This window comes from Aminipila sp. (assembly GCF_032051575.1).
In the GTDB taxonomy this organism is placed as follows: domain Bacteria; phylum Bacillota; class Clostridia; order Peptostreptococcales; family Anaerovoracaceae; genus Aminipila.
Genome location: NZ_DAMBYD010000012.1, coordinates 1 through 57,671 on the forward strand (window position 1 = coordinate 1; position 57,671 = coordinate 57,671).

At 34.6% G+C, this 57,671-nt stretch carries 51 protein-coding genes and 1 pseudogene (1 of these 52 running past the window's edge); 5 read left to right on the forward strand and 47 right to left on the reverse strand.

Features of this window, described 5'->3' with window-relative positions; all coding sequences use genetic code 11:
- From RTW14_RS15595 to RTW14_RS15670, 16 genes are all read right to left on the reverse strand, one after another.
- Nucleotides 1-430: collagen-like triple helix repeat-containing protein (locus tag RTW14_RS15595; RefSeq protein ID WP_312653107.1), on the reverse strand; the 430-nt coding region annotated here is incomplete at its 3' end.
- 430 nt (nucleotides 431-860) lie between these two features.
- Nucleotides 861-1,955: a BMP family lipoprotein gene (locus RTW14_RS15600; protein ID WP_312653109.1), complete on the reverse strand. Its 1,095-nt coding sequence runs from the start codon at nucleotides 1,953-1,955 to the stop codon at nucleotides 861-863.
- 115 nt (nucleotides 1,956-2,070) lie between these two features.
- Complete coding sequence (locus RTW14_RS15605; protein WP_312653111.1) at nucleotides 2,071-3,051, reverse strand: CAP domain-containing protein; 981 nt, start codon at nucleotides 3,049-3,051, stop codon at nucleotides 2,071-2,073.
- 140 nt (nucleotides 3,052-3,191) lie between these two features.
- Entirely contained in the window at nucleotides 3,192-3,833 is a 642-nt protein-coding gene (locus RTW14_RS15610) for an NUDIX hydrolase (protein ID WP_312653113.1), read from the reverse strand.
- Nucleotides 3,820-4,713, reverse strand: a complete 894-nt coding sequence (locus RTW14_RS15615; protein ID WP_312653115.1) for a DMT family transporter — start codon at nucleotides 4,711-4,713, stop codon at nucleotides 3,820-3,822. The genes RTW14_RS15610 and RTW14_RS15615 overlap by 14 nt, the downstream gene beginning before the upstream one ends.
- Before the next feature lie 119 nt (nucleotides 4,714-4,832).
- Nucleotides 4,833-5,255: a hypothetical protein gene (locus RTW14_RS15620; RefSeq protein ID WP_312653117.1), complete on the reverse strand. Its 423-nt coding sequence runs from the start codon at nucleotides 5,253-5,255 to the stop codon at nucleotides 4,833-4,835.
- Between the two features lie 123 nt (nucleotides 5,256-5,378).
- The gene (rlmN, locus tag RTW14_RS15625) at nucleotides 5,379-6,419 is read right to left on the reverse strand and encodes a 23S rRNA (adenine(2503)-C(2))-methyltransferase RlmN (RefSeq protein WP_312653119.1); all 1,041 of its coding nucleotides are present in this window, start codon (nucleotides 6,417-6,419) and stop codon (nucleotides 5,379-5,381) included.
- Nucleotides 6,420-6,635: 216 nt separating this feature from the next.
- Nucleotides 6,636-9,755 (reverse strand): isoleucine--tRNA ligase, encoded by a 3,120-nt coding sequence (gene ileS, locus RTW14_RS15630; protein WP_312653121.1) that lies wholly within the window; start codon nucleotides 9,753-9,755, stop codon nucleotides 6,636-6,638.
- Between the two features lie 417 nt (nucleotides 9,756-10,172).
- The gene (locus tag RTW14_RS15635; protein WP_312653123.1) at nucleotides 10,173-10,919 is read right to left on the reverse strand and encodes an HAD hydrolase family protein; all 747 of its coding nucleotides are present in this window, start codon (nucleotides 10,917-10,919) and stop codon (nucleotides 10,173-10,175) included.
- 33 nt (nucleotides 10,920-10,952) lie between these two features.
- Nucleotides 10,953-13,616, reverse strand: a complete 2,664-nt coding sequence (locus RTW14_RS15640) for a calcium-translocating P-type ATPase, PMCA-type (protein ID WP_312653125.1) — start codon at nucleotides 13,614-13,616, stop codon at nucleotides 10,953-10,955.
- An 84-nt stretch (nucleotides 13,617-13,700) separates the two neighbouring features.
- Nucleotides 13,701-14,291: a TerD family protein gene (locus tag RTW14_RS15645; protein ID WP_312653127.1), complete on the reverse strand. Its 591-nt coding sequence runs from the start codon at nucleotides 14,289-14,291 to the stop codon at nucleotides 13,701-13,703.
- Between the two features lie 14 nt (nucleotides 14,292-14,305).
- Nucleotides 14,306-14,887 (reverse strand): TerD family protein, encoded by a 582-nt coding sequence (locus tag RTW14_RS15650; RefSeq protein ID WP_312653129.1) that lies wholly within the window; start codon nucleotides 14,885-14,887, stop codon nucleotides 14,306-14,308.
- A gap of 16 nt (nucleotides 14,888-14,903) precedes the next feature.
- On the reverse strand, nucleotides 14,904-15,485 hold the full coding sequence (locus RTW14_RS15655; RefSeq protein ID WP_312653131.1) for a TerD family protein: 582 nt from the start codon (nucleotides 15,483-15,485) through the stop codon (nucleotides 14,904-14,906).
- An 18-nt stretch (nucleotides 15,486-15,503) separates the two neighbouring features.
- Nucleotides 15,504-16,658: a toxic anion resistance protein gene (locus RTW14_RS15660; RefSeq protein ID WP_312653133.1), complete on the reverse strand. Its 1,155-nt coding sequence runs from the start codon at nucleotides 16,656-16,658 to the stop codon at nucleotides 15,504-15,506.
- Nucleotides 16,659-16,662: 4 nt separating this feature from the next.
- Nucleotides 16,663-18,984 carry a YceG family protein gene (locus RTW14_RS15665; RefSeq protein ID WP_312653135.1) on the reverse strand — a complete coding sequence of 774 codons (2,322 nt, stop codon included), beginning with the start codon at nucleotides 18,982-18,984 and terminating at the stop codon, nucleotides 16,663-16,665.
- Nucleotides 18,985-19,125: 141 nt separating this feature from the next.
- Nucleotides 19,126-20,505 carry a S1C family serine protease gene (locus tag RTW14_RS15670; protein ID WP_312653138.1) on the reverse strand — a complete coding sequence of 460 codons (1,380 nt, stop codon included), beginning with the start codon at nucleotides 20,503-20,505 and terminating at the stop codon, nucleotides 19,126-19,128.
- A gap of 160 nt (nucleotides 20,506-20,665) precedes the next feature.
- Here RTW14_RS15670 and RTW14_RS15675 point away from each other — a divergent pair, with 160 nt between their 5' ends.
- The 3 genes from RTW14_RS15675 to RTW14_RS15685 are packed head-to-tail and all read left to right on the forward strand — an operon-like array spanning nucleotide 20,666 to nucleotide 23,919.
- Nucleotides 20,666-21,670, forward strand: a complete 1,005-nt coding sequence (locus tag RTW14_RS15675; protein WP_312653140.1) for an HpcH/HpaI aldolase/citrate lyase family protein — start codon at nucleotides 20,666-20,668, stop codon at nucleotides 21,668-21,670.
- Between the two features lie 4 nt (nucleotides 21,671-21,674).
- Nucleotides 21,675-22,820, forward strand: coding sequence for a phosphoribosyltransferase domain-containing protein (locus RTW14_RS15680; RefSeq protein ID WP_312653142.1), 1,146 nt, complete (start codon nucleotides 21,675-21,677; stop codon nucleotides 22,818-22,820).
- A 1-nt stretch (nucleotide 22,821) separates the two neighbouring features.
- Nucleotides 22,822-23,919, forward strand: a complete 1,098-nt coding sequence (locus tag RTW14_RS15685; protein WP_312653144.1) for a cysteine protease StiP family protein — start codon at nucleotides 22,822-22,824, stop codon at nucleotides 23,917-23,919.
- Nucleotides 23,920-24,075: 156 nt separating this feature from the next.
- Here the strand turns inward: RTW14_RS15685 and RTW14_RS15690 are convergent, their stop codons facing one another.
- The 12 genes from RTW14_RS15690 to RTW14_RS15745 form a co-directional block, all read right to left on the reverse strand.
- Nucleotides 24,076-26,046 (reverse strand): methyl-accepting chemotaxis protein, encoded by a 1,971-nt coding sequence (locus tag RTW14_RS15690; RefSeq protein WP_312653146.1) that lies wholly within the window; start codon nucleotides 26,044-26,046, stop codon nucleotides 24,076-24,078.
- A 175-nt stretch (nucleotides 26,047-26,221) separates the two neighbouring features.
- Nucleotides 26,222-26,779: a regulatory protein RecX gene (locus RTW14_RS15695; protein WP_312653148.1), complete on the reverse strand. Its 558-nt coding sequence runs from the start codon at nucleotides 26,777-26,779 to the stop codon at nucleotides 26,222-26,224.
- Complete coding sequence (locus RTW14_RS15700) at nucleotides 26,769-27,629, reverse strand: MBL fold metallo-hydrolase (RefSeq protein WP_312653150.1); 861 nt, start codon at nucleotides 27,627-27,629, stop codon at nucleotides 26,769-26,771. Before RTW14_RS15700 ends, RTW14_RS15695 begins: the two co-directional genes overlap by 11 nt.
- Nucleotides 27,630-27,643: 14 nt before the next feature.
- The gene (locus RTW14_RS15705; protein WP_312653152.1) at nucleotides 27,644-28,216 is read right to left on the reverse strand and encodes a 4'-phosphopantetheinyl transferase family protein; all 573 of its coding nucleotides are present in this window, start codon (nucleotides 28,214-28,216) and stop codon (nucleotides 27,644-27,646) included.
- 89 nt (nucleotides 28,217-28,305) lie between these two features.
- Nucleotides 28,306-28,605 (reverse strand): YerC/YecD family TrpR-related protein, encoded by a 300-nt coding sequence (locus RTW14_RS15710; protein WP_312653154.1) that lies wholly within the window; start codon nucleotides 28,603-28,605, stop codon nucleotides 28,306-28,308.
- Between the two features lie 203 nt (nucleotides 28,606-28,808).
- On the reverse strand, nucleotides 28,809-29,987 hold the full coding sequence (locus RTW14_RS15715) for a S41 family peptidase (protein WP_312653156.1): 1,179 nt from the start codon (nucleotides 29,985-29,987) through the stop codon (nucleotides 28,809-28,811).
- Nucleotides 29,988-30,033: 46 nt separating this feature from the next.
- Nucleotides 30,034-31,674: a single-stranded-DNA-specific exonuclease RecJ gene (recJ, locus tag RTW14_RS15720; RefSeq protein WP_312653158.1), complete on the reverse strand. Its 1,641-nt coding sequence runs from the start codon at nucleotides 31,672-31,674 to the stop codon at nucleotides 30,034-30,036.
- 18 nt (nucleotides 31,675-31,692) lie between these two features.
- A complete protein-coding gene (locus RTW14_RS15725; RefSeq protein ID WP_312653160.1) occupies nucleotides 31,693-32,820 on the reverse strand; it encodes a murein hydrolase activator EnvC family protein in 1,128 nt (375 codons plus the stop codon).
- Nucleotides 32,821-32,840: 20 nt separating this feature from the next.
- Entirely contained in the window at nucleotides 32,841-33,734 is an 894-nt protein-coding gene (gene ftsX / locus RTW14_RS15730) for a permease-like cell division protein FtsX (RefSeq protein WP_312653162.1), read from the reverse strand.
- Nucleotides 33,727-34,467, reverse strand: a complete 741-nt coding sequence (ftsE, locus tag RTW14_RS15735; protein WP_312653164.1) for a cell division ATP-binding protein FtsE — start codon at nucleotides 34,465-34,467, stop codon at nucleotides 33,727-33,729. Before ftsE ends, ftsX begins: the two co-directional genes overlap by 8 nt.
- Before the next feature lie 138 nt (nucleotides 34,468-34,605).
- Nucleotides 34,606-35,391 (reverse strand): hypothetical protein, encoded by a 786-nt coding sequence (locus tag RTW14_RS15740; RefSeq protein ID WP_312653166.1) that lies wholly within the window; start codon nucleotides 35,389-35,391, stop codon nucleotides 34,606-34,608.
- A 95-nt stretch (nucleotides 35,392-35,486) separates the two neighbouring features.
- Complete coding sequence (locus RTW14_RS15745) at nucleotides 35,487-37,919, reverse strand: diguanylate cyclase (RefSeq protein WP_312653168.1); 2,433 nt, start codon at nucleotides 37,917-37,919, stop codon at nucleotides 35,487-35,489.
- Between the two features lie 337 nt (nucleotides 37,920-38,256).
- Between RTW14_RS15745 and RTW14_RS15750 the strand changes: the two genes are divergently transcribed.
- Nucleotides 38,257-38,658 carry a hypothetical protein gene (locus RTW14_RS15750; RefSeq protein WP_312653170.1) on the forward strand — a complete coding sequence of 134 codons (402 nt, stop codon included), beginning with the start codon at nucleotides 38,257-38,259 and terminating at the stop codon, nucleotides 38,656-38,658.
- A gap of 158 nt (nucleotides 38,659-38,816) precedes the next feature.
- Nucleotides 38,817-39,413, forward strand: coding sequence for a hypothetical protein (locus tag RTW14_RS15755; protein ID WP_312653172.1), 597 nt, complete (start codon nucleotides 38,817-38,819; stop codon nucleotides 39,411-39,413).
- A 117-nt stretch (nucleotides 39,414-39,530) separates the two neighbouring features.
- Here RTW14_RS15755 and trpA read toward each other — a convergent pair whose 3' ends face one another.
- The 19 genes and pseudogenes from trpA to RTW14_RS15850 all read right to left on the reverse strand — a co-directional run.
- Complete coding sequence (trpA, locus tag RTW14_RS15760) at nucleotides 39,531-40,328, reverse strand: tryptophan synthase subunit alpha (protein WP_312653174.1); 798 nt, start codon at nucleotides 40,326-40,328, stop codon at nucleotides 39,531-39,533.
- Complete coding sequence (gene trpB, locus RTW14_RS15765; protein ID WP_312653176.1) at nucleotides 40,321-41,505, reverse strand: tryptophan synthase subunit beta; 1,185 nt, start codon at nucleotides 41,503-41,505, stop codon at nucleotides 40,321-40,323. Before trpB ends, trpA begins: the two co-directional genes overlap by 8 nt.
- Nucleotides 41,498-42,097: a phosphoribosylanthranilate isomerase gene (locus RTW14_RS15770; protein ID WP_312653178.1), complete on the reverse strand. Its 600-nt coding sequence runs from the start codon at nucleotides 42,095-42,097 to the stop codon at nucleotides 41,498-41,500. The genes trpB and RTW14_RS15770 overlap by 8 nt, the downstream gene beginning before the upstream one ends.
- Entirely contained in the window at nucleotides 42,094-42,873 is a 780-nt protein-coding gene (trpC, locus tag RTW14_RS15775) for an indole-3-glycerol phosphate synthase TrpC (RefSeq protein WP_312653180.1), read from the reverse strand. Before trpC ends, RTW14_RS15770 begins: the two co-directional genes overlap by 4 nt.
- 11 nt (nucleotides 42,874-42,884) lie before the next feature.
- Nucleotides 42,885-43,892 carry an anthranilate phosphoribosyltransferase gene (trpD, locus tag RTW14_RS15780; RefSeq protein WP_312653182.1) on the reverse strand — a complete coding sequence of 336 codons (1,008 nt, stop codon included), beginning with the start codon at nucleotides 43,890-43,892 and terminating at the stop codon, nucleotides 42,885-42,887.
- On the reverse strand, nucleotides 43,885-44,466 hold the full coding sequence (locus RTW14_RS15785) for an anthranilate synthase component II (RefSeq protein WP_312653184.1): 582 nt from the start codon (nucleotides 44,464-44,466) through the stop codon (nucleotides 43,885-43,887). The genes trpD and RTW14_RS15785 overlap by 8 nt, the downstream gene beginning before the upstream one ends.
- Nucleotides 44,466-45,938 carry an anthranilate synthase component I gene (gene trpE / locus RTW14_RS15790; RefSeq protein WP_312653186.1) on the reverse strand — a complete coding sequence of 491 codons (1,473 nt, stop codon included), beginning with the start codon at nucleotides 45,936-45,938 and terminating at the stop codon, nucleotides 44,466-44,468. The genes RTW14_RS15785 and trpE overlap by 1 nt, the downstream gene beginning before the upstream one ends.
- A gap of 491 nt (nucleotides 45,939-46,429) precedes the next feature.
- Nucleotides 46,430-46,903: a protease complex subunit PrcB family protein gene (locus tag RTW14_RS15795; RefSeq protein ID WP_312653189.1), complete on the reverse strand. Its 474-nt coding sequence runs from the start codon at nucleotides 46,901-46,903 to the stop codon at nucleotides 46,430-46,432.
- Nucleotides 46,904-47,009: 106 nt separating this feature from the next.
- Nucleotides 47,010-47,936, reverse strand: a complete 927-nt coding sequence (locus RTW14_RS15800) for a transketolase family protein (protein ID WP_312653191.1) — start codon at nucleotides 47,934-47,936, stop codon at nucleotides 47,010-47,012.
- Nucleotides 47,936-48,760 (reverse strand): annotated as a pseudogene (locus RTW14_RS15805) (transketolase); the annotation flags it as partial. The pseudogene RTW14_RS15805 and the gene RTW14_RS15800, both read right to left, overlap by 1 nt.
- Before the next feature lie 16 nt (nucleotides 48,761-48,776).
- Complete coding sequence (locus tag RTW14_RS15810) at nucleotides 48,777-49,532, reverse strand: WecB/TagA/CpsF family glycosyltransferase (protein WP_312653193.1); 756 nt, start codon at nucleotides 49,530-49,532, stop codon at nucleotides 48,777-48,779.
- On the reverse strand, nucleotides 49,532-50,629 hold the full coding sequence (gene csaB, locus RTW14_RS15815) for a polysaccharide pyruvyl transferase CsaB (RefSeq protein WP_312653195.1): 1,098 nt from the start codon (nucleotides 50,627-50,629) through the stop codon (nucleotides 49,532-49,534). The genes RTW14_RS15810 and csaB overlap by 1 nt, the downstream gene beginning before the upstream one ends.
- Nucleotides 50,629-52,833 (reverse strand): DUF5693 family protein, encoded by a 2,205-nt coding sequence (locus RTW14_RS15820; protein WP_312653197.1) that lies wholly within the window; start codon nucleotides 52,831-52,833, stop codon nucleotides 50,629-50,631. Before RTW14_RS15820 ends, csaB begins: the two co-directional genes overlap by 1 nt.
- 28 nt (nucleotides 52,834-52,861) lie before the next feature.
- Nucleotides 52,862-53,260 (reverse strand): hypothetical protein, encoded by a 399-nt coding sequence (locus RTW14_RS15825; RefSeq protein ID WP_312653199.1) that lies wholly within the window; start codon nucleotides 53,258-53,260, stop codon nucleotides 52,862-52,864.
- Nucleotides 53,261-53,322: 62 nt separating this feature from the next.
- Nucleotides 53,323-53,682, reverse strand: a complete 360-nt coding sequence (locus RTW14_RS15830; protein WP_312653201.1) for a type II toxin-antitoxin system PemK/MazF family toxin — start codon at nucleotides 53,680-53,682, stop codon at nucleotides 53,323-53,325.
- A 55-nt stretch (nucleotides 53,683-53,737) separates the two neighbouring features.
- Nucleotides 53,738-54,586 (reverse strand): NAD(P)H-hydrate dehydratase, encoded by an 849-nt coding sequence (locus tag RTW14_RS15835; RefSeq protein ID WP_312653203.1) that lies wholly within the window; start codon nucleotides 54,584-54,586, stop codon nucleotides 53,738-53,740.
- Between the two features lie 13 nt (nucleotides 54,587-54,599).
- Nucleotides 54,600-55,976, reverse strand: coding sequence for a magnesium transporter (gene mgtE, locus RTW14_RS15840; RefSeq protein ID WP_312653206.1), 1,377 nt, complete (start codon nucleotides 55,974-55,976; stop codon nucleotides 54,600-54,602).
- Between the two features lie 245 nt (nucleotides 55,977-56,221).
- Entirely contained in the window at nucleotides 56,222-57,310 is a 1,089-nt protein-coding gene (locus RTW14_RS15845; protein ID WP_312653208.1) for a flavodoxin family protein, read from the reverse strand.
- A 63-nt stretch (nucleotides 57,311-57,373) separates the two neighbouring features.
- Nucleotides 57,374-57,671, reverse strand: the 3' portion of a protein-coding gene (locus RTW14_RS15850) for a lactate dehydrogenase (protein WP_312653210.1). It continues 668 nt past the right edge of the window; 298 of the gene's 966 nt are visible here — the last part of the coding sequence; its start codon lies beyond the right edge, outside the window — the gene reads right to left on this strand; its stop codon occupies nucleotides 57,374-57,376.

The following is a 57,671-nucleotide window of genomic DNA, read 5'->3' on the forward strand; positions in this document are numbered from 1 at the left end:
CTGGTCCGGTATCTCCTGTTGGTCCCGTGGCTCCGGTGGCTCCGATTGCTCCTGCTGGTCCGGTGGCTCCAGTGGCTCCGATTGCTCCTGCTGGTCCGGTATCTCCTGTCGGTCCCGTGGCTCCGGTCGCTCCTGTGGCTCCGGTCGGTCCTGTTGGTCCGGTGGCTCCGGTTGGTCCTTTACAACAACATATTTCACTACACCTTAACTTCTTCTCATTATAATATTCAATGCATTCTTCGCATTTTTTCTTATAGCAATCTATGCATTCCTTATCACAACATTCTTCCATTTTTCTATCATAATAATTCAGCCATTCATTACACTTTTTTTTGTAACGATCTTCACATTCCTTTTTGCAAGAATCACATTCATCACATTCATTGCAATGATGCATATTTGATTCTCTGCTATTTTTATCTGTTGACATGAACTTCAACTCCACTTCCTTTATTTTATGGAAAAGAACAATTCTCCTATATATGATATGAAGTCAAGTCGAAAAGCGTTAAGGTTCTAAGCTCCTGGAAGGATAAATGTTTCAGTATATGATTAAGAAGAAAGACAATTAAATATTGCTGCTATGTCAGAGAACCCAACGAAGAATGATTTTAAAAGATGATTTCTTATCTATTAAACGATAACGATATAGAAAATGGATTGCAGGTTATCTCATGATGACGGATTGCAAGGTGACAGCAACAGTATTACAAATCAAAAATCAATGCAAAGCAAAGGACGGCATAGCTTTTGCTACACCGTCCTTACATAAGGTTAATACTTCCTTATCAAACCCACCCGATAAGGTGTGTTGTTTTATTTTAAATAACCATTCTATCAACCGTCATTATAAGTTTTATTTACTTAATAACTTGTACCTTAACACTGTTTAATCCAAGTTTGTCAGCACTTTCAACTTCATCCTTCTGAAGTACAATAGTCCCTTTCACTAACTGGTCATAAACCGCATCGTAATCGTCCTTAGTAAATGTATTAAACTTGGAAGTTTCCATAGGAAGCTGTACACCCTTCTGAGCAGCACCAAGAGTTAAACATTGTCCTCCTGGGAACTTATCAGCATAGTAATCAGTAAGAGCAGACTGCACTGAAGCTGCAAGTCCTTTCATAGCAGAAGTAATAACTGTGTCTGATTCACTACTTTGGTCAACGTCAACACCAATAACTTTTCCCTTTGAAGATTCGGCAGCTGCCATTACAGAGTTACCTACTTTACCACCACAGGCAAAAATAACTTCTGTTCCATCAGAATACCATGATGAAGCCAATGTCTGAGCTTCTGGTGTTGCCGCAAATCCACCTGTATAGTGATACTTTAAGTCGACGCTGCCAGCACCTAGTCCTAATTCTTTAGCAGCAGCTTCTGCACCCTGTGCGAAACCATATCCATAACGAACTACAGCTGGAACAGCCATTCCGCCCATGAATCCAAGTTTAGTGTATCCATCCATTACAGCTGCATAACCAGCTAAGTAACCTGATTCTTCTTCAGCGAATTTAATACCTACAGCATTCTTTGCAGGTGCTGCTGCTGCATTTTCTTCTCCACTATTTGGATATCCGTCAATTAAAATAAAGTTTACATCTGGATACATTTCCTGAGCTTGATAAATAGGTACTTCAAATAAATATCCTGGAGTTACAACAATCTTTGCTCCACCTTCAACAGCAAGCTGAATAGCTGCTAGATAAGCATCAACACTTTCTTCGGTTGGTTTATAGTACTTGTGAGTAATTTTATTTTTTTCAGCATATGCCTTAATACCCTCCCAAGTTCCCTGATTAAATGACTTATCGTCAATTTCGCCAACGTCAGTGATCATCGCGATCTCATAAGTTTCTTTTGCCTTATCTTCTGCTGGTGCCTTTTTGTCACCACAGGCAACTAAACCAAGTACAAGCACTAAAGCTAGTACCATTGCCAAAAATTTCTTCATAAGATTTCTCCCTTCATCAATACGGTTGATTAATTTCCATATTTTATATTATAAATGTTATGAAGCAATTTTTCAACATAGTTATTATCGCATGTGTCTTCGGGTGTTCGTCAAATTATTTAATAAACTCCTGTACCCAGTAAGTAGTTCCATTGCTGTCTGTTACATAACCTACACCAATCTGTTCATAATTACTGTTCATAATGTTTGCTCTGTGACCTGGAGAGTTCATCCATGCAGACATAACACTCTCTGGTGTTTTCTGACCTTTAGCTATATTTTCTCCTGCAGCTGTATATGAAATACCGAACTGCTTCATCATATCAAATGGTGAACCATAAGTAGGTGATGTGTGGGAGAAATAGTTTTTGTCTCTCATATCTTCAGCCTTAGTCTCTGCAACACCAGCTAACTTAGTATTTAAAGTCAATGGTGCTAGCCCTTCTTTAGCTCTTTCTTGATTTACAATGTTTACAACCTGCTGTTCATAAGAACCTACAGCTGCTGTACTCTTAGCAGCATCTGTTACATTGGTATTTGTGTTAGCTGCTGTATTAGTGTCTGCCTTCGTTGTTGTAGCTGTATCTGCTTTTGCTGTAGCTTTTGTTGTTGTAGCTGTATCTGCTTTTGTTGTAGCTTTTGTTGTTGTAGCTGTATCTGCTTTTGCTGTAGCTTTTGTTGTTGTAGCTGTATCTGCTTTTGTTGTTGTATTTGTTTTTGCTTTTGTTGTTGTATTTGCATTTGCTTTTGTTGTTGCATTTGCTTTTGTTGTTGTCTTAGCATTACAGCTCTTTGATTTTTTAACCTGAGCCTGCTTCTGACTTAGATTGCAATTAGTAGCCTTTAGTTGGCAATTATTTTGTTGAACAACCTGAAGCTTGTTACCGTCCAATGTAAAGTTACAACCTAGATTGTTCTTTAAGCATTCAAGTGCCCCTGCGTTTGAGACGCAGCTATTTAAACTTTTTACCACTGATTGGTTCAATGGAACTGAAACATTTGCGTTACAGTTTGTTCCTGCAAAAGCTGCAGTCGGTGCTGCTGCCATAAGCAGTAATGATAGTGATAACGTTGTTTTGACAAATTTGGTTTTCATAATTTTGTCCTCCCTTTCCACTTTATCCAAAACATTGGAGACATTATTTTTATTTGGTTTTGCCTCCGTAAAAAAGTATAGACCCCTTTATACTCAAAAATCATCCCATAAAAATTACCAATAAAAAAGCAGGAGTAATTTCACTCGCTGCTTTTTGAGTTTATAATACTTGCCAAATTGTGTGTAATTCTAGCGGTTAAGCCCCATATCACTTTATCCTTATAGGTGTAAATAGGAACCTGAGATTTACCTCTTCTCCAATTATAACCATTGGAAAGTTTTAACATATTGTATGGAAAATCGCTGCCTATCTCTGGTATTACATCCATATTGTAGATAAATGGAGTTTCTTTTGTTATATATTCCAAAGGCACTAAGAAGATTTCTTTTACTTCTTCCGGATTAATTTTTACATTACAGAATGCTTCATAACTGATTTGCCCTAAGTAACAATACATAGTAAAATTACTATACGTATATAATGTATCTATTTCTGCAATTATCCTGATATCTTTTTTTCTAATGCCTAATTCTTCACGGGTTTCTCTAATTGCGCACTGCCTTCTTGATTCATTTTTCTCAATGGCTCCTCCTGGAAAACATACTTCGCCTGGTTGCCTTTTCAAAGAATCTGCACGTACCTCATATAATAAATAGATTTCTCCCTCTTTTTCTACAAGAGGTACCATTACAGAAAAGTAACTATAGGTTCCAACTGCATTCGGTTTTCTATTTTTAAATGTATCTTCTATTATATTCAAATTCAACTTACTCTTGTTCAATGTTCTTACCCTCTACTTTTCTATTATATATATTTAAATAAGAAGCAATTAAAATGAATGCTATTCCTATATATGTATTCCAAAGTAACTTATCTCCCAAAACTATAACTGCTATAACTGGTGCAATAGCTGGTTTAATGAAAAATGCTATGGACCCAGTAGTTGCATCTGAGTTTTTTATTGCTGAAAAATAGAAATAATACCCCAAACCTGTAACAAAAATACTTATATACATAACCGTTGCAATATTATCCACGACACCTTGTAATACAGGCTTATGCATACATAGCATTATAATTAAAAGCACCAATGAACCTAAAATAAAACTAATGCTAGTCTGAGCCATAATCCCCATTTTGTTTATGCTATTCTTTCCTGCTACAGTATATAGTCCAAATGTAGCTGCTGCTATAAGCATAAATAAAATTCCCTTAGGAGTATTTCCCTCTTGAATATCCCATGGTCTTACCATAAAAACAAGCCCCAGTATTCCCCATAATAATACCACTAATTTTTTCTTATTAAATTGTTCGTCTGACATAAAGTGCGCAAAAATCATAGTAAACAATGGATTTATGCACATTATAACAGATGCAGTCGAAGCATTCGAGTGCATTACCCCAAATTGAAAAAACAACATACTGACTGGTATACATATTATACCCAAATATAATAGATATCCAAAATCTTTTATCCCCAATTTAGTTTGATTTTTACTAATTTCCTTAAGTGCAAAAGGAAGTAATAAAATACCGCCTATTATGAACCGTAAAAATGTCAGTTGGAATGAGTCTAATCCACTTCCTGCAAGTTTTAATGCAACTTCCATAGTTCCAAATAAAAAAGCTGTTAAAAATATAAATAATCCTACCTTCTTCATGTCTTAATCCTCTGTTTTCTTATGTAATATGTTAATTTTTTGTCGCACTTATAATAACCTCAAAAAGGGCGGTGAATAATTCACCGCCACTTTTTCAAGCAATTACATTGCTAATTATTCTAATTTAAAACTTCATACTCGTTAAAGTCAACGTTCTTTAAATCTTCTTTTTCAACACTTAAACTTACTACAAACTCCATATCATATCTTTGCGAAATCTTTTTAAGCCTGCTAAGGAAGTCTGGAATATTATCCTCATTAATGTCTGCATGTTTTAAGATGCTGTCAATAAAAACTGTTTCAATGTCATGATCTGAGCTAATGATACCGTAGATAAATCCTATGTATTCATCGCTATTTGTAATGTGTTGAAAGTCTTCCATACACACAACTCTAATCTTATGCTTTAAGTCACACATAAGTCTCTGGTTTTTATTAATAAATATAACACTGCCCTTGCTATCTTCAACCACTTCATTGGCCATGTCTAGCATTGTTTTGGTCTTACCTGAACCCTTCTTACCGATTAATAACTTAACCATCGTAATCGCCTCCTCTTTGAGCTATGCAATATTTGCATCCGTTAACTTGCTGTAGTAGCTTGTGTAAGCTCATTATACACTATTGATTATTGCATATCAAGCTAAATAACCCTTAAACCTCTATCAATTTTCCAAATTTTCATAATTTTTCAATCTCAATTGCCCACAGGCAGCATCAATATCACTTCCAAGCTCTCTTCTAACTGTAGTAGTTATCCCTAGCCTTTCTAATCTGTCTTTGAACTCTAATGCATACGCTCTTGAAGACCCATTAAGCCCGCTTTCTGTTACACTATTTAATGGTATTAAATTTACATGGCACATGATTTTTCTTAGTCTTTTGCTCAGCTCTTCTGCATGAACTGACTGGTCATTTACACCAGATACCAAAGCATACTCAAATGTTATCCTTCTCCCTGTGTCTTTTACATAATCATGACATGCATCTAAAAGTTTTTCCATATCATATTTTTTGTTTATGGGCATTGTCCTGTTTCTTATTTCATCATTAGGGGCATGAAGAGATATGGCCAAATTAGCCTGAGGGAAGTCTTTTGCAAATTCTGCAATTTTAGGAACAATACCACAAGTAGATACGGTTATACTTCTCATACCAATGTTCAAACCTTCTTTACTATTTGCTAAGTGAATAAACTTAAAAAGATTGTCGTAGTTATCAAAAGGTTCTCCTGTACCCATTACAACAATATTACTAATTTTCTCTTTGGTATCTTTTTCAACAGAAACAATCTGATCAATGATTTCACCAGCAGTCAGATTCCTACAAAGCCCTCCTATAGTAGAAGCGCAAAATTTACAACCCATACGACAGCCCGCTTGGGAAGATATACAAATAGAGTTACCATGCTTATATTTCATAAAAACACTCTCTATACTGTTGCCATCCTCCAGCCCAAATAGGTATTTTTTCGTTCCATCTGTCTTTGAGCTTTGGACCTCTATAATTTTAAGATTCCCAATTTCTGCATATGTATGCAGCTTTTCCCGCAGTTCTTTAGATAAATCTGTCATTTCATCAAAACTGGATATTCCTCTGTACAGCCATTGGTATACTTGTTTTGCCCTAAACTTCTTTTCTCCTATGCTCTCAAAGAAAACTTCCATTTCCTTAAGTGTCATATTCTTTAAATTGATTTTGTCCATTTATATCCTCTTTACTTAGTGTATATAATATATTCTTGATATTTATTATTAATATTTTTAAATTATAACCAAATATTACTATGCTAATATTAAAATGTCAAATTTCCTGACTTTTAATTGTCATTTATAATCCTAAAGCTATATTTTGTGCCATAATACTTAATTTTTCCTCTTATAAATAAAAGGGCGCAGTTTCAAACTGCACCCACTTTAAAATTATACTCTTTCTACATCAATACCTGTCTTATGTCCATTTAAGTCATATTCGTCCAATCCTGATTTTTCAGTAATTTCTACAGCAAGAGTTTCCTTCATGATATATGCCTTGTGTGCTTCAACAGCAGTTTTAACAGCATCATCAGCAGCCACATAAATTCTGATGTTATCCATCATTTCAAAATCATTCTGCTTTCTAAGCTGCTGAATTTTTGAAATCAGTTCTCTGGCAAGACCTTCATCTACAAGGTCTTGATTTATAGTAGTATCAAGAATTGTAAATATATTATTTTCCATAGCCACAGAGAAACCTTCCTTAGCATTAATCTTAATTTCTACTAAGTCCTTATTGATAGTAAAATCTTCACCACCAATATTAAGAGTAGCTTCACCATCAGCCTCTAGCTTACCAACAAGTTCCGCAGGGTCAGCCTGGGCAAGTGCCCCGCCAAACGCCTTAATCTTTGCACCTAGAACTGGGCCTGCGACCTTAAAGTTAGGCTTCAAGGTGTAATTCATAAACTGATCCAGCTTCGTTTCAAAGACAACTTTTTTAACATTTAATTCTTCCATCATTAAAGGTGTAAGATCGCTAATAAGAGCTTCATATTTACCATCCACCAGAATTTCTGAAAGAGGCTGTCTAACCTTAATTCTCTCTTTTTCTCTGGTTCCTCTGCCAAGCCCCACCATAATTCTAACAAGATCCATTCTTTCTTCAACATTCTTATCAACTAAAGCTTCATTAGCCTTAGGGAAGAAGGAAATATGAACTGATTCATTTCCTGTAAGCTTAGTATACATTTCATCTGCAATAAATGGAGCAAATGGAGCAATAAGCTGTGAAATTCCCACAAGTACTTCATAAGTTGTAGCATAAACGCTCTTTTTATCTTCTGTCATACCTTCGCCCCAGAATCTTCTTCTGGCACGTCTGATATACCAGTTTGACAGATCTTCAGTTACAAATTCCTGAATCTTTCTTACCGTCTTCATATGGTCATATCGGTTCATTTCTTCAGTAACATCTAAAACAAGCTGATTGTACTTTGAAAGAACCCATCTGTCAAGTTCTGGTCTCTCTGCATAAGGTACATCGACCTTGGCAGGATCAATATTATCCTGATTGGAATAAAGTACGAAGAAATTATATACATTCTTAAGTGTTCCAAAGAACTTACTTACAATTTCAATTAATCCATCTTCGTCAAACTTAGTAGGTGACCATGCTGGGGATACATATAGTAAATACCATCTAGTAGCATCTGCGCCATACTTGTCAAATAAAACAAATGGATCTACCGTATTGCCCTTGGATTTACTCATCTTCTTGCCTTCTTTGTCAAGTATAAGATCATTGACAAGAACGTTCTTATATGGTGCCTTACCTTTTATAAATGTTGAAATCGCAAGAAGTGAATAGAACCAGCCTCTAGTCTGGTCGATACCTTCACAAATAAAGTCTGCTGGGAACAGCTCTTCATCAAACTTTTCTTTGTTTTCAAATGGATAGTGTTGTTGTGCAAACGGCATCGATCCTGAGTCAAACCAGCAGTCCATAACCTCAGGGATTCTATTCATTGGCTTCCCACAGTGAGGGCACTTCACGTGAATATCGTCCACATAAGGTCTGTGTAATTCAACCTCTTCTGTAATTTCTTCAACAGACTTTTCAACTAATTCTGCTCTGCTGCCTATGCATTCTAAATGACCACATTCACATCTCCAAATAGGAATTGGTGTACCCCAATATCTATTTCTGGAAATAGCCCAGTCATTTACGTTTTCAAGCCAGTTGCCAAATCTCTTTTCACCTACAAAGTCAGGGAACCAATTTACAGTCTTATTATTTTCCACCAATTGATCTTTAAGCTTAGTCATTTCAATGTACCAGCTTGGCTTTGCATAGTAAATAAGCGGAGTTCCACATCTCCAGCAGTGTGGATAGTTATGGTCCATCTTTTCCTTGGTAAAAATTTTATCTTCTGCCGCAAGCCATTTTATAATATCAACATCCAGACCTTCTTCCATAACAAAACGTCCAGCCCAAGGTGTCTCCGTATATTTGCCCTGCTCATCTACCGGATTAATTACTGGTAAATCATATCTTCTGCCAGTCTGGTAGTCATCCTCACCAAATGCAGGTGCAGTATGAACAATACCAGTACCATCTTCAATGGTAACGTAATCTGCACAAGTTACAAAGAATGCCTTTTTATCAGGCTTTATGAACGGCATAAGCTGTTCATATTCAACAAATTCAAGCTCCTTACCCTTCATTTCCGCTATCACATCATACTTTCCAGCACCAAGTACCTTATCCGCAAGATTCTTAGACAGATAGAATACCCTTCCAGCTTCAGCATCTAGATCGTCATGCATCTTTACCTTTACATAATCAATATCCGGACCTACCGTAAGCCCTACATTTGAAGCAAGTGTCCAAGGAGTAGTGGTCCATGCAAGGAAATATTCGTCAGCATCTTTTCTCTTGAATTTAGCTGTTATAGTCTGAGTCTTTACTTCTTTATATCCCTGGGCAACTTCGTGAGAAGCAAGTCCAGTTCCACAACGTGGGCAGTAAGGCAGAATTTTGTGGCCTTCATAAATCATGCCTGCCTTAAAGAATTCTTTTAAAATCCACCAGCCAGTTTCAATAAAGTTGTTATCCAGCGTAATGTAAGGATTGTCCAAATCAATCAGATAACCCATTCTTTCAGTCATCTGTCTCCACATACCTTCGTAAGTAAATACAGACTCTCTGCATTTTTCATTAAATTCTTTGATACCATACTTTTCAATATCTTGCTTACCAGACATATTAAGCTGCTTTTCAACTTCAATTTCTACAGGAAGTCCATGGGTATCCCATCCTGCCTTTCTATTCACAGCAAATCCCTGCATAGTCTTATAACGGCAAACAGAGTCTTTTAAAGTTCTCGCTATCACATGATGGATTCCAGGTCTCCCATTAGCCGTTGGAGGTCCCTCATAAAATATAAACGAAGGCATGCCTTCTCTGGTTGTTACACATTTTTCTAGTAATCTTTCTTCTTTCCAAGCCTTAGCCTGATTCATCTGCAATTCTGCAATTGGCTTTTCAGATAAATTTTGAAACATTTTATTGCCTTTCCTTTCTACAAAAAAATTAAAATCCCTAATTCACAAAAGTGAATTAGGGACGATTATTCATAACCGCGGTACCACCCTACTTGCAAAATAACTAATTATATTAATCGTGCATTATTCTGCCTCTTATATTGTGATAAAGCTCCGGAGTGATATTCAAACTCTGTTTCACCAACGTATTCTCAGCCTTTATACGCTTCTCTGTAAGGGTCATTACACAGGTCTACTGGTTTCCATCATCGCTTTGGTATATTTAGTTAACAAAAGGATATGCATGCATTGCATATCCTTCTTCATTGTATACATGAAAATTGTTTATGTCAAGAAATTATTGATTAGATAAATTAAAATCTGTATTGTTCTTAAGTTTAAACTTATCTACTTCCTCTTGCAGCATTCGATGTTTATTTAGCATTCCTTGACATATTTCAGCATATCTTCAGTAAATGTCAATTTGCTAAATTTCTTAATTCTCACATTATTAACTTCTTCTAATTCTTTAGGACATATGCCAATATCCGCTTTCTCAATCATAGGTATATCAAATTTACTATCACCCGCAGAAATAAAAGTGTAGTCACCGCTTATATAATTTCGAAGTCTTTGTATGGAAGAACCCTTATCCAAAATCTTAGGAAAAATATAAACTTTAACCCCATTTTTGTCAATATATACTTTTTCAGTGTTAAGAGATAATTTAAGCTGCTCAATAGTTTTATAAGAATCATTACTTTTGGTAAAGATAAATAAATCGTCTGCCTTCTTAACTTCAAAATATACATTTGGATCATTCTTTAAAAGTTGTATTCCTTTTTCAAGTTCTTCCTCTGCATCTTTTGCAATTTTTCTAGACTCCGCAAGCCACTCCTCATTTATTTTGCCCTCTTCTAACAAAATACCACCATTTGATACAAGTGCATACTTTATTGATATGTCTCTGCCAAAATCAATTCTAGAATATTGCGCTAATGATCTTGTAGTTATAGGCACAAACATTTTATCCGATGCTATATCTATAAGCAGGTTATGTGCACTAGTTGTCATATATGATAGTTCTTTTCCTCCCATACATTCTACAAGGACCTTATCCTTTCCAATATCATGTTTATATGAATATATCAGTGTATTATCCAAATCCGAACAAAATATCTTCATTTTTTCTCCTTTTATAAGCTATTACCAATGTTCTTATTTTATAAGTCGAAGCAGTTCTCGCTTTCTTACAACAAGTTTACGGATTAAATCTACTGGATACATAACTAAAGCCATTAAAATTACAATGCCCCATCCTCTTAAACCAAAACGTTCACAACTGAAAACTTCACCTACTACACCACCAATTGATACAAGTGCTATCTGTACAATTATAATTAATCCCCATACTTTAATAAATGTAGGATTTTGCTTAATATATTCAAATACATTCGGACCTTCACTTCTAACATTAAATGCATTTACCATAAATGCAAATACAAACATACAGAAATACCCTGTATAGAACTGAGCTTCATTGTCAAAAAAGGTTGCAAAAATAGGTACTTTAAACCATAGAATACTCATAGTTGTCAAGCATCCGCCCATTACTAAAATCTGTGCTGCCATTGGTTTGCTAATAATGCTTTCATCTCTTCTTCTAGGTCTTTCATGCATATAATTTGCTAATGCAGGTTCACCGGCAAACATAATTGAAGCCAAACTATCCATACATAAATTAATCCATAGTAAATGTGTTACCTTTAAAGGCGCTTCAATACCAATAAATGGGCATATTGCGGATACCAATACCGCTGCAACATTGATTACCAGCTGCATTTTACAGAATTTCAATATGTTAATGTATAATGTTCTACCATACCAAACAGCATTTTTAATAGAATCAAAATTATCATCTAATATAACTAATTTTCCTGCTTCTTTAGCAACATCAGTTCCACTTCCCATTGCAAATCCTACGTCGGACCGCTTCAATGCAGGGCTATCATTAACACCATCACCAGTCATACCAACAACTAAATTTAATTCCTGACATATTCTTACCATTCGGCTCTTATCAGTCGGTAAAGCTCTTGAAATAACTCTAATATCTTCAATTATTTCCTTAATTTCTTCATCCGTCATTGAATTCAGTTCTGCTGAAGCAATAACTAAGTCATTTTCACTTGTAAGAAGCCCCGCATCTTTTGCTATAGCAACAGCAGTTTCTTTTTTGTCTCCTGTAATCATTATAACTTGTATTCCCGCAGACTGAACTTCTCGTATAGCCTGTTTTGCCTCTGGTCGAACATCATCTCTTATACCAATAAATCCGACTAGCACAACATCACCATTAATTTCATTTAGTGTTAAGGGACTTTTACTATAACCAAATGCTATAACTCTCATTGCCCTTTTTGCTAGCTGATTAATTTTTATATTTACCCCTTTTAAATCTAGTTCAACTTCATTTCCATTAGGATCTAAAAACTTTTTCGCCTTTTCTAAAATTTTTTCTGGGGCGCCTTTATAAAAAGTTTTTTCCTTTGAAGCTATATATACTTGACTAAATTTGTTTGCACTATTAAATTCTTGGAATTCTGTTACAACACAATCTTTTTCTGCCGACAAATTCTTATAGGTATCTTGTCCTAAGAATTTTAATAATGCCTGGTCTGTCATATTTCCACCAACTACATTATTTTTATTATCAAACATTGCACTTGTATTTTTCCCAATGCACATCTCCAAATTTTGTTTTATTATTCCTGCAGAAGTTCCACTGTGAATATCCAATGTCTGCCCTGTACCATCTAAAAATTCTACAACTTCTAACTTACCTTTTGTAATTGTTCCGGTTTTATCACTAAATAATATATTTAAGGAACCCGCGGTCTCAATACCAATTGATTTCCTTACAAGTACATTAACCTTATATAGTTTACCTGTATTTTGCATTAAAACTAATGCAATGACTAAAGGTAACCCTTCTGGAACAGCACATACAATAATGGTAATTGCTACAGCAACAGCATTCATAATACCTTTAAGAACAAAAATCCATCCCATATCAAAATAGGCTCCAAATGATCCTGCCAATAATAGGTAATGAATAAAGTATGCAACAGCAATTACTAAACCACCTACATAACCAAATATTGATATTTGATTTGCAAGTTTATTTAATTTGACCTTTAGTGGAGAATCTGGTTCTTTGTCTTCCATATCTTTAGCCATCTTGCCCATCATAGTTGCCTCTCCAACCTTCTGAACAATCATGTATCCTTCACCATCAAGTACAGTGGCACTCCTAAACAAACTATACTCATCTACAAACGTATCACCTGTAATTTTCTCCGGAATCTTAAAGTTTTCATCTGCTGCTGTCTTTTTACATTCCTCAGCTTCTCCATTAAGTGTGCTGTTATCTACAAAAATCTTTCCATTTGCAAGAACTCCATCTGCAAGAATTTTGTCTCCTGATTGCAAAACAACAACATCTCCTACAACAAGTTCATCCACCTCAATTACTGTTACAACATCATTTCTTATTACTTTAGCTGTATCCTTTTTCTGCGAGGCTTTTAAATTTTTATACGCTGTATCATTTGCCGCACCTGTTTTAGCCGATACAAAGTTAACTAATAACACAGCAATCACTGTTCCTACTGGTTCATACCATTCACTCTGACCGAAGAAAAACATTACTAGCATTACAGCTGCAATTACACATAAAATACGAATCATTGGATCTTCAAAGCCCTGAATAAACTGTTGCCAAAAAGTTTCTAATTCAGCTTCTTTAATCTGATTGGAGCCATATTTTTTACGACTTTCTTCTACCTCATTATCTGTCAATCCTTTAATTTTGTTATTCATCTAGTATTTTCTCTTTCTACATGTATTTAATAAAAAGGAAATAATATCGTAATACCATTTCCTTTTCTATCAATTACTATTAAATTAAATAAACTGCTTAGTTAATTCACCTAACCCAGGATCATTAGTTCCCTGACCTATAGCATTAAACTTCCATTCTCCATTGTGTCTGTAAATTTCTCCAAATATCATTGAAGTCATGCCATTGTAATCTTCTGTTAAATTATATCTGCACAATTCCTGGTTTACTTTCCCATCTACTATCCTACAGAAAGCATTCTGTATCATGCCAAAATGCTGACGTCTCTGCACAGCTTGATAAATATTAACTACTATAACTAGTCTATCATACTGTTCTGGAACTCTAGACAAATCAACAATAATCTGTTCATCATCTCCATCTCCAGCACCTGTTAGATTATCTCCCATATGCTGTACTGCCCCTGATCTATGTCCAAGGTTACCAAAGTATACAATATCTTCTTTTCCCAACAACTTTCCATTAGTCAACATAAGTACTGATGCGTCACAATCTATAGTTTGTGGCTTCGGAGCAAAAAAACCTGCTTTTGCGCGTGGTACTTCATCCCACCCTAATCCAACTATAACTCTATTCAGCCCTGCATTGTCTTTTGTAAGACTTACTTTCTGACCTTTTTGTAAACTTACTGCCATTTTAATATTCTCCTTTAATCAACTGAAATTCCATAACTATTGCATATTGCAGCTAATCCGCCTTGATAACCACTACCAATTGCATTAAACTTCCATTCTTCATTGTTCTTGTATAACTCTCCAAAAACAGCAGCTGTTTCTATAGAGAAGTCTTCACCTAAATCATAACGCAATATTTCTTCGTTTTTTGATTCATCAATAATTCTTACGAATGCATTATTAACTTGTCCGAAGTTCTGCCTTCTGCCTTCTGCATCATAAATTGTTACTGTAAACACTATCTTTCTAATATTTGAAGGGATCTTTGATAAATCAATTTTTATAATTTCATCATCATTATCACCTGCACCCGTACGATTGTCACCCATATGTTCTATACAGCCACTAGGATGCTTTAGATTACCAAAAAAAATGAAATCATCTTGTTTTGTTGTTTTTCCATTATCATCAAGTAAAAAAGCTTCTGAATCTAAGTCAAAATCTCCACCTGTATCAAACTGATTAATATCCCAGCCAATACCTACCAGTAAATTAGTAAGTCCCTGATTATCTTTCGTTATATTTACCTTCTGGCCTTTTTGTAAACAAACTCCCATTTTAAAACCCTCCTGACTAGGCTACATTAACACCATAGTTTGTACATAACGCTGCTAATCCACCTTGGAAACCACTACCAATCGCATTGAATTTCCATTCTCCATTATGCTTATATAATTCTCCAACTACTACTGCTGTCTCAATTGAAAAATCTTCACCTAAGTCATATCTAATAAGCTCTTCACTCTTAGTATCATCTATAATTCTAATAAATGCATTTGAAACTTGTCCAAAGTTTTGTCTTCTAGTTTCTGCATCATAAATTGTTACAGTAAAAGCAATTTTTTCTACATTTGCAGGCACTTTTGATAAATCAACCATTATTTGTTCATCATCGCCATCACCTTCACCCGTTAAATTATCTCCCATATGTTCTACAGCACCACTGGGATGCTTTAAATTGCCATAAAATATAAAATCTGCTTCTGTAGTCACTTTACCTTGTGCAGATAACATAAATGCCACTGCATCTAAGTCGAAGTCTGCGCCACCATCATATCTGTTAGTGTCCCAGCCTAAACCCACCATAAGCTTTATTAATCCTGGATTTCCTTTAGTAAGATCTACCTTCTGCCCTTTTGCTAAACTAATTGCCATTTTTTCTCCTCCTCAATACTAATTTTTCATTTGACCTTTTATATTAAACATCTTATCAAATTCATTCTTTATCTGATTTAAACGTACTTGATCTTCTTCACGTTGTTTTTTTGCATTTTCTTGAATCTGCTTAGTCTCTTCAATACCAGAGACGATCGTTCTCCATGTTGTTTCAAGTGTTTCAATTTTAATTGAACTTCCTGAAGCCATCTGTGCGGTCATTTTAGACTGCATTGCTGTGTTTTGTGCATTCTTTATAAGCATTTCATTTGTCTTTTCATCTAAAGCAGCCATGGCTTCAGCCTGTATTCTCTGTCTCTTCAATAAAATAGCTTGTGATAAAGCCTGCTTAAATATTGGCAGTGTAATAATAAATGCTGAATTGATCTTACGAACAAGATTCATGTTACTGAATTCCATTGTCTTTATCATAGGAATTGACTGAAGTGCAACATTCTCAGCGATTCTTAAATCCTGTGTTCGCTGTTCAAGCATCATTTGAGCCTGTTCTAAAGTCGTTAATTCAAACTGGATTGAATTGTCACCAGTTTCTTGTAACTGTTGTTTTCTTTCAGTAATGAATGCTTCAATTTCTTTTATTCCCTGTTCCCCTGCTAAAATATATTTTACTAATTGATGATAATAATTTACATTTGTTTGGAACATATCTTCTAACTTTCTATTAGATTGCTTTATCTCAGATTCATATTGTTTAAGTTTAACATAAATCTTATCAACTTCCCCCCCCATAGTATGATATTTGTCTAAAATCTTATCTAATTGTTTTTTTAAATTGCCAAATAATTTACTAAACAGTTTAGGATTGTCCTTTATTTCTTCTATATCGAACTTGTCCATAATTTTGCCTAACAGCACCAGCATTTCTCCAGATTCATTGATTTGACTCATATTCATGCTATTAAGAATAACATCTGAGCATCGTGAAATATCCTCTGCAGCATCAGCCCCAAAGGTCACAATTGTCTCACCTTCATAAACATTAATAGTACTTACTAATGTATCAACTTCCTGCGAATCTACCAATTCTTGAGTTAGTCTTTCTCTATCTGCCTGTATATTATAACTCTCAACTACTTCAATTTCATTTTGTGGAATATCTTGTACTACATCTGTTGTTTGTGTTGCATTTGGACTTTTCAAATTAATCCCCATCTCATTACCTTCCTCTCCTAAATAATTTGCTTGCAAAGCCATCTCGTTTTCTTTTTAAATATTCAAAATTAGGAATTTGCAAATCATACATGTATTCTCCAACTTGATGCTCAACAAACATTGGCCGAGTGTAAAACCTTTCAATGCTTGTATATCCAGTTGGTACAAACATTGCTATATCAAAGCCTATCATGTTAAGATAAGCCAACAATATACCATCCTCTTGGGAACAATTACTTTCCTGGGTATGAATAACCAATACCTTCGGAATGCCTTTAGTAAAATCATACTTTTGAATTAATCTTAAAAGCTTCATATCCATATTAAGTACAGTCGACACTATAAGGTTTTCTATCCCATTTGTTCCTGTCCCTGCGATAATTTTGCTATCTAACATTTCTTGTAGTTTTTGTAGCATATAATCCTGCATTGATTCCCTAATAAATGCAAATGGATATGTTGTATGATTTTTGATTTTATTAATTTCTAATTTTCCATGCTGTAAAAACATATAGGACTTGTCTTTAAATGAATTTGGGATAGTATTAGCATATGGAAATTCTTTAATTATAAATACATCATCCGAAACCAGTTCACACATTTTTTCCCAATATTCATCAACGCTCCCTTGCACACCTGAAACTTTCGAAAAAATTGTGGGCACCATTACCTTATCATCAAAAACTTCAAAATTTGGTCTATATTTAGCTTCTTGGTTCCACAAAATTGCGATTTCTTCATATATAATCTGCAGGGGGATTGGTACAGCTCCCTTAAACTGCTGATTTTTATAGACACCAGTATCTTGATACATTATAGTATTTAAATCCTGCTCTGCGTGATAAGCTACTGTTCCAAACTGAATATTATTTAAATCATCAGGAAACTTTTTTCTTTGCAAAGTATTTTCGTAATTTTGGGCATAAAAAAGACTATTTTTAATACCCTGCACTTGATTTGATTCAGGATTAATTATGATAATATCAATTGGGAGTTGTGATATTAAGTTAAAAAAGAGTTCTTGATTATTCCCCTTAACTTCTCCATAAAACAAAAACACTGACCCTTTTTCCTGCTGACTTGATAGTTTTTGTGCATAACGATTCAACCAACAAATTAGAACTACCGTTATATTTAGTAATTTTTGAATAGGCATATCCAACAATTCTTTCATCGTCAGTATAAATGCATTCTGACAATATGTCTCAAATTTTCGATTAGGACAATGTACCTGCATTACCATATCATTAATCAGTGCTTTAGTAGAATTATAATTCTTCCTGCCTATGCTATTTATTTCTTCGTATGTAGGTTGTGGAATATTTTCTTCAACAATAATTAAAACATTACCACAGCTTTCCATTTTAATTTTCCATTTGAGTAAGTCTGCATAATAAGTCGTTGTATCTTCAACTCCATATATACCTGCATACAGACTATAAAAAAATCTCGTATCATTCCCTCTTTGACCTTGTAAGCACAATGCGTCTTTGAATGGATCCCCTTGTATCCAAGTATTTGTATTAATTAGCTTCTCTGGTTTAAATTGCTTTAATTCAGGTTCAACCACTTTATTGGCAAGCTGCTTCCGCAGTTCAAGAATTGAATAATCTTGTGGGAAAACGCTACCCTCCACATTTATAAGTTGTGAATATGAAGAAGCAGCATCTATTTCCAGATATTTATCATCTCCACAATATTCCAATAATAAAATATCACATCCTGATTTAGATAAAATTGTCATTATTTTCAATTCATATTCATTTAAATATCCTTCGAACAATATTTTAGGTAAATCAAAATTTCCTAACTCCTGCAAAATTGGTTCAAACTTATAATACAACCAGCACATAAATTTTATATAGGCATTTTTCTGCATATTTTCAGTCTTGCCTTCTCTGGCCATTTCTATAAATATGTCATAAAAGCAGTTTGCAATTAAAGTCCGCTGTACCTCTTTAATTCTTGGCAGCCATTTTTTTAATGATGAAATAAAAAAATTTGGATTCAATTGAAACTTCCTTCCCATTATTTCATCAAAATAACCCAATTGCTTTTCATCAGGATTACCAATTTTCTCACTAATACAAACCCCCGCTTTACGCGTAATTTCAATATACTTACAAATAACATTATGTATTTCATCATTGTATTTAGTTAGACGACAAAAATACACCCCGTTACTACTACGTCCAGAATAGGGAACAAAATAGTCTTCAAAAGTATTTAACTTTATTCGTTCAAACATATTACCAACCCTATCATAATTTTTGTTAAGCAGATAACCACAGGCACAGCTTACAATTCTCTCAAATAATGTGTCCAATTGACACATTATCCCCTTCATTTATTTAAAATCATACTACATGTATCATACTTTTTCAACAAATTAACTATTTTTTATTAAATTGTAAGAACTATAATTTGTTGCTATTTGTAAAATGGCTATTTAAAATAACATTTTAATTTAAAGAAATCCTCTTAAAAAAGTGGCTGCTGTCTCATAATCAACAGCCAAATTCAAATTTTGTCCATCATCAAATCCAGCAGTTACAATTCCTACTAACTGACCATGCAAATTTAGCAAGGCTCCACCTGAACTACCATGAGAAATAGGTGCAGTAAACTGTATCATTGAGCGTTGATCAAACTCTCTAAATCCTGCAATAATTCCATCTGATACAGTATTAAATAAGCCTAGCGGACTTCCGATAGCAACAACTTTTTGCCCTCTAACCAATTTATTTCCAGAATATAAGGGAATAGGTTTTCTGTTTACTGGCTCTATTCTCAATAATGCCAAATCATTTGACGAGTGATATTTTATCAGTTCAGTGGTATAGCGGATCTGCTCTTCTTCTTCTAATCTAATGGCAAACTCAGATCCACCTGCAATAACATGAAAATTTGTTAAAATGTACCCATTATTATTAATTAGAACCCCTGACCCTGATGCAAATGGATTTTTATTCTCATCTAATACTGTTATCAGTACGACTGATGAGGCCATTTGAGCCAGTTCCTCATATTCCAAGCTTTTTTCAGTCTCCTGCATTTGACTGCCAGATATTGCTCTAGTTGCACAAACTTCATTGTTATTTTTCTCTATATGCATATTTCTATGGAACTTTGACAGTATTTGTTCCTTATTATAAATAGGAATTTTTGTGTTAATTTCTTCATTTTCATTTAAAAGTTGAGCTCCAAATGTTATATTATCTAATTTTATATCTAGTTGTTTAAATGGGTTAATACAATAAACATCGCAGCCACACAAAGCTAATAATTTTAAAAAAAGGAATTCATTTGTTCTAATAGGCCCTACATACACAAATTTAGGAAACCTTGATAGTGTTTTGGTCGTAGAAAATATTCTAGGGAAATAAAGGTCTATCCAATTAAACATTATCACTACAAAATTTCTCAATTTAACTATTGTACTCATTTCTTGAAAAAATTCTTCTGTTATTTGTAAAAAAGCTTGTTTATAAGTTATATCCCATAAATTGTTTTCAAAATTAAAAGGAAATTTCATTTCAAAATATGAATCCTTATCCTTTGTATTTACCCATTCATTATATAACGACAAATAAACTTCTTTTTTGTCTGCTTCAATAAAGCTGTCCAATCTATCAGTCCTATAATACCCCTGACTTTTTTTCTCTTCATAATCCGTTAATTCCAAATCTGCATCCTTTATCGCCTTCATCAGTTTTGTCACATCGTTTGTACCATTTTGGATAACATAAACTGTGTCTTTCTCCATGTTATTGCATCTATTACAACAATTTTTAAATTCATCTAATGATTCGATTCTTTTATTATTTAAATTAATTTTTAATTCCAAATTAATTGCCTCCATATTATCCCAATATTTTACATTATACTATATATTTCACTTATAAACTAGAATATTTTTTATATTTTTATGACGATTATTGGATAAATTTACAATACTAATTATTAGTGTTATAATCAATTTATATATCAAAATAAGGAGATATTTTATGGACAATCAATATTCTTTAATTAGAAATTTAATTTCTGGTGTTGATTCAGTAATAATTGAAGCCCATTCTGTTGGAGCACTTTTATATACACCTGCAACTAATAAATTTATCTATGAAAAGCTTTTAAGCGGAACATTGGGAAATAAATTTTCTCTCGCTCTATGCCTAGAAGATTCCATAGATGATTCCGCAGTTGAAATCGGAGAAAAAAATATAATTGACCTTTTTTCAAAACTGTATAGCAGATATACTTCTTTGCCATATTTACCCCAGTTATTTATTAGAGTCAGAGACCCTAGACAAATATCTAAGCTCTACTTGGCACTTGGAGAAACTGCTCACTTATTAAAAGGATTTATTCTCCCAAAATTTTCGCTGTTAAATGCAGTTTCATATATCACACAGATTATTAATATTAATCAACTATCTACAACACCAATATATATGTTACCCATATTAGAAGCTGTAGATATCGTTCCATTATCTACCCGAGCCAGTTTATTACAATCAATTCATGAACTTCTATTACAGAATAAGCCCTATGTCTTAAATGTAAGGGTTGGTGGAAATGATTTATGCCATACCTTTGGAGTAAGAAGAAATGCAAATGAAAATATTTATAACATTAGACCTGTTGCAAGTATATTAAGTGATATAGTTACCACTTTCTGTAAAGATTTTGTGATTTCAGGACCGGTTTGGGAGTATTTCGCAGATGAAAACGATAATTGGAAAACTGGCTTAGAAGCTGAAATGCGCTTGGATCTATTAAATGGATTTATTGGAAAAACAGTAATTCATCCAAATCAAATACCTATAGTTAATAACTGTTTAAGAGTTAATCAGCATGATTTAGATGATGCTATGAAAATTTTGACTTTTGAAAATCCATTGCTTCAAGTGGTAAAAAGTTCAGCGGGTACTCGAATGAATGAAATTAAAACACATACAAATTGGGCAAAAAAACAGTTATTATTAGCTTACATACATGGGGTGAAGTAGATACATGAATTATTTAGAGAAAGATATAATTGCAATTGCAAAACGTGACAATAATAATAAAAGGAAATTTCTATTAGTGGATTCATTACAAGGTAAACACATTCCTGTTTCGCCAGAAAAAACGTTTGAATTAATCAAACATCTTTCTGATAAAGTATTTTCTTCTTATAATACTAAAAATTTACTAGTGATTGGTTTTGCTGAAACAGCTACTGCAATTGGTGCTCTTTTAGCTTCTTATGCTCCCTTTAATGTAAATTATATACATACTACAAGAGAAATTGTGGAGGATTCCGATTATGTTTTTTTCTCTGAAGAGCACAGCCATGCTACAGAGCAAAAATTAGTTAAAAATTTGTTGGACAAGTACCTTTCTGAGGACACTCTAATAATTTTTGCAGAAGATGAGGTAACTACAGGTAAAACTATAGAAAACATAATATCAATATTGGATAGAACTTATCCTTTATTTCACTTGAGATTTGGCGTTGCTTCAATATTAAACGGAATGTCGATTGACAAAATAAATGAATTAAATAAGCGAAATATTAAATGTCATTTTATTCTACCTGTTCCTAAGTACAACTACGATAGTATTTTATGTAGCTATGAATATACCGATAATATAAAGATTCGCTGTTCTAAGATATTTAATATTCGTGAGCACTCAGACTTATCTTATTCCAGTTTGACTATTAATCATTATTGCGATACTAGGAAAGGGGTAAGTATAAGGAATTATGTACAACAGTGTGACGTTTTTTCTTGTCAAATTGTCAATACTTTGAATTTATCAGATTTAACCAATAAAAGAATACTTATCATAGGTACAGAAGAATTTATGTATGCCGGCTTACACTTTGGACATTATCTTGAAAAAGTCACCTCTGGTAATTCCGTGCTTTTTCATGCAACTACTCGAAGTCCAATCCTGCCATGTACTCACAGTGACTACCCCATTAAATGTCGCTATGAGTTAACTAGTTTCTACGATGAATTGCGCACTACCTATATATATAATTTATCAACATATGATTATGTCTATATTATTACAGATTCGCAAAAAGAAACAACAGGCCTTGCTTCTTTATGTGATGCACTTGTAAAAAACGATTGTAAGAATATCACAAAAATAGTATGGAAGTATTAGTTTGAAAAATGCCGCAAGCGTCGGCGGCGGAATGGGGATTTATATGAAAAGTACATATTCAGAAAAAGATGTCATACTATTATTGAAAGACATCTCTGGGCTAGTGGAACCACTTTCGACAGAACAAAGAGAAAATCAGATACAGAATGGCATTCATTATTGTGAAATGCTTCCTTTAGAATATAAACCTTCAATTAAATATATGGAGGCCTATAAATTTTCACTAGATACCTTTGCCCAGCAAACCTCAGATGCTGTATGCCAAGTTTCCGAGAAAATCTATCATAATTTTAGGAATAATGAAATCGTATTGGTATCTTTGGCCAGAGCAGGTATTCCCATTGGAATTTTAATTAAACGTTATCTTGAACATAAATATCAAATATCCGTGTCTCACTATGCAGTCTCTATTATTAGGGATAAAGGTATTGATAAAAATGCTATTAATTATATTTTGTCAAAACATTCACCTAAGTCGTTTCAATTCGTAGATGGTTGGATTGGAAAAGGTGCTATTCAACGGGAATTGGATGCTACATTGAATGGTTATCCAGAAATATCAACAAAGCTAGCGGTATTGTCAGACCCCGCTAATATGACTGATTTATGTGGGACTCATGAGGATATTCTAATTCCAAGCTCGTGCTTAAATTGCACCATTTCTGGGTTACTTAGCCGAACTTTTTTAAGAGATGATATAATATCAGAGAACGATTTTCATGGCGCTGCATTTTATTCAGAATTATTATCTGAAGATCTTTCTTATGAATTTATCGAAAAAATACAGCAATATTTTAATTACGATACTAAATTAGTGTGTACCATTCCAGCAGGACTATCAGGTCTTACCGAAGTAAAAAGTATTGCAGCGCATTTTTCTATAGATAATATAAATCTAATAAAGCCTGGAATTGGAGAATCAACTAGGGTATTACTTAGACGAATGCCCTGGAAGTTACTATTGAACCCTGGCTTTCAAGATGATCCTTTACTTAATCATCTAATTCGATTAGCGAACGAAAAGAATGTACCTATTGAAGAATATAATCTTCACAACTACAAAGCATGTGGAATCATAAAAAATATGGCCGACGCTTAATGAAAGTCCTCCTTTCTTTCGTCAATCACAACCTCCGCTACAACAACAACCAAGGGCTGTCTCAAAATAACTAATTGAGACAGCCCTATTATAATTTAATATTGATTAAGTTTTAATATACTCTCTTATATCTTAACAAAATTATATATTAGAATCCTATAGTTTCTTAAGTTTAAACTTATCTACTTCCTCTTGCAGCATAGAAGCCTGTCCGGATAGTTCTTCACTTGCTGCTGCACTTTCTTCTGCTGTTGCTGAATTGGATTGAACAACTGCTGAAATCTGATCAAGACCAATGGTGACTTGATCAATAGAATCTGCCTGCTCTTTGAATGCCGTAGAAATCTGATTAATGGCCACGACAACTTCTCCAGCATTTTCCACTACTGATTTCATTGCTTCAGCCGTCTGCACTGCAATCGCACTTCCTTCCTCTACAGATTTAACAGTTTCTTCAATCAGTATGGTGGTATCCTTAGCTGCCTCAGCAGATTTTCCTGCAAGATTTCTTACTTCATCCGCTACAACTGCAAAGCCCTTTCCTGCTGCTCCTGCTCTAGCTGCTTCCACTGCAGCATTTAATGCTAAAATATTTGTTTGAAAAGCAATGTCTTCAATGGACTTAATAATTTTGCTGATTTCTTTTGATTTTTCTGAAATATCTTCCATTGCCAGCATCATACTGTTCATTTGTTTGTTACTACTCTGCAAGTCTTGTCCAACTTTAGTGGTTTTTTCATTTGCGACAATTGCCTGTTGTGAATTCTCTTTTACTTTCTCAGATATCTCATTTATAGCCGCTGCAAGTTCTTCAATGGAGCTTGCCTGCTCAATAGATCCCTGGGCAAGTGCCTGAGAGCCTGTAGATACTTGCTCTGCACCAAGGTCAACTTGATCTGCCGATGTTTTAATGTTGCTTAGCGTCTGGCTCAATTCCTGGATGATATCAATCATTGATTTTTCAATTTTCTTAAATATACCAACAAATTCTACAGAAAGCTGGACATTAAAGTTCCCTTTGGACATCTCCTCTAGACCTCTTGTAGTATCCTCTATAACATCCTTAGTCTTTGCTATCATGATTCTCATGCTCTCTGCAAGGTTCCCAATCTCGTCTCGACTGGTATATTCAATCTCATAATCAAAGTTTCCCTCTGATAATTCTTTAGCTGCTTTTTCAACCTCCCTAATAGGTTTTACAATTGCATTTGCAAAAGCTATGATAATAATTGACGCTAAAATCAGTGAGGCTAAACTGATACCCAGGCAAATCATAAGCGCAGTATAAGATGTCTGCATAAACTCAGACTTTTCTAAATTCAGACAGATAAACCAACCTTCACTACCTTCAATTGGAGAAAATACAGCAAATTTATCAACACCCTTGTAATAATATTCACCAAAACAAGTCTCACCTTTAGTAGCACTTTCTGCCAATTGAGCCAAAGGTTCTAATAACTTATCTGATTCGCCCATTTTTTTTACGCTTGTACTACTATTCACTAATGACTGATCTTTATGTGCTAAAAATCTAGTATCTTTATCAATAATATATGCATATCCTGTCTTTGCAATAGTAATTGTATTTGACATATCCGATAAGGCTTTTCCATCTAAAGTCATATACACTACTCCAACAACACTTGTATTAAATAACCCTTTATCCCAAAGCGGCGCTGATATGTAAATTAATGTACCAGAACCATCCGCTTTTACTTCAGGGGAAGAATAAAAACTCTTGCCAGTCAATGCCTTAGAGAAAAACTCTTTATCTCCTACATAGTTTCCTTCTAAATCCATTCCCGAAGTATCCGCAATAGAAACGTTTATTAATCCATATTCCTTAACCTTACTGTCTAAAACCTGACGCTTTTCAGCATATGTAGACCCTGGATTGGAAAGTCTGGCAATGGTACCAATTTCACTTACTATACCTTCTCTTGCAGATATTCTGTTTTGAATGGCTAAAGCAGATGTCTTAGAGGTCTCTTGTAAAATTGCCTGTACCGTTGATTCAGTCCCTTTAATACTTAGAATGCCAAAGACTGCCGACACCGTTGCAAGGGAGAGAAACAGTACAATTAAGACGATTGCTAATATTTTTGTTTTAACACTTTTAAAGCTCATACACGCTACCTCATTATCCTTTTCAATTATACTATAACAACATGTTTTTCCTATTATACTATAATTTAGACAAATGTCCATTAGGCAAATAAAAATTTGTCGAAATTTTTTTAACATTATTCGCTTTATGGTAACATATTATACAATTTTAATTAAATGTGTATAAATTTGGATATTAGCTATTAAAAATATTATCAATAATATCAAAAATAACAGTTCTTGAGTATCCACGACTCTCAAGCCTTCTAGCAACCTTTGCTTTAATCCTTTGCAATTCTTTAAACTTTTGTGCCTTCCTATTAAAGTCATCATCACAGTCGGTGGCTAGATCTTTTATTTCTACATTCTGTACTATTTTTAATGCTTCACTGTAAGCCCTTTCTCTCTCATTTTTTGCTGCTAGAGTATCACTGCTTGACACCACCTCATCTATTAACTGCTTATCCACCCCCTTGTTCCAAAGTTCGCCTTTTATTTTTGCGCTGCCTTTTCCCTTAGAAACTGCATATTCAATATAATTTTTAATATAAAGTTCATCATTTAAATAATTCATTTCCAACAAATAGCCTACAGTCTCTTCAATTTCATCTGTGGAAAATTCCTTTTCTTTTAAATGTTTTTTAATTTCCTGACATGTTCTATCCCTGTTAGCTAGGTGCTTTAAGGCCACATCAATAGGGTTCTTTTTCTTTTGAACCGAATCTTCTGTTTTATTCTTGTGATTAATATTCATAAGAATCTCCTGCCGTAGCAACTATACAATGTTCTCCCATAGCTGCTTTTAAATCACAAATAGCTTTTATTCCAGTACAATGTACCGGCATGACCATTCCGATGTTTTCTTTTACAATTTCATGTACAACTTTGTTTCGTGTTGCCTCATCTGCACTATACAAATGCATTCCCGCAATTAAGCCCAACACCTTTTCTCCCGGAAAGATTTCCTTTGCATATCGTATAACAGGAATAACCCCTTTATGGCTGCATCCAGAGAATACATATATCCCCTTACTGATTCCTTGCTCGTCTCTATCCCTTATTGCCAAAAACTGCTCATGTTTCATTTCATCTTCCAATAATTCAACTTGGCCATTTTGCGACATTGTTTTAATATAAAATTTTTCTGTTGCTTCTATCCCTTCGACATTGGGAATTGTTCCAGAGATAACAATGTCTTCTGAAATCTTATATGTTCCATCCGTCAGAATTGTTCTTTCCAGTATACCTTGCTTTGTCTGTTCATCCCATAATATACTACATGGTTCCTTATCCAAAACACCATTTTCTGTACCATAAGTTTCTTCAAAGGCATCTTTGTGAATATAAATATGAGCATTGGGATTTACATCACAGAAGCAAGGCAGTCCCTCTGTATGATCATAATGTCCATGACTTATAATAACGTGTTCAATTCTTTTTAAATCTAGATTCAGAAAATCTGCATTTTTTGCAAACAAATCTGACGCTCCTGTATCAAACAATATAATCTTATCTGCTGCTTCTATGTACATGGACAATCCATGCTCGGCCATGCACCCTGGGTTGTCCGTCTTATTCTCTGATAAAAAAGTAAACTTAACCATTTTTTCACCTCTTCTTAAATTCTTTTTATAACAATAGGCTCTTTTAACTGTGTACAGGCGACTCCAGCTAATTTTGCTTCTATATTAAGATTTAATTTTTCTAACTCTAAGTCAATTTCTTGAAAATATGCCTCTTCTATATTGGACTTAAAAAAATAACCTTCTTTAACTTTATTTACAACTGAAAAATTTGAAAACCCTTCATGGGCAAATCCCTTTCCCGTATACTTTACAAAGGCTTCTTTTCTAATCCATACTTGAAAAAAGGTATCTATTCCTTGTGATTTAATATATTCCACTTCATTTCCCTGAAAAAACCTCCGTGCTACTTTTTCATATTTTAGCTGTTTATAAAGTTGAATATCCATGCCTACATTAAAATCGGCCATTAAACACGCCCAAATATCGCCTGAATGGCTTATGGAAAAACATATAGGTACATTTTCAAAATATGGCTTTCCATATTCACCACGCTTGATAAGGGCATTATCATACATACCATTTGAATAATCCGCCAAAGCCTTCTTTACCAGAACTTCACCAGCTATTCCATGATGGTCTTTTCCATTATGCAAGTATAAAACCATTCAGGCCTTCCCTTCTATTAAATAAGCACCATATATATCTTATAATATACATGGTGCCTCAAATACTATTAATATTACGCTCTAAGAACTTACTTTTGGCTACTTAGTCTGGCTAAAATTCTCTGATAACCTTCAGCGCCATAAACTAAACATTTATTTATTCTACTAATTGTAGCAGTACTTGCTTTTGTCGCTTCCTCAATTTCACTATATGTTTTCTTTTCAGATAGTAACTTTGCTACCTGCAATCTCTGTGCAATAGCATGAATTTCATTAATTGTACAGATATCTTCAAAGAATCTGTAGCAATCCTCTTCATCCTGTAATGTCAGAATAGCTTTAAACAACTCGTCAATGTCATCACGTTTAAATTTTGATTCATATGCCATAATACTGCTCCTTTCGAACACTTTAACACTTTACAGTATGATTATAGCACTTTAGTTTGTGAAACGTCAATGAATATTTTGAAAATTTTCTACATTTAAGTTACCATTAAAATTGACTTCTGTCAATTGCAAATTAAATATATCTTTATATTCCAAATGATTAAGATGTCTACCGAACGTGGTTTTCTATTGATTTTACTTAATTATTTTTGGGTCAGCAATTCTATTGCCTTATTTAACTGAGTATCTACTTTACTGTTTTCAGGAAGTTCTACTACATAATCCGGCTTTACGCCAACACCCTGTATTACTTTACCCTTTGGAGAAAAGTATTGAGCAATTGTAATTTTAACAGCGTCTCCATCTTTCAAAGGAGCCATGGATTGAATAACACCTTTCCCAAAAGACTTGGTGCCAACTATCTTTCCACCTTTATTGTCCTTAATACCCGCAGAAAGAATTTCAGAAGTGCTTGCTGTTCCACCATTTATCAAAAGTACATACGGTAGGTTGGTTTTTCCTTCTTTAGTATTCATATACGCACGTTCTTGAGATTTTCCTTCGGTATATGCCAAAACTCCTTCATCTAACAAAAGATCTGCAACTTCTACTCCACTCTCAACAACACCACCGCCATTATTTCTCAGGTCAATTACTAAACCGTCTACACCTTTCACTTCAAATGCATTTAATTCTTTTTTAAAATCTGCTGCAGTCCCAGTTTCAAAATTACTAATATAAATGTATCCAATATTATTATCCAAGGTTTTTGCGAATACAGAGTCAAGGGTTATACTTGCTCTTGTTAAATTAGCATCAATGCGCTTTCCTTCTCTTAAATATGTCACCTTAACTTTTGACCCTGCTGTTCCTCTCATATTCGCTACTGCAGTATCTAATTGTGATCCTTTATAGGATACATCATCCACCGCTATAATTAAGTCACCCGACTTAATTCCTACTCCTTCTGCTGGACTACCTTTTACGGTTGAAACAACAACGATATATCCATCTGTATTTGCACCTACAGTTACGCCTATGCCTTCTAATTTTCCGGTAGTTTTTATCATGAAATTGTCATACTCTTCTTTAGACATATAATTGGTATATGGGTCACCCGTTCCTTCAAATAATCCATAGCACATTCCCTCAATCAGTTTGTCTTGATCTAAATCTTTATAATAATACTTATTTAAAGTCTGATAAAGAGCTTCTACTTTTGCATATCTGTTTATTATAGTCTTGTAAGCATTGTAGTCTTCCTTACTTATCCTTATGTTTTGACCAGGAATAAATGTAACCCCTGCATAAGTAATCATGCCCCCCAAAAGTGCTGCAATAATTACAATGATGACTAGGTTACGTTTTTTTATTTGTATCATACTCTTCCTCCGCTATCTGTTCTCATATACTTTTAGTTTAACACAGCTATCGTATATCGTTAACCAGAAATTGAATTTTTTTAGTTCCGTTCCACTCTGAAATATCGGGGCTTCCTAAAAGCGTTACCAATTTTTGACTCGTTAGCTTTCCTTTTAGCTCATCCGCCTTATTAAAAAGGACACATTGAATCACTGAGCTATCATTGCAATAAGCAGAGAATCTTACGTGTTTTCCTTCATTTCCCATATACTGTAGGTTTTTCATTGTTATATCTGGTAAAGCCACATATGGTTTCTCGTTACAATTACCAAATGGGGCTAATCTCTCCAATTCATGAATTAAGTCAAAGGTTAAATCCTTTCCATTCAGAAATAGATCGATCTCCGTATTATCCTCAAAAATATCAGGATTTATTTCCAGCATTTTATGTATACTGGCACAAATCCCCTCTCGAAATGCACTAAGATTTTCGGCTTTCATAAGCAGTCCACAAGCTCCTGCATGCCCTCCAAACCTTTCATAGAGTTTTTCTTGATCCTTAAGAATATTGTACAAATTTATGCTTTTTATACTTCTTCCAGTACCTTTTAAATAATCCTCACCCGTAGGCGTTAGAATAATTGTTGGTTTGTTATACTTATCTTTTAATTTACCTGCGACAATTCCAGAAATCCCCTCATGTGCGTTTGGACAGTTTACAATGTAAAACTTATCCTCCAAATGATGCTCCAAGATAATCTTCTCGCACTCAGCAAAAGTATCTTCCTGAACTTTTTTTCTTTGCCTATTATTACTGATCAATTCTTCTACGATAGATTGCAGCTGCTCCTGTTCTTGGCATTTTAAAAGCTCCACTCCAATTTTCGCATCAAGCATCCTACCTGCCGCATTTAAATGGGGTACTACTCCAAACGCAATATTATCTGATTTTATTTTTCCTACATTAAGTGAAATATCTTCAATAAGTTTAACGAGCCCTTTTCTATGCCCCTCTTTAATCACATTCATCCCATATTTAACTAAAGTTCTGTTTTCATCAATCAGAGGAACAATATCGCCTATGGTTCCAATTGCAACTAAATCCAGTAATTCATTCACGGCCCTTTTTGGTAATCCCGCTTTCCTTTGGATTCCTTGTGCCAGTTTAAAGGCGACACCACATCCCGCTAAATATTTAAAAGGATATTTGCATTCCGGATGCTTTGGGTTTATTACTATACAATCAGCTACAGTGTCTGTAATGCTGTGATGATCGGTTATCATGATATCAATCCCTAATCTTTTTGCATGTTCCACTTCTTCATATGAAACGCTGCCACAGTCTACAGTCACAACCAATTCTATTCCCCTCTCCTTAATTTTAGAAAGGGCCTCTTTGTTCAGACCATACCCTTCATCAAATCTAGATGGGATATAATAAGTTACATCCGCATCAAAGTTTGATAAAAACTGTAATAGTATGCTTACGGAAGTTATTCCATCTGCATCGTAATCTCCATATATACAAATTTTCTTTTTTTCATTTATGGCGGACAATATTAAATCCACCCCCGCTTCTAAATCATGAAGCAGGAATGGATCATATGTTTTTTTTGGTTTGTCCGACAAAAATTCTAGCATTTCAGTCTCTTCTGAGATACCTCTTTTTTTTAGTAATTCTATTATTATCGGATTTATTTTATTCATTTGTCGCCTTTATTCTCTTTATTTTGAAATCCACCCTAGTGGATCTTTATAATCACCATTTACACGAACTTCAAAATGAAGATGTGGCCCTGTTGATTGCCCTGTTGAGCCAGACTTTGAAATAGCCTGACCTCTTGAAACAACGTCTCCATTCTTTACAAGAAGACTGGAATTATGAGCATATAAAGTTACAATTCCACCGCCATGGTCAATCATTACCATATTGCCATAGCTGTTATTCCATCCAGCTTTTATAACCGTACCTCCATTTGCAGCAACTATTGTAGTGCCTGATGGGGCACCAATATCAACACCAGTATGAAGTTTCTTAACCTTAAGAATAGGATGAATTCTATATCCAAAAGGCGAAGTTATTTTTGTAACGCCTGGAGCTGGCCATGCCATAATTCCTCCAAGATATGTAGTACCTGTACTCTGAGCTGCTAATATCTCTGCCTTTAACCTATTTGCTTCGGCAAGGAAAGATTTTTCCATTTCTGCTAAGGCTTTGTTATCACTTGCAACTTCTGCCTTCTTATCTGCTACAACAGATTTATCCTCGTTTAATGCAGCTTTTTTTTCTGCCTCCTCAGTTTGAGCCGCAACCAGGTTGGATTGAAGCTGTAATAAATTCTTTTTTTGATTATCTATAATTTTATGTTGTTCTTGAAGTTGTTCCATAACCTGTTTGTCATTATCATAAATGCGTTGTACTCTGTCCATATTTGTCATTAAATCTGTAACGCTGGTAGAACCCAACAATACGTCAACAAATCCAACAGAGCCATTCTTATACATGCTTCTCAACCGTCCGTTCAGGTTTGTATTTTGAACATCCATATTTTTTTCAAGCTCATCTAACTGTGCCAATGCTTCCTGTATTTTGTTTTGTGTAGCAGCAATGTTACCACCCAAAGCATTGATCTCAGCCTGCGAAGCATTGATCTTTCCCTCAAGTGCTTGTATTTCTTTATTCAATGAATTTTCCAGTTTTTTTCCTTGTTTTAACTGATTTTTAACATCGCTTAACTGTCCATTAACATCATCCAATTGATTCTGTGTAGCACTTCCAGCATAGGTAAGACCTAAAGTGCCAAAAGATAGTACTAGCACGAATATTAAAGTATATGATATAACTTTTCTCATATGTATAACTCTCATCCTTTCTATGTATCTAAGAACCTTCTCATGGAAACTATACTTCCACAAGCACCTATGCTAATTCCTATAGCCATAAAAATAGAAATTAAATTCGTTGTTAAAAAACTTTTTGATACCATTGGTGTTGATAAAATCAAGAATAAATCTTGTCCTATTAAATCAACAATTTTTCCATATACAAAAGCAACGGTTATAACTGCAATACCTGCCGAAATCATTCCAATAACTATACCTTCAATCAAAAATGGGCCTCTTATAAACCAGTTTGTCGCCCCCACATATTTCATTATGCGTATTTCTCTAGCTCTTGCCAGTACTGTAAGCTTAATAGTATTTGAAACAACTACTACAGAAACGACTACTAAAAAAATCATAATGATAAAAGCTGCTATTTGAATAGCATTTGTAATCTTAACTAATTTTTCTACAGTTTCCTTATAATACTTTACATCTTCAACTCCGTCTTTTGCTCGTAGTGCTTCCACAACAGTATCAGAGGTCTCCAATGTTTCTACCTTAACCATTATTGAATTGGGAAGTGGATTGCTGCTCAGCGAATCTAAAAGATATGCACTTTCCCCCCAGTCTGATTTCCAGTCTTGCATTGCATCTTCTTTTGAAAGATAAGTAGCATCAGAAACTCCGCGCAGCCCTTTAACTTCTGAAACCATATTTTCAGCCTGCTCATATGTAGTTGTATCTAATAAATATACCTGAACTGTGTCAAAATCCTGCCTTGCTGCCTCTGAAGCCATATTAATATTTACAATTAAAACAAAAAACAATCCTAATATTAACAACATAGCCGTAATTGAAAATATAGAAGCAAAACTCATGGTTCTATTTCTAAATACCTGAATAAATGCCTGCTTTAGTGTATACTTTATACCGTTAAACATGATTGCCGAATACACCTCCCATATACATACCCGTATGCTTATGCTTTTGGGCATCTTCATCTTTTATGTAAGTCCCTACATCATCTCTTACAATTTTTCCTTTTTCTATTACAATAACTCTTTTACCCATTTTATCTACAATATCCTTCGCATGAGTTACCATAACAATAGTAGTTCCTCTTAAATTAATCTGTTCTAAGAGACGCATAATGTCCCACGCAGTATCAGGATCTAAATTCCCTGTAGGCTCATCTGCTATCAGTACTGTAGGATTATTTACTATGGCTCTGGCTATGGCGACTCTCTGCTGTTCGCCTGCAGACAACTCATCTGGATATTTATTTGCCTTGTTACTAATCCCGACAAGACTAAGTACCTGTGGAACCTGTCGTCTAATAGACCTGGAACTCATATGAATAATTTCCATGGCAAAAGCTACATTTTCATATACTGTCATTTTCGGCAGAAGCCTAAAATCCTGAAAAACTATCCCCGTACTTCTTCTCAGCTTTGGAATTTTTCGGTTAGCTAAAGTTGTTATTTCATTTCCATTTACTTTGATGCTACCTGAATCAGCATCAATCTCTTTTAGAATAAGTTTAATAAAAGTGGATTTTCCTGCCCCGCTGGGTCCCACCAGAAAGACAAAATCACCTTTATTTATCTTAACACTAACATTATCTAAGCCTATATTGGTTTTATAGGTCTTGGTAACGTTTTCAAAAACTATCATATAGGGTAACCTCCCCTGTTACTATTTATCATCAAAATTTTCTATTGTTCTACATAAAATTACATATAGCACTGTTTTCTATTATAACGCAAAACAACATTATTTTAAATAGTAACCTTTGTTACAAAAGTATTACATTTATGCTTTTAATAATTGAATTATTTGTCGAACAGGTTCTGTTAATGCTTCTGCTATTAATTTTACACTATATGGTAACTTGCAATTATATTCTGCCAAATAAATCTGCTCCTGTGAAACTACAGGAACTTTTATAAAATGTTTTATCTTCATAAAATCATAAAGTTCCCTTTTATTGATGCCGTCATTATACTTGTTTACTACCCAAATAGTAGTTTGTCCCTCTAGCTGGCACTTTTTCATGTGGCATAACTGATTATATGCTGCTATAAGCTTTGATGGTAATGGATCTATAACAAATACAATAACGTTCATCTCCTTTAAAATCTGTTCAAAACCGTCGCACTGACCAATATCACAGATTATCTTATCTGCTGTAATATTATTTATAAGTCTGCAGAATTCAATTGTTTCAAGTTTTTTCTCCTTTATTTTTTTACTATTTGGAGGAACACAAAGTGCCCAGTTAATACGTTCATCCAGATTAATAAGGCCTGCAATACTTCTCCCGTCAGCAATTTCAGTATAAAAGTCATAGAAAGTTCTCCCAGCAAACCTCTTATCCATGCCTAAACTATCATAAAGAAATGTTAATTTGTTAATACTACTAATCTCCACATAAGCAATATGCTTTTCTTTGTCTTTGGATAGTTCTTTGGCAAGTGCAGTTGCGATAAAACTCTTGCCTACTGCCGATTCCATACCCGTTACCCCGATTTTAAACCTATTATTCACTATGCAATACTCTTCATCACATTGCTCTCTTACAAAAATCCTATTTAACATTTTTTCCTCCCTTTAGACTGAAATTGTACAAATAATGTTCTAGTTTATATAGCATTATTTAAACATATTTTACATATTTTGTAAACTTCTTTATTCTACAAAAGAGGCAGCTCCCGTTTTTCTAATACTTTTTCTATAAATATACTTATCAGTTTTGAGTCAAATTGAGTTCCTGCATTTTTCTGCAATTCTTCTAATGCCGCTTTTTCTGATAATGCATGTCTATAGCTTCTTTCACTTATCATGGCATCATATGAATCAATGATTGCAACAATCCTTGACATAAGTGGTATTGTCTCTCCTTTTAACCCTTTGGGGTATCCTTTTCCATCCCACCGTTCATGGTGAAATAGTACATATTCTGCAAGGTCCGACATGCCATTTGCTGTACATAGTATCCTATATCCAATTTCTGAATGGCGTTTTATTTCTTTCCATTGATAATCTGAAAGTTTTTTTGTACTGTGAAGGACATTATCATCTATAGCTATTTTTCCTATGTCATGGAGCAAGCCAACAGTTTTAAGTTCCATAATTTCATCTTCAGATAACCCAAGAACTGTTCCCATTTTTTCGCACATATTGGCAACTCTACTGGAGTGTAATTCTTCTCTCTTATTATTTTTGTGAAGTGTATCCATTATTGCATTTATTGTATTTCCTTTCATATTCTGACCCTCAAAAAGCTTTTTTTTGTACATATACTTTTCAGCTTTTTTTATTACTTCACGAATATCCTCATTTTCATTATTCTTTGTTTCATAACCAAACGAAATAGAAATATCCATTAATCCAACTTTTTCATTTAGAGCTAGATGTTTTATCCGTCTAACAATTTTTTCTGTTTCACTCGAATCTGTTTTAGGCAATAAAAGAATAAACTCATCACCCCCTAATCTAGCTATAATGTCATCTACTCTGCAGCTCTTTTTCATTACTTGTGCTACTTTTTTAATAAGTTCATCCCCTGCTGCATGTCCAAAGGTATCGTTGATAAGTTTTAAGCCATTTACATCCCCCATTGCCACAGAAATTGGCAGATTCTCCTTTATATCAATTTTCTTTAACTCTCCTTCGTAAAATCTACGATTGTAAATGCCCGTAAGCTGATCGTGATAGCTTAGATAGAGAATTTTTTCTTCTGTTTTTTTACGTTGCGTGATATTTCTTACAATACTTAGAAACACTTTTTCATCTTTTAGAAAGGCACCTTGTAAGCTCACTTCAACATAAATTGCAGCACCATTTTTTAAATAATGAACCGTCTCAAAAATTTCACCATCTATATATTTAAAATCCAATTCTTCCATAGAATATGAAAATTGGGCAAGATGCCTTAAATCACAAATATTCATCAGTAAAAACTCATCATGCGAATAACCATAAACTCTTGTCGCAGCATTATTGGCTTCAAGAATATTTCCTTCCATATCTACAAAGAACATAACATCATTTGTATTTTCAGCAAGAAGCTGATATCTTTGCAGCCTTTCCTGCATCTGCACTTCTTCATGAACTTTTTCTTCCAGGGCTTTGTTCATTTGTTGTAGCTCAGCTGTACGCTGCACAACTTTTTTTTCCAACTGTTGCTTTAAGACATTATTTTTTTCCTCTGCAATTTTCATAACTTTCCCAATTACCATCACTACGGCAACTCCAATAACAATAATAATCAATGCCACCACAAAAATTAAACTGCGTAAGTAAATAATACTTTTTAGTACAGTGTTTTCATAATTTCCTACACCAAGGGTCCAATTTGTGTTTGGAATCGGTGCCATTGCAGTAATACGTTCATCACCATTCAAACTATAATGTAAGATTCCCGACTTACCGAGCCCCAGCTTGTTTAGTTCAATACCAAATTCTTTAAGCTCTCCATTTGTTTTTATCTCACTAAAAACGTTCCTCTTATCCTTAACCATTTGATTATCAGGGTGAATATAAACTATACCATCTGAACCCAGAACGAAAACATAACCCTCTTCTTTATCTATACTAAGTTCTGCGCCAACTTGTTTTCCGTCTCTCCGTCCAATCAAAACCCCAAGAATCTGATTTCCATTTTTGATTGGCACAGCCTCCATTATAACTGGCTCACCAGTTACTCTACTTATTATTACCTCAGAGACATTTGCTTTTCCATTCAACGCCTCTTGAATATACTCCCGATCACCTAACTGAGCTGTTTCATCACTTAAAACATAATATGCTATTCCATCTTTTGTAACAATGGCCATATCTAAATATCCTAAGTGTTCTATCTCTTTTTCCAGCATTGTTTTTTGCACTGTAATATCCATAGATTTCAATTCAGTTTCATCAGCCACAACTTGCAATACATCCAAATTTTCAGATAAAACAAGCCCCGTTCGATTTGCACATTCTTTAGAATATTTTATCATTGCTTTCTCTGTTTCTTTTAAAATTGCTGTAGTACTTAGACTTGTAGCTATAAATCCTAGTATCAATAAGGCAATAATGAGTAACATCCCAATTAAAAGTGAAAATTTTTTAGCTAAATTCATTTTGTTTCCTTCCAAATAAGAATAAGTACAATTTACTTTGCACTTCATTTTATTTTTAGTTTTTCAATTCCCACAATTAAAACCAATGTACCCCTATTTTTTTGTTTAGTTAAATTATTATCTAGTCAAATTTTCCCAGTATTATTTATATTTAAACAAGAATCGACATTTTTTTCAATATATAATATAAAAAATTTATATTATTTTTTTATGCTAATATTTCTAGTCTTTTGCAGCAACAAGAATTACCAGTTTTAGCAGTCACTATATTATCACGATACATATAATGATTATATATTTAAAATAATTTGATGGAAAAGAAAGAAGGTTTAGTTATATGAATTTACCAGAAACTCTTAGAACTTATATTAACGATGAGCTTTATGATTATGAGTCTTATACACAATTAGGAAATAATGCCCCTGACTTAGAAAGCCAACAAATGCTCTATGATATGGCTAATGATGGGATGCGGCATGCTGAAGAATTTAAGATTTTATATAATGGGCTGACTGGCGAGCAGTATAATCCGCAAATAACAACTACAATGCAGAGAAGGTCATACAGAGATGGTTTACGAGACAGAGCTTTAGCCGATGGACGTAGTTACCAAAGATACATGCGGCATTATAATAACAGAGGAATTGAGGACGCTTTATTGCTAAGCACTTTATTTGGCGCTGGTATTGATAAAAATTTACATTCAATTGCACTACTCTACTTATTAAGCAGATTTTAAAAAAACGATTTAGAAAATAAAACCTGAGAAATAAGCTGCTATTCTCAGGTTTTATAATTTTACTTCTCATCTTTATATATCCTGCCAGCAAAGTAGTGAGGTATCAAAGTAATCTATCTAGAATAAACTATATTAATTCAAGGAAAGGAGGATTTCAAATGGCTCATATTAACCAATTACCAGAATACAACTTAACAACTGGGCAGCTAAATCTATTATATAGGTTAAGGATAATTTGGAGAGACATGGCCACTTGGATAAGATCCTACTTAATCTACACATTCTTAGAATCGGATCCAGAACTGAAAGAGGCTGCTGCGCAAAAATTAATGGATTTGCCTGTAAAATATGCGGATATTTTCAGGATATTTTTCGGAAATGAAGTTGCTGACGACCATACCATTCTAATGACAAACTATACTAAACTTCTGATGTCACTTATTGATGCAACAAAGAGTGGTGATACGGATTCAATAAATGAATACACCAATTTGATAAATGAAAATATAAATGACCGGGTTAATTTTCTTACATATATTAATCCATTTTGGGAAAAAAGCACCATGTCAGATTTATTGCATACCTTTAATAATATGACAATAAATGAGATAAATACATTTGCAAATAAAGATTATCAAGCCAATATAGATTTATTTAGCAGGATTTTAACCTATGCGGATAGAATGGGAGACACTTTTGCAGAGGGCATGGTAAAATATTTTACTTTTAGCTCAAGGGAACCAAGAGTTCCATAATAATATAAAATATTAAGCTATGCTTTTGAGCGCACAAAATAGCAAATGTAAGTAAAAAATAAAGGAAAATCCTTAGGATTTTCCTTTAAATATAATATGTAATTGTAACTAATAATTTTAATAATTTCTAGTCTTTTTCACACTGTCTTTCATACTTTTCACATAATCAAATACATATTTACCGGCATTATCACCATACTTTTCTATAATTTTTACTATGGCACTTCCTACGATTACACCATCACATTTTTGAGAGATTTCAGCTGCCTGTTCTGGTGTATTTATGCCAAAACCAACAAAGCAAGGAATTTTAGTATTTTCCCGGATAACTTTTATGATACCTTCTAAATCTGTTTTAATTTCATTTCTCATTCCTGTAACTCCCATAGAAGAAACAAGATACACAAAACCTGACGCCTCTTCTGCAATCATCTTGATTCTGTTTTCAGACGTAGGCGCTATAAGTGAAATAACCTCTACTCCATATTTACTGGCAGCTTCAGTAACCTCCTTTTTCTCTTCAAACGGCAAATCAGGAAGAATGATTCCATCTACTCCAGTCTCTTCACAGCGCTTAAAAAATTTATCATATCCATAGCTGAAAACTAAATTTAAATACGTCATAAATACCAGTGGAATTCCACTTTCTTTTCTTACATCACATACTAATTCAAATACCTTATCTGTATCGATTCCCTTTGAAAGTGCTCTGATATTTGCTGCTTGAATAACAGGACCTTCTGCTATTGGATCTGAAAAGGGTATGCCGATTTCTATTAGATCAGCTCCACCTTTTATCATTTCAAAAATAAACTCTTTCGTTTTTTCTATAGTCGGATCTCCCGCAGTTATAAATCCTACAAAAGCCTTTTGTTTTTCTCCATTATGTATAAGAATATCTTTTATCCTATTCAACTATATTCACCCCCCTGTACTTTGCAATAGCTGCTACATCTTTATCTCCTCTTCCCGATAAGCAGACTATAATCACTTTATCCTTTCCCATTGTAGGTGCTATTTTCATTACATGAGCAATCGCATGAGAACTTTCAATTGCTGCAATAATGCCTTCTGTTTTCGCAATATATTCAAAAGCTTGTACAGCGTCTTCATCCGTCACAGGTACATATTGTGCTCTTCCTGTATCATGTAAATTTGCATGCTCTGGTCCGATTCCTGGATAATCCAAGCCAGCTGATATTGAATATACTGGAGCAATCTGCCCAAATTCATCCTGACAAAAATAGGACTTCATCCCATGAAATACTCCTAGCCTGCCATTTGCAATTGTTGCTGCATTTTTGTCTGTATTTACACCATGGCCTGCCGCCTCACATCCAATAAGCATCACCTCTTTATCTTCTATAAAATTATAAAACATTCCCATAGCATTACTTCCACCACCTACGCAAGCCACTACTGCATCAGGCAGCTTCCCTTCAGTCTCTAATATCTGTTGCTTTGCTTCCTTACTTATAATACTTTGGAAATCCCTTACAATCATAGGAAAAGGGTGCGGTCCCATTACAGACCCTAAAACATATAAGGTATCCTCTACCCGGTTTGTCCACTCCCTCATAGCCTCATTTACTGCATCCTTAAGTGTCATAGTTCCACTGGTCACAGGATTTACTTTTGCCCCTAGCAATTCCATTCTATAAACGTTCAAAGCCTGCCTTTCTGTATCCTCTTTACCCATAAAAATTTCACACTCAAGTCCCAGTAGTGCTGCTGCCGTTGCAGCTGCCACTCCATGCTGGCCTGCACCAGTCTCAGCTATTATTCGGGTTTTACCCATTTTCTTTGCCATCAGGACCTGTCCCAAAACGTTATTAATCTTATGTGAACCTGTATGATTCATGTCCTCTCGTTTTAAATATATTCTTGCACCGCCTAAATCTTTTGTCATTTTTTCAGCATAATATAATTCTGATGGTCTTCCGGCATATTCTTTTAAAAGCTTATCCAGCTCTTTATTAAAATCAGAATCATTTCTATATATTTCATAACATTCCTCAAGATGAATTATTTCACTCATCAATGTTTCTGGAATATATTGTCCTCCATGTATACCATATCTGCCTTTAATCATTTCTTACCCTCCTAACGAATTCTAATATTTTTTCTCTGTTTTTATCTCCATCTTGTTCTACACCGCTGCTCACATCTATTCCATACGGGTTTAAAATTTTTATTCCCCTTTCTACATTAGCAGCATTAATTCCACCTGCAAGAAAAAAAGGCTTGCTTACTTTTTCTATCAAATTCCAATCAAAGCACTGACCCGTTCCACCTGCACCACTATCCAGTAATACAAAATCCGCACTACTTTCCTGTGCTTTCTTAATATCTAAAGATTTTTCTACTTTCACTGACTTTATAACAGGGACATCTATAATTGATTTAAGATTTTCTATAAAAATTTCGTTTTCATTTCCATGAAGCTGCACCATTTCAATTATTTGTTTTTTCACTATGTTTACTATATTTTCTAAAGGTTCATTTACAAAGACCCCTACTGCTTTGATATCTTTATTTAAAGCTTGCCGTAATATCCATGCATTCTCCAAACTAACTTGTCTTTTGCTTTTTGCAAATACGAATCCTATATAGTCAGGTTTAGCCTCATTGACATAATCTATATGACAAATTTTGCTAAGACCACATATTTTGATCTTTGTCATAAAGTTCTCCATTCCTTCAACAATGATTTTTTATCCGAGCTTTTCATCAGTGTTTCTCCAATTAGTACAGCATTAACCTTGTGTTTTTTTAATTCCTGAATGTGTTTAGAAGAATTTATGCCACTTTCTGATATATAAATTACATTGGGTGGCACAATGTATCTAAGTTCTATACAGTTAGAAAAATTCACTTGGAATGTCTTTAAGTTTCTATTATTTACTCCAATCATCCTCGCTCCTGCTTCTAATGATTTTAAAACTTCTTCTCTAGAGTGTGCCTCTACTAAAGCCGACAGTCCTAAAGAATCAGCAATCCTAATATATTGTTGAAGCTGTTCTTTATCCAATATAGAACTTATTAATAAGATTGCAGATGCTCCTATTATTTTGGATTCATAGATCTGGTAACTGTCAATAATAAAATCTTTTCTTAGTATGGGGACATTTACCTGTCTGCTTATTTCTTCAAGATATTGATTGTCCCCTAAGAAATACTGTGGTTCTGTCAGTAATGAAATACAGGATGCTCCAGCCTTCTCATAATCTTTAGCAATTTCTATGTAAGGAAAGTCCTCTACAATTATCCCCTTTGAAGGAGAAGCTTTTTTTACTTCACAGATAAAAGAAAGTTCATCCTTTCTTAATACTTCCTCAAAAACAAAATCCTCATCTGCAGGCATGCGCTCTGCAATTTTTTTTATTTTTTCCAAAGGTTCTTTTGTTTTCAAAACATCAACTCGTTTTCTTGTGCTTTCAACTATTTTATCAAGTATCATGTTTATCACTCCTAGCGGTTAGATAAAGTAATAAACTTTTCTAACTGTTTCATGGCCATTCCAGTATTCAACATTTTTTCTGCCATCTCAATTCCTTCTTTTATTGATTCAACTTGTTGCGCTATGTATAAAGCTGCTGCAGAATTTAATATTACTGCCTCTCTTTTGGGGCCCTTTTCTCCCAGCAAAATATTCTTTGTGATTTCTGCATTCTCCATTGGTGTACCACCGAGTAAGTCTTGTTTCTTGCAACGTTGCAGCCCAAAATTTTCAGGAGAAATTTCATATTCACTGATTATCCCATCTCTTATTTCGCAGACAGTAGTAATATCACTCACAGAGATTTCATCCAGCCCATCATTTCCATATACGACCATTCCATTATTAACGCCCAAGTTCAATAGAACTCTTGCCATAGGTTCAACCAAAGACTTATCATAAACCCCCATCAACTGCATCTTTGCACCTGCAGGGTTTGATAATGGCCCTAAGATATTAAATACTGTTCTTATACCAAGTTCTTTTCTTACAGAAGCAACATGCTTCATAGCAGTATGGTACGTCTGTGCAAATAGGAAGCAGATACCTATTTCCTTTAATATTTCGGCACTCTTTTCGGGCGTAATATTTATATTTACCCCAAGAGCCTCTAGAACATCTGCCGCCCCACATTTACTAGAAGCAGCCCTGTTGCCATGCTTTGCCACAGGCACTCCAGCAGCTGAAATCACAAGAGCCGAAGTTGTTGAAATGTTAAATGAATTAGAACCATCGCCTCCAGTTCCTACTATTTCAAGCACCTCCATTTCATGAGGTAATTTTACGCAATGTTTTTTCATCCCCTGCGCTGACGCGGTTATTTCTTCAATGGTTTCCCCCTTCATACTCATAGCTGCTAAATATGCACTTTTTTGAATGTCACTTGCTTGTCCTCTCATGATTTCGTCCATCACATTTTCTGCCATGGTATAATCTAAATCTTCATTATTTACTAATTTACCAATTGCTTCTTTAATCATATTTCTGCCCTTCTTTCAAAAAATTTTTGATTATTATTTTTCCTTCCTCTGTCAAAATCGACTCTGGGTGAAATTGAAGTCCATAAACTTTATATTTAGTATGCTGCAATGCCATTACTTCACCATCATAAGTCCTTGCTGTCACCTTTAATTCTTCTGGAAGACTTTCCCTTATTGCCGCTAAAGAATGATATCTGGCAACCTTTATATTTTTATTTAGTCCTTTAAATATAGGACTTTCCGTATCCAATGCCACCACAGATTGTTTTCCATGCATCAGCTCTTTTGCATAAGATACCGTTCCCCCATAGGCTTCGCAAATGGCTTGATGTCCTAAACAAATTCCTAAAACCGGAATACTGGCGCCTAGTTTTCGAACAACTTCTATACAAATACCCGCTTCTGATGGTTTACCTGGTCCTGGTGATAATACAATATAGTCAGGCTTATACCCTTCTACTTCATCAACAGTTAATTCATCATTTCTGACAACTTTTATATTTTCTTCCAATGTGCCTATTAATTGATACAGGTTATATGAAAAGCTATCGTAGTTATCTATAAGTAATACCATTATTCTAACTCCTCCTTTGAAATTTCTAATGCATCTATTACAGCCCTTGCCTTATTCAGACACTCCTCATATTCTCTTTCTGGAATACTATCAGCTACAATACCTGCTCCTGATCGAATAAATACTTTGCCATTTTTCTTAAAGGCCAGTCTTATGGCAATACATGTATCTAAATCTCCATTTAGTGCTAAGTACCCTATGGCGCCTCCATAAATTCCTCTTTTATTATCTTCTAACTGATTTATTATTTCACAGGCTCTAATTTTGGGTGCACCAGAAAGGGTTCCTGCTGGTAATATAGCAGTTACCGCATCTACAGCATCTCTGTCCTCGCTTATTTCTCCCTCCACAGTGGAGCCAATATGCATAACATGTGAAAATCTCTCAATCTGTAAATATTTCACTACATCAACCGATCCAAATTTACTTATTTTACCTATATCATTTCTTCCCAAGTCAACAAGCATATTATGTTCAGCTAATTCCTTTTCATCGGATAATAATTCTTTCTCAAGTTCCAAGTCTTCCTCTGGATTTTTCCCTCTTGGTCTTGTGCCTGCCAACGGGAAGGTACTTACTTTTCTATTTTCCAGTTTAACTAATGTTTCAGGAGAAGCTCCTGCCATTTCTATGTCATCACTGGAAAAGAAAAACATATATGGTGCTGGATTTATTGTTCTGATTACTCTGTATACATTTAATAAGCTACCTTGAATCTCTGCTTCAAATCGGTTGGAAAGAACCACTTGAAATATATTTCCTTGCCTTATATGCTCTTTTGCAATTTCAACCATCTGGCAATACTTTTCTTTACTAAATAAGGTTTTTATAGGTGATAACAATACTGGTGGTTCTTCATTAATTGATACTCCCTCTCTAATAATCAGCTTTAGTTTTTCAAGTTCCTCTAAGGCTTTTGTGTATGTTGTTTCTATTTCCTCCACCCTGGCATTTACAATCAGGATAATCTTATGTCTAAAATTATCAAAAGCAATGACTTTGTCAAATAGCATTAAATCCACGTCTTTAAACTTCTCATCATCCGTAGGCTGAAGTTTTAGTGACGGTTCGCTGTATTTAATATAGTCATAAGAAAAATAACCAACCAATCCACCTGTAAAAGATGGTAAATAATCTAACTTAGGACTTCTATTGTCTTCTAATATCTGCTTTAAGTAATAGTCCGGTTTATCTGTTTTAAACTTTCTTATTGTGCCGTTTTTAATTTCCATATTTCCATTTACACAAGTCACCTCTAAAATTGGATTAAAACCTAAAAAAGTATATCTTCCTCGGTTTTTTATATCTTCATTACTTTCTAGTAGATAACAGTTTCTACTAATTTCTTTGAGTTTTTTTAAAACTTCTATTGGTGTACAGATATCTGAATATAACTCACAACTAATAGGTATTACTTTAAATTTCTTCATATCTGCAATGCTTTTAGCTTCATTCAGTGATGGTTTATACATTTTTTACCTCCTCATCAAAACACAAAATCATGACTTTCATTCTGCTTTTTGAATACAAAAAACTCGCCCTCAATGTCATAAAGACATCAAGGACGAGCTTATAAATTTAAATCAAAAACAGCCCGCGGTACCACCTTGCTTTGCGATAAACCACACTCTTAGCAGAATACTATCATATTCCCGGCAACTAACGTATGCCAACACGTCATAGAATACTCAGCACTAGGTGCCTTTGACTATGCCCTCAACGGTCCATTTAATAAGCTGCGTTCCACCTGGATTCCAGCTGCCCAGGCTCTCTGTAGGTGCACGATTTATTTTTATCTCCGCCTCATCGGTTTAAATATTCAATTTTTTTAACTATCTTGTTTGTTATTATTACATAACTATTGTACTCTTGTCAATTGTTTTTTTGTAATTTTTCACAAATCATACCACTATGTACTGTTATTATACACAAAACACATCACTTATAAGATTCAAATCAGTTATTATTTATATTGCACCCTAAGTTCTATCTGATCAGGCAATTGGGTTAATTCAGTTTCTGCTACCTTTAATGGATATGTCAGGATCTGAGTTAGCGCCACACCTGGTTCGGGATCTGCAAAATTTGCATAAACAGCCAAACTGGTTACACCATCTTTTTCCTCTACAACCATCTTATCAATATTAAGGTCAAAACCAGATGTAGGCTTTTCACCTCTTGAGACAAGTACGTATACCTTATCATCTACCATACATGCAAGAGCTCTTTCTAAGTCCCTGTATTCTGGTATAACCTGGCCTACGATGTCCTGAGGGATATCTTTGTCTCCTAGTACTTTAAATTCTACTGCCTTATCCCCATTAAAATAATTCATAGCAAATAAGCCCACTGAAACCATTAAAACTAAAACTATAATTCCTATAAAAACTTTTTTCCCCGGCCTTTTTAGCTTTTTCAAAATCTTATTCTCGCTCACAATAAAAAACTCCCTTCGCCTGTAAATCTTCGTAATCTTCCGATATACAAAAATCTATTCACAAAGGGAGACAAATATTCGTTTATTTTTATTTTTACAGTTTTAATTACAGAGATTTAACTGCTGCTATTATATCTGCTGCTGTCATCCCATACTTTTCCTTTAGTTCATCCGGTTTTCCTGATTCCCCAAAAGTATCCTTTTGCCCTACAAATGCCATCTTTACAGGAGCATGCTGAGTAACCACTTCTGCAACTGCTGAACCAAGACCGCCAATTACGGAATGTTCTTCAACAGTAACGATTCCCTTTGTTTCTGTGGCAGCCTTAATGATAATTTCCTGATCAATAGGCTTAATTGTGTGCATATCAATTACTCTTATATGAATACCATCTTTTGCAAGAGCATCTGCAGCCATTAAGGCCTCATTTACCATAATACCTGTTGCAATAACCGTATAATCTTTACCCTCTTTTATACAGTTACCTTTTCCTATTTCAATGGTTGAATTTTCATTATAAATCATAGGAACTGCTGCCCTGCCAAGTCTGATGTATACAGGTCCGACAAACGCAACCGCCTGTCTGATTAATTCTTTTGCAGAAACACCATCTCCAGGATTAATTACAGTCATGCCTGGGATAGTTCTCATCAAAGCCATATCCTCAAAGGTCTGATGGCTGGCACCATCTTCACCTACTGTAATACCTGCGTGAGTAGCACAAATCTTAACATTGGCATGAGGATATCCAATGGAATTTCTGATTATTTCAAATGCTCTCCCTGCTGCAAACATTGCAAAAGTGCTTGCACATACAATTTTTCCTGACATAGCAAGACCTGTTGCTGCACCATATAAATTTTGTTCTGCAATACCCATATTTAAAAATCTTTCAGGGAAGTTCTTACCAAAATCTGCAGTCATCGTTGATTTTGAAAGGTCTGCATCCATTACTACTAAATTATCATATTTCTGTCCAAGCTCTACAAGTACTTGACCATAAGCCTGTCTAGTTGCCATTTTTTCTGCCATTACCATTCACCTCCCAATTCTTCTACTGCCTTCTTAGCTTCTTCATCACTTGGGGCTTTTCCGTGCCATCCAGGATTATCCTCCATAAAGGATACCCCCTTACCTTTTACCGTCTTTGCGATAATTACAGTTGGCTTACCCTCTGTATTTCTTGCCTTATTAAATGCTTCAACAATTTCATCAAAGTTATGTCCATCAATGTAAAGAACATTCCAGCCAAAACTTCTAAATTTTTCATCTACAGGAGAAACCGTCATTACATCTTCATTTTTTCCATCTATCTGAAGTCCATTCCAGTCTAAGATAGCCGTTAAATTGTCAAGGCCATAATGTGCTGCAGACATGGCTGCTTCCCAAACAATTCCCTCCTGGATTTCTCCATCTCCAAGAAGTACATAAATTCTTCCCTCATTGTTATCCATTCTGTTTGCAAGTGCCATACCTACTGAAACAGAAAAACCCTGTCCTAATGAGCCCGTTGACATTTCAATCCCAGGAACTTTCTTCATATCAGGATGTCCCTGTAGCTTTGAGCCCATTTTGCGAAGTGTCAGTAAATCCTCTTTAGGGAAAAATCCCTTTTCAGCCAAAGCTGCATACTGAACAGGAGCTGCATGGCCCTTTGAAAGAATAAACTTATCTCTGGTTAACATCTTTGGATTCTTCGGATCTATGTTCATTTCACGAAAATATAATGCAGTAACAATATCTGTAGCGGAAAGCGAACCACCTGGGTGGCCTGACCCTGCTGCGTGAATTGATCTAATTATATCAATTCTAATGTTCTGAGCGATTTCCTTTAATTCTGGATATTTCATATTACTCGCCTCCTTATTGCGATTATTTCTTACCTTTTGCTATGACCTTAACCATGAATAATGGTAGTTGTGCCATTCTTTTATATCTACTAGGTTCCTGTATAAACCTGTAAAGCCATTCTAAACCATGTTCCTGATAAAACTTAGGAGCACGTTTTACCGTCCCTGCCCATACATCAAGGCTTCCACCTACACCAATTCCTGCACGAATATTAATAAATTCATTTCTATGTTCATAAATAAATTTTTCCTGTTTAGGTGCACCAAGAGCAGCACATAAGAAGTCTGCACCAGATTCGTTAATTTCTTTAACTAAATCGGCTTCCTCATGTTTTTTAAAATATCCATCATGAGTACCTGCAATCTTAAGGTTAGGATATTTAATAAGCATATTTTCTCCTGCCAGCTCTGCCACTGATGGTCTTTCTTCATTGGCAGGCTTACTGCCAAGTAAATATATGGATTTTCCATTTTTATCCAAATATTCTAATATGCTACTTAAAAAATCAACTCCAGTAACTCTTTCATTTAGTGGTAATCCAATTATCTTAGATGCATACACAAGTCCTATTCCATCAGGTATAATAAGACCTGCTTCTTCTATAAGCATTTTCAATTCTTGGTCCTTGGTGGCATTCATTATTATTTCAGAGTTAGGCGTTACAATTAAATCACAACCTGGCTTATCCATAAGCCCTTTAAATATTTCCATAGCCTGTTGATTATTAACCATATCAACAGGTACATCTAAAATCCTTATTCGCTTGCTATCTTCCATTATTTCTCCATTATCTTTTTAATCATTTCCTCATTTGTGTCAAGTGCCTTTGTTAAATTTATAAGTTTTTCCTGCACTCTATTTTTAAGCACTTCCTTATGCTGCATAATTTTATTAAATTCATCTATAAAATCCTGATTATTAAAGTCATAAATGGAGCACATTGCTTTCATTCCAATTGACTTCATAAATGAATTTATTTTAGGATCATATGAAATCCCAATCATAGGGACATTCATAATGGCTGAATGGATTAACGCATGTAATCTAACTCCTACAAGTAAATCCATATTTCCTATTATACTAAGCATTTCATTGGTCAAATATTTATGTTTAATAGAATAAACCTTATCACCCAAGCGATTTTCTATTTCTTCTATAACACTTACATCTTCTGAGAAATGAAAAGGAATCAAAACAATTTGAGCATTCTGCTCTTGTATAAGTCTTTCCATGGCTATACAAAGTTCGTCAACAAATTCACTATTCAGTTTACGCTCTCTTATGGCAAACCCTACTGTTAACTGTTCTTTATTTATTTTGATACCTTCTTTACGAAGTATCTCTTCTCCTATTATAAGTGGTGCACGCTTTATCCTAAGCACAGGATCAGCTGTAACTACTACTTTATCAACGTCTACACCAATTTCTGCTAAAAACTCTTTGGAGGCCTCATCCCTTACAACAATCCCACTAACCTTTGATAAGGTTCTAGCGGTTAGTGTCCTGTTTAAAGTAGAATTTATAGGGCCAATCCCCTGACTATAAATAAATATTTTTTTTCTAAATAACTGAGCCATCCACATTATAATAAGATAATATAAAATGCTTTTCTTACTGGTAACATCTTGTAAAAGACTTCCTCCACCACTAATAAGTAAATCAGACTTTCTGACAGCACCAACAATGCTTTTTATTGATTTTCTGTTTACTGATTTTACTCCATATTTTTCAGCTGTAGATACAGGGTCTTGTGACAATACTGTGATTTCAATATTCTCAAGTCGGTCTTGCAAATTGTCAACAACTGCCCGCAAGATGGATTCATCACCTATATTATTGAATCCATAATACCCTGAAATTAAAACCTTATACATTAATTACCTGCCTCTTCCTGGTTTGCATAGCTTTCTAAAAATGGTCCTACCCATCTTACATATATCTTATGGGCCATATCAAATACAAAAATCCCAACAATACCTACAATTATACCAAAGAATAAGGAATACCCTGTCCTGATAAATCCTAAATATAGTGGAGTTCTAATATGCATGAAAGTATTATTTACTGAAGTCATACCAATAACTCCGCATAATCCAAATATAATAGGCCATAATTTAAATCGTCTAACAGACGTATATACCATTAGCATAATAGCTGGGAATGCGAACAAAAATTCTTTATTTCTAGGTCTTGCTATTAAAATATCTTCCAGATAATTTCTAAACAACATTTCTAAGCTTGAAACCTCAACTGCTGAATCATGACCTGTTCTGGCGATGTAATAATATCCAACGCCACCAATGACTGCGCCTAAAATAATCATCCAAATCTTAATGGAAGTATTCATCATATCCTTTAAATCATGAAACTCTAATACACCTGGGACTTTCTTTTTCTCACCAAATCCAAAATAAGTAAGATACGCAATAGCAAAGTAGGCTATTGGAAGTAGCTGTGCTACCTTAACTCCCCTGAAAATGTCTATCTCAAGCATATAAGTAGTTGATGATATTGGTGATGCAGTCATCATGCCACCTATTAAAGAAACTAGAACACAAGCCACCAATGTCAACGTTGACAATACGATTAATTTAATTAAAGGCGTGTCAGGATTCAAAGTATCCCTGAATTCTTTACTCATTCTTGTAAATAAAGTTATTGCTAAGCAAGCAAATATTACAGCAGAAGAAAAACTCAACAAAAGTTCAAAGCTGTTCGGTATCACATAGGAAGCCCCTAAAGCGCCTATTGCTCCTAGTCCAAATAAAATATACTTCGGCCTTTTCTTTAGAGGTAAGAACAAACTAAGCAGAAGAACTGCTGCTGCTACACATCCAAATGACATGAAGAGCTTTAATATATAACTTACTTCATGATATCTCATAACTGAAGCAGAGCCATAAGTAAAGTTATGTTCATCCAATCTCTTATCAAGATTTGTAAACATATTCTTATATACATCCATATCAGTGATATAAGTAAATAAATCTTGGTTCTGTTTTATAGGTTTAAAATAAATAACCCTGATATTTCTCTCTGTAATGGCTCTGAATAAAGTATTTTCAATTTCTTCTGCGCCTTCATATCCATAGAACTGATATCTATACTGAATATAATTCCAAACAGAGAAAACTCTTACTGTATTATAATCTGTATCTTTTGCAATTTCTTCAACACCTTTTTGAAGAATATTCTGAAGCTGAGTCGTATTTTCAATTAGACCTATAGTTATATTATTATCCTTTATGTACTTTTCAGCCAGCTTAATACCATCATCATATCCAATAACGCCTTCTCCACCTGCAATAAGATATTCAGGTGTAATTCCATATTTTTTATAACTTGCTATAACCGCTTTAGCATACTTCTCCCCATTATAACCACCATAGCATAAAGTTCTTGGTATAATCTCAAGCCCAAGAGACTGCACTTTTTCAACCTTTTCAGGTAAAAGGCCTAAACTGATATACATAATCTTAGAACCAACAATATCAGTTCTTTCAATAAAGCCACCCTTTTGAGAATTTGCTAATTTATATGGCTGGGAATATAAAGCTGTTTTGGAATCACCGTCAATGACCATGTATGCCGAATCACCAAAATCCATAGCAAAGTATTTGTTTTTTTCAAACCTGTCTTTTACAGCGTTTAAAACAAAATCTGCTGCTCTTCGTGAACTCATTTTAACAAGTACATCATATGAATCGTATCCGTGTTCTGTAAGCGCCTGAATAAATTCTGCAGGATAGTCCTGCTTCCAATCAGATTCCTTCGTGACTTCATCCATAGTTGTGCCGCTTACTTCCATATCGGTATCTTCCATTAGAGTCATTATACTTTCTTCCGAAAGCCCTATTTTAGTTATTTTCAGCTCGTCCCTAAACTGCTTTAGCCAATATGTAACGTCCTTATGGGACTGTTCTGCCATTAAGTCAAGTTCATTGTAATCCGCCACTATATCATAAGTTTTGTTATTTCTCTCAATATTGATTCTATTTCCGATAGAAATTCCTGAAACAAGTATACAAACACAAATTACAATAATTAAAAATTTGTTTTCTTTAAAAAATGCCCTCATAAATATGTAACTCCTTATTCTTTAAATGCTACTGGACAGTATATGCACCTCTTACCATCACCCATATGTCTGTAACTGCTGTTATTCCTCTGCCATCGTTTCTTGGAACCAGCAGCAGGTGGTTTGTTACCACCTGACTGCCAGTCATTAAATCAGTTCCAATAGTAAGATCAGAAACGCCGTTTGCGCCATTGTCAATAGCTGTGGCTTCGCCACTTCGCAAAATGATCTCTGATCCTTCTCCACCGATTAGCTTTTGTCCTGCCGTAAGACTTATAGGTGAGTATGAAGTTCTGCTATCTACATAAGTTTTAGTAACAACTGGATCTGATTCAGATCCAGGCTGATTTGTTGCAGCCATAGCAAATGAAATGCCAAGTACCATTACAAGTATCGTTACTATAGAAATTATTACGCTTTTCTTCATATCTTCCTCCCATTTCCCTTTTTGGTACTCATTTTGAGTACTGATTCTATATATGATTACACCTAACTCATACTGTTGGGTGCAATTCCTAAACTAACGGTCAATGCCTCATTCACATTTGGAAGAAGCTCTTCATCAATGGCTCCAATTCTTTCTTTTAACCTTTTTTTATCAATTGTTCTAAGTTGTTCTAGGAGAACCACAGATTTCTTGCTTAATCCATTATCTTTAGCATCTATCTCAACATGCGTAGGCAGCTTTGCTTTATTTAGCTGTGAAGTAACAGCCGCTACTATAATAGTCGGGCTATACTTGTTGCCTACATCGTTTTGCACTACAAGAACGGGTCTTATACCCCCCTGTTCAGAGCCTATGACCGGACTTAAGTCTGCGAAGTAAATGTCGCCTTTTTTAACTAACAAGTCACTCACTCTCCAATTTTCAGTTAATCTCTTTCATAGATTTTCATCTTATGTTTTATCCCAATGTTTTTTTTATAGCTAAAGCTGTCATTTCTGCAATATCGCCAGCTATTAGGCCATACTCACCGAAACGTTGTGCCCCTAAATCACCTGCTAAACCATGCAGATATACACCCGCTTTAGCTGCATCTTCAGGTAAGAGCCCCTGACCAGAAAGTGATGTTATGATCCCTGTAAGGACATCACCTGCACCGCCTGTAGCCATGCCAGGATTACCTGTAGTATTAGTATATGAATTTCCCTCTGGCGTTGCCACAATAGTCCCTTCCCCTTTTAGCACTACTATAGCATTTGTTTTTTCTACCAGACGTGTTGATAGTTCCTGCCTGTCCATGGTCTTTGCGTTAGTAATATCAATAGATAGTAATCTTGCAGCCTCTCCAATATGAGGTGTAATGATTACTTTGCATAAAGAATTTTTTAACTCTTCCTGCATATTATTTTTTGCAATTTGGTTCAAGCCATCTGCATCAAGAACAAAAGTCCCTTCATATTCTTGTAATATTTTCCTCATTAAGTCTGCATCTTCTAATTCCTCCCCTAATCCCGGACCAGCTGAAATAGCATCATAGTTTAGCTTGTCCAAATTAAGAGACTTTCTAGAAACACAGGTTGCTTCAGGCACCCCTACCTGAACTATTGAAAAAATTTCCTCTAAAGTAGCTATTCGTACAAGACCAGCACCGCTTCGCAGTGCCCCTCTTCCGCACAAAACGGCAGCACCTGCCATTCCTAAGGACCCTGCAATCAAGAGAATTCTTCCACAATCACCTTTATGTATGTTTCTTTTTCGTCTCTTAATTACAGTATTTACATATTCTAAAGTAATTAAACCATCTTTCATAAAAAAACCTATATTATATTCCTAATATGACTGATGCCATCAAAAAATAGGTAACCACCGAAATCATGTCTGTTAGTGACGCAATCATTGGAGATGCCATTAATGCAGGGTCAATACCTACTTTCTTGGCCATCATAGGCAGCATACTGCCTATTACCTTTGCTGCTATTACAATAACAAGCATAGAACCACACACTGTAAGTGCAATAGTAGGGCCTTGCCCATCCAGCCAGCAAATCCTCACAAAATTTAAAGAACTTAAAATTAATCCTACTACAGTACTAATTCTTACTTCTTTCCACAGTACTTTGCCAAAATCGGAAAGGCTGATTTCATCCACCGACATACCGCGAATTATAAGTGTAGCCGACTGTGACCCAGAATTACCTCCTGTCCCCATCAGCATCGGCAGATACGCAACTAAGCATATAACCTTTGACAGTACGTCTTCAAAGTTAGCTATAATTCCTCCTGTTATAACATAAGAACACATTAAGAGAAAAAGCCAAGGAATTCTGTTCTTCACATGGTGAAAAACGCTCATATCTAAATATTCCTTATCCGAGCTATCAATAACCCCCGCCATTCTTTCAAAGTCTTCTGTGGTTTCTGCTTCAATTACATCTAAGATGTCATCTACAGTGATAATGCCCACAAGTCTGTTTTCTTTATCAACTACTGGAACCGCAAGGAAACCATACTTTTTAAATATTTCTGATACCTCTTCTTGGTCATCATAAACGTTTACACTAACAAAATCAGTATGCATAAACTCAGATATATGCAAATTATCGTCTGCAATAACCAACGTTCTAAGGGAAACAATCCCTAAAAGAGTTCTTCCACTATCCTTTACGTAACACGTATAAACAGTTTCGCTGTCCATACCTTCTTTTTTTATATATGCTAATGCTTCTGCAACATTCATATCCTTTTGTAAACTTATATAATCAGGAGTCATTAAGCTTCCTGCACAAGTATCTGGATAATTTAAAAATGTATTAATTAGTTTTCTTTCATCTTTTGGTGTTTTTTCAAGTATTTTGTCCACTACATTTGCTGGCAGTTCTTCTAAAACGTCAATCATATCATCGAAAGCAAGTTCTTCCATTATAAAGTGCATTTCTTTATCCGTTATAGCATTAATAATGGCTACCTGATCTTCAATCGGCAAATATGAAAACACTTCTACTGATACATTTTTGGGTAAGGTTCTAAACACAATTACGGACTTTTCTACATCCAGTTCGCCCATAATGTCCTCAAGTATTTCAGCAATATCAACTGCGTTATTCTCAAGTAAAAGATTTCTTACCTTTCCATACCTTTTATTCTGTAGTAATTCTAGAATTTCTGCTAGAGTTTCGTTTAATGTCTTTTCCTGTTCCATTGGAATTTACCTCCTTGTTCTATATGGGGTAAATCCAAGCTAAAAATCATGACAAATTAATAATTGCATGCAAAAACTGTAGATTTACCCTGTATTTGTATTTCTTTAAAATTCTCCGCTCCGGACTCGGTCCAAGTTCCACAGTTGTTCACATCCTTTCATTTATCACACTGAATAATTATGTTATTTTTGCTCATAACTAATAAATTATACTCCATTTTAGGGTATTATTGCAAGCATTTGCTTTACTTGTTATTTATTTTACTTATACTTCTTAACATATTGTTTGCAAATTCAACGATGCGCCCCTCAATTCCTTCATTTTCCAATATAGTGTCAGGATTATTTGCAGTTTCCATCATGGCAAACCTGCCAGGGAGATAAAAAGTTTTATTCATATTAAGAGAACTTATTAATTGCTGTGCTACAATATCACTACCACTATATCCCGATACAATGATTCCAAACAGTGCTTTTTCATAAAATCGATGGGTTCTAAATAATGCCGTTAAACGGTTTATAAAAGCAGCAATATTGGCACTGACCGCATCATTATAATTTGGGCATACAAGTACTAATGCATCCGACTCTAAGATGGCTGGGTATACCTGTTCAGATATGATCCCGCCATAGAAACAAGTCCCCTTTTCTCCAAAATGCAGACACTGGCTATAGGGACAGCCAATACAATCTACAACTGCACCATTACGTAATGATATTTCTTTTATTTCACAGTTCATTAAATTATCCTTAATCTTATCCCATAAGATTAAACTATTGGAGGCATGCTTATTGCCGGCATGGAGCATTAGAATTTTAGGGGTGTCTTTTTTATTATACTGAAATGACATAACCCTTTTTACCAATTCATGCCCAGATTCCATATAAGCACCGACGTTATCTGTGTCTAAATTTTTTGCTACAATGTTAAAATTTTGTAATGATTTTGTACCTTCTACTAACGGCCTGCCAACAAACGTACAACCTGCCATATTGGCACTTAATACAAGCTCTCTGGCAAAAGATTTCGTGTATAATTCACTATTTCCATCAACAATTATTCCACCGACACTTCCTGCAAAACACAACCCTCTTTTTCTGATTTTCTTTAGGATGCCATACCATTCAAGGTTAATTCCTGATTCTCCAAGGGATACTGCAAAAACAATCCTTTTATTGGTAAAATCATATTCCTCAAATTCTTCCACTGTTGTAATTGTCTCAAAACCATATTCTTCTAAGCTTTTAGACAATATACCTTTTAATCTTCCCGTTTTAATTTTTTCTCTGCAATAAGGCTTAATTAATACTAAGTCATACGTCCCTGTACACAACACACCCGCCTCCTTTAATGACCTATCCCAATTTATAACATAAATTGATGGAAGGTCTAGATGCTAAATAATATTCTTTAAATTATCATAAGCATTTTTTATTCTTAAAAAAAGTTTCTCTGGCAAAAGTACATCTTCAAGCTCAGTCCCATGCTCTGTCATTCTGTTTAGCGCCCCTACATAAGCCCCTTCCTTATCTTTTCCTATAAAGTTAGAACTATAATGCCACTCGCCCCGTAATGTTAACAATATAGAAATTAGGCCGGAAGATAGTGCTGGCGCAATATAAGGTTTAAACCCAAAGTCTCTGACTTTTAAATTTGAATCAACCGTTAACCTTGTCAGTTCTTGTGAAATTTCT

Bases quoted from the DNA above. Each gene is read 5' to 3' on its own strand.
- RTW14_RS15635 (WP_312653123.1), bottom strand. From the start codon at position 10,919: ATGAAGATATTTTGTTCGGATTTGGATAATACACTGATATATTCATAT.
- ileS (WP_312653121.1), bottom strand. From the start codon at position 9,755: ATGTTTCAAAATTTATCTGAAAAGCCAATTGCAGAATTGCAGATGAAT.
- RTW14_RS15715 (WP_312653156.1), bottom strand. From the start codon at position 29,987: ATGATACAAATAAAAAAACGTAACCTAGTCATCATTGTAATTATTGCA.
- RTW14_RS15835 (WP_312653203.1), bottom strand. From the start codon at position 54,586: ATGAAAGATGGTTTAATTACTTTAGAATATGTAAATACTGTAATTAAG.
- RTW14_RS15675 (WP_312653140.1), top strand. From the start codon at position 20,666: ATGGACAATCAATATTCTTTAATTAGAAATTTAATTTCTGGTGTTGAT.
- RTW14_RS15745 (WP_312653168.1), bottom strand. From the start codon at position 37,919: ATGAATTTAGCTAAAAAATTTTCACTTTTAATTGGGATGTTACTCATT.
- ftsX (WP_312653162.1), bottom strand. From the start codon at position 33,734: ATGTTTAACGGTATAAAGTATACACTAAAGCAGGCATTTATTCAGGTA.
- trpC (WP_312653180.1), bottom strand. From the start codon at position 42,873: ATGATACTTGATAAAATAGTTGAAAGCACAAGAAAACGAGTTGATGTT.
- RTW14_RS15640 (WP_312653125.1), bottom strand. From the start codon at position 13,616: ATGAATAACAAAATTAAAGGATTGACAGATAATGAGGTAGAAGAAAGT.
- RTW14_RS15755 (WP_312653172.1), top strand. From the start codon at position 38,817: ATGGCTCATATTAACCAATTACCAGAATACAACTTAACAACTGGGCAG.
- RTW14_RS15750 (WP_312653170.1), top strand. From the start codon at position 38,257: ATGAATTTACCAGAAACTCTTAGAACTTATATTAACGATGAGCTTTAT.
- RTW14_RS15740 (WP_312653166.1), bottom strand. From the start codon at position 35,391: ATGTTAAATAGGATTTTTGTAAGAGAGCAATGTGATGAAGAGTATTGC.
- RTW14_RS15650 (WP_312653129.1), bottom strand. From the start codon at position 14,887: ATGGGAGTTTGTTTACAAAAAGGCCAGAAGGTAAATATAACGAAAGAT.
- RTW14_RS15690 (WP_312653146.1), bottom strand. From the start codon at position 26,046: ATGAGCTTTAAAAGTGTTAAAACAAAAATATTAGCAATCGTCTTAATT.
- RTW14_RS15810 (WP_312653193.1), bottom strand. From the start codon at position 49,532: ATGGAAGATAGCAAGCGAATAAGGATTTTAGATGTACCTGTTGATATG.
- RTW14_RS15655 (WP_312653131.1), bottom strand. From the start codon at position 15,485: ATGGCAATTAGTTTAGCAAAAGGGCAGAAGGTAGATCTTACTAAAGGA.
- RTW14_RS15785 (WP_312653184.1), bottom strand. From the start codon at position 44,466: ATGGTATTACTTATAGATAACTACGATAGCTTTTCATATAACCTGTAT.
- RTW14_RS15695 (WP_312653148.1), bottom strand. From the start codon at position 26,779: ATGAATATTAATCACAAGAATAAAACAGAAGATTCGGTTCAAAAGAAA.
- trpE (WP_312653186.1), bottom strand. From the start codon at position 45,938: ATGTATAAACCATCACTGAATGAAGCTAAAAGCATTGCAGATATGAAG.
- RTW14_RS15825 (WP_312653199.1), bottom strand. From the start codon at position 53,260: ATGAAGAAAAGCGTAATAATTTCTATAGTAACGATACTTGTAATGGTA.
- mgtE (WP_312653206.1), bottom strand. From the start codon at position 55,976: ATGGAACAGGAAAAGACATTAAACGAAACTCTAGCAGAAATTCTAGAA.
- RTW14_RS15705 (WP_312653152.1), bottom strand. From the start codon at position 28,216: ATGGTTTTATACTTGCATAATGGAAAAGACCATCATGGAATAGCTGGT.
- rlmN (WP_312653119.1), bottom strand. From the start codon at position 6,419: ATGGACAAAATCAATTTAAAGAATATGACACTTAAGGAAATGGAAGTT.
- RTW14_RS15620 (WP_312653117.1), bottom strand. From the start codon at position 5,255: ATGGTTAAGTTATTAATCGGTAAGAAGGGTTCAGGTAAGACCAAAACA.
- trpB (WP_312653176.1), bottom strand. From the start codon at position 41,505: ATGATTAAAGGCAGATATGGTATACATGGAGGACAATATATTCCAGAA.
- RTW14_RS15680 (WP_312653142.1), top strand. From the start codon at position 21,675: ATGAATTATTTAGAGAAAGATATAATTGCAATTGCAAAACGTGACAAT.
- RTW14_RS15600 (WP_312653109.1), bottom strand. From the start codon at position 1,955: ATGAAGAAATTTTTGGCAATGGTACTAGCTTTAGTGCTTGTACTTGGT.
- RTW14_RS15645 (WP_312653127.1), bottom strand. From the start codon at position 14,291: ATGGCAGTAAGTTTACAAAAAGGTCAGAAAGTAAGTCTTACAAAAGAC.
- RTW14_RS15820 (WP_312653197.1), bottom strand. From the start codon at position 52,833: ATGAGGGCATTTTTTAAAGAAAACAAATTTTTAATTATTGTAATTTGT.
- RTW14_RS15615 (WP_312653115.1), bottom strand. From the start codon at position 4,713: ATGAAGAAGGTAGGATTATTTATATTTTTAACAGCTTTTTTATTTGGA.
- RTW14_RS15660 (WP_312653133.1), bottom strand. From the start codon at position 16,658: ATGGGGATTAATTTGAAAAGTCCAAATGCAACACAAACAACAGATGTA.
- RTW14_RS15710 (WP_312653154.1), bottom strand. From the start codon at position 28,605: ATGGCATATGAATCAAAATTTAAACGTGATGACATTGACGAGTTGTTT.
- RTW14_RS15605 (WP_312653111.1), bottom strand. From the start codon at position 3,051: ATGAAAACCAAATTTGTCAAAACAACGTTATCACTATCATTACTGCTT.
- csaB (WP_312653195.1), bottom strand. From the start codon at position 50,629: ATGTATAAGGTTTTAATTTCAGGGTATTATGGATTCAATAATATAGGT.
- trpD (WP_312653182.1), bottom strand. From the start codon at position 43,892: ATGATTAAAGAAGCAATTGGTAAATTAGTAAATAATGAAGATTTAGAT.
- recJ (WP_312653158.1), bottom strand. From the start codon at position 31,674: ATGAATAAAATAAATCCGATAATAATAGAATTACTAAAAAAAAGAGGT.
- RTW14_RS15725 (WP_312653160.1), bottom strand. From the start codon at position 32,820: ATGAGAAAAGTTATATCATATACTTTAATATTCGTGCTAGTACTATCT.
- RTW14_RS15770 (WP_312653178.1), bottom strand. From the start codon at position 42,097: ATGACAAAGATCAAAATATGTGGTCTTAGCAAAATTTGTCATATAGAT.
- RTW14_RS15800 (WP_312653191.1), bottom strand. From the start codon at position 47,936: ATGGCAGAAAAAATGGCAACTAGACAGGCTTATGGTCAAGTACTTGTA.
- RTW14_RS15700 (WP_312653150.1), bottom strand. From the start codon at position 27,629: ATGGTTAAGTTTACTTTTTTATCAGAGAATAAGACGGACAACCCAGGG.
- ftsE (WP_312653164.1), bottom strand. From the start codon at position 34,467: ATGATAGTTTTTGAAAACGTTACCAAGACCTATAAAACCAATATAGGC.